The sequence below is a fragment of the Mycobacterium sp. genome (assembly GCF_965230835.1).
Taxonomy (GTDB): Bacteria; Actinomycetota; Actinomycetes; order Mycobacteriales; family Mycobacteriaceae; genus Mycobacterium.
In genome coordinates, this window is record NZ_CBDDLW010000002.1 from 1,326,446 (window position 1) to 1,383,895 (window position 57,450).

At 62.7% G+C, this 57,450-nt stretch carries 53 protein-coding genes, 1 pseudogene and 1 riboswitch (1 of these 55 running past the window's edge); of the genes and pseudogenes, 23 read left to right on the forward strand and 31 right to left on the reverse strand.

Translation table 11 applies throughout. The features are described 5' to 3' along the window. The first annotated feature begins 133 nt into the window (after positions 1–133). A riboswitch (SAM riboswitch) is annotated at positions 134–253 on the forward strand. Positions 254–425: 172 nt separating this feature from the next. From ACO07W_RS06605 to ACO07W_RS06615, 3 genes are read left to right on the forward strand one after another with little or no spacing between them, the layout of a single operon-like run. Continuing rightward, positions 426–1,799, forward strand: coding sequence for a bifunctional o-acetylhomoserine/o-acetylserine sulfhydrylase (locus tag ACO07W_RS06605; RefSeq protein WP_421841786.1), 1,374 nt, complete (start codon positions 426–428; stop codon positions 1,797–1,799). Positions 1,800–1,810: 11 nt separating this feature from the next. Beyond that, positions 1,811–2,959 carry a homoserine O-acetyltransferase MetX gene (metX, locus tag ACO07W_RS06610; protein ID WP_421841788.1) on the forward strand — a complete coding sequence of 383 codons (1,149 nt, stop codon included), beginning with the start codon at positions 1,811–1,813 and terminating at the stop codon, positions 2,957–2,959. Then, entirely contained in the window at positions 2,956–3,690 is a 735-nt protein-coding gene (locus tag ACO07W_RS06615) for a class I SAM-dependent methyltransferase (protein WP_421841790.1), read from the forward strand. Before metX ends, ACO07W_RS06615 begins: the two co-directional genes overlap by 4 nt. Before the next feature lie 7 nt (positions 3,691–3,697). Here ACO07W_RS06615 and ACO07W_RS06620 read toward each other — a convergent pair whose 3' ends face one another. Further along, the gene (locus tag ACO07W_RS06620) at positions 3,698–5,164 is read right to left on the reverse strand and encodes an FAD-binding protein (RefSeq protein ID WP_421841792.1); all 1,467 of its coding nucleotides are present in this window, start codon (positions 5,162–5,164) and stop codon (positions 3,698–3,700) included. Between the two features lie 262 nt (positions 5,165–5,426). On the opposite strand from ACO07W_RS06620, the gene ACO07W_RS06625 reads away from it, so the two are divergent. Further along, positions 5,427–5,822 (forward strand): DUF732 domain-containing protein, encoded by a 396-nt coding sequence (locus ACO07W_RS06625; protein ID WP_421845841.1) that lies wholly within the window; start codon positions 5,427–5,429, stop codon positions 5,820–5,822. A gap of 2 nt (positions 5,823–5,824) precedes the next feature. On the opposite strand, the gene ACO07W_RS06630 is transcribed toward ACO07W_RS06625, so the two are convergent. Further along, the gene (locus ACO07W_RS06630) at positions 5,825–6,118 is read right to left on the reverse strand and encodes a DUF3017 domain-containing protein (protein ID WP_421841794.1); all 294 of its coding nucleotides are present in this window, start codon (positions 6,116–6,118) and stop codon (positions 5,825–5,827) included. Continuing rightward, entirely contained in the window at positions 6,115–6,963 is an 849-nt protein-coding gene (locus tag ACO07W_RS06635) for a bifunctional methylenetetrahydrofolate dehydrogenase/methenyltetrahydrofolate cyclohydrolase (protein ID WP_421841796.1), read from the reverse strand. The genes ACO07W_RS06630 and ACO07W_RS06635 overlap by 4 nt, the downstream gene beginning before the upstream one ends. Positions 6,964–7,056: 93 nt before the next feature. Between ACO07W_RS06635 and ACO07W_RS06640 the strand changes: the two genes are divergently transcribed. Beyond that, positions 7,057–8,268, forward strand: coding sequence for an NADH:flavin oxidoreductase (locus ACO07W_RS06640; protein ID WP_421841797.1), 1,212 nt, complete (start codon positions 7,057–7,059; stop codon positions 8,266–8,268). Positions 8,269–8,323: 55 nt separating this feature from the next. Here ACO07W_RS06640 and ACO07W_RS06645 read toward each other — a convergent pair whose 3' ends face one another. Beyond that, positions 8,324–9,085 carry an IclR family transcriptional regulator gene (locus ACO07W_RS06645; protein WP_421841798.1) on the reverse strand — a complete coding sequence of 254 codons (762 nt, stop codon included), beginning with the start codon at positions 9,083–9,085 and terminating at the stop codon, positions 8,324–8,326. Positions 9,086–9,305: 220 nt separating this feature from the next. Here ACO07W_RS06645 and ACO07W_RS06650 point away from each other — a divergent pair, with 220 nt between their 5' ends. Genes ACO07W_RS06650 through ACO07W_RS06670 form a run of 5 tightly spaced genes read left to right on the forward strand, consistent with a single transcriptional unit; the run spans position 9,306 to position 13,951 of the window. Further along, positions 9,306–10,283 (forward strand): CaiB/BaiF CoA transferase family protein, encoded by a 978-nt coding sequence (locus ACO07W_RS06650; RefSeq protein WP_421841800.1) that lies wholly within the window; start codon positions 9,306–9,308, stop codon positions 10,281–10,283. A 44-nt stretch (positions 10,284–10,327) separates the two neighbouring features. Next, positions 10,328–11,563, forward strand: a complete 1,236-nt coding sequence (gene istA, locus ACO07W_RS06655; protein ID WP_421839994.1) for an IS21 family transposase — start codon at positions 10,328–10,330, stop codon at positions 11,561–11,563. Further along, positions 11,563–12,354 (forward strand): IS21-like element helper ATPase IstB, encoded by a 792-nt coding sequence (istB, locus tag ACO07W_RS06660; protein WP_421839995.1) that lies wholly within the window; start codon positions 11,563–11,565, stop codon positions 12,352–12,354. Before istA ends, istB begins: the two co-directional genes overlap by 1 nt. Before the next feature lie 47 nt (positions 12,355–12,401). After that, entirely contained in the window at positions 12,402–12,725 is a 324-nt protein-coding gene (locus ACO07W_RS06665; protein WP_421841802.1) for a CoA transferase, read from the forward strand. A gap of 47 nt (positions 12,726–12,772) precedes the next feature. Continuing rightward, entirely contained in the window at positions 12,773–13,951 is a 1,179-nt protein-coding gene (locus ACO07W_RS06670) for an acyl-CoA dehydrogenase family protein (protein WP_421841804.1), read from the forward strand. Positions 13,952–14,172: 221 nt separating this feature from the next. Here ACO07W_RS06670 and ACO07W_RS06675 read toward each other — a convergent pair whose 3' ends face one another. Genes ACO07W_RS06675 through ACO07W_RS06695 form a run of 5 tightly spaced genes read right to left on the reverse strand, consistent with a single transcriptional unit; the run spans position 14,173 to position 18,998 of the window. Next, a complete protein-coding gene (locus ACO07W_RS06675; protein ID WP_421841806.1) occupies positions 14,173–14,730 on the reverse strand; it encodes a pentapeptide repeat-containing protein in 558 nt (185 codons plus the stop codon). A 5-nt stretch (positions 14,731–14,735) separates the two neighbouring features. Then, positions 14,736–15,338 (reverse strand): GTP-binding protein, encoded by a 603-nt coding sequence (locus ACO07W_RS06680; protein WP_421841808.1) that lies wholly within the window; start codon positions 15,336–15,338, stop codon positions 14,736–14,738. After that, positions 15,319–15,714, reverse strand: coding sequence for a DUF742 domain-containing protein (locus ACO07W_RS06685; protein WP_421841810.1), 396 nt, complete (start codon positions 15,712–15,714; stop codon positions 15,319–15,321). Before ACO07W_RS06685 ends, ACO07W_RS06680 begins: the two co-directional genes overlap by 20 nt. A gap of 6 nt (positions 15,715–15,720) precedes the next feature. Next, a complete protein-coding gene (locus ACO07W_RS06690; RefSeq protein ID WP_421841812.1) occupies positions 15,721–16,137 on the reverse strand; it encodes a serine protease inhibitor in 417 nt (138 codons plus the stop codon). Further along, on the reverse strand, positions 16,134–18,998 hold the full coding sequence (locus tag ACO07W_RS06695) for an ATP-binding protein (protein WP_421841814.1): 2,865 nt from the start codon (positions 18,996–18,998) through the stop codon (positions 16,134–16,136). The genes ACO07W_RS06690 and ACO07W_RS06695 overlap by 4 nt, the downstream gene beginning before the upstream one ends. Positions 18,999–19,265: 267 nt before the next feature. Here ACO07W_RS06695 and ACO07W_RS06700 point away from each other — a divergent pair, with 267 nt between their 5' ends. Then, the gene (locus ACO07W_RS06700; RefSeq protein WP_421841816.1) at positions 19,266–19,730 is read left to right on the forward strand and encodes a tRNA (cytidine(34)-2'-O)-methyltransferase; all 465 of its coding nucleotides are present in this window, start codon (positions 19,266–19,268) and stop codon (positions 19,728–19,730) included. Here the strand turns inward: ACO07W_RS06700 and ACO07W_RS06705 are convergent, their stop codons facing one another. Beyond that, positions 19,731–20,375 carry a nitroreductase family protein gene (locus ACO07W_RS06705; protein WP_421841818.1) on the reverse strand — a complete coding sequence of 215 codons (645 nt, stop codon included), beginning with the start codon at positions 20,373–20,375 and terminating at the stop codon, positions 19,731–19,733. It lies immediately after the preceding gene. A gap of 35 nt (positions 20,376–20,410) precedes the next feature. Between ACO07W_RS06705 and ACO07W_RS06710 the strand changes: the two genes are divergently transcribed. Further along, the gene (locus ACO07W_RS06710) at positions 20,411–20,821 is read left to right on the forward strand and encodes a TIGR03667 family PPOX class F420-dependent oxidoreductase (protein ID WP_421841820.1); all 411 of its coding nucleotides are present in this window, start codon (positions 20,411–20,413) and stop codon (positions 20,819–20,821) included. 73 nt (positions 20,822–20,894) lie between these two features. Here the strand turns inward: ACO07W_RS06710 and ACO07W_RS06715 are convergent, their stop codons facing one another. After that, positions 20,895–24,218 carry an error-prone DNA polymerase gene (locus ACO07W_RS06715; RefSeq protein WP_421841822.1) on the reverse strand — a complete coding sequence of 1,108 codons (3,324 nt, stop codon included), beginning with the start codon at positions 24,216–24,218 and terminating at the stop codon, positions 20,895–20,897. Between the two features lie 153 nt (positions 24,219–24,371). Here ACO07W_RS06715 and ACO07W_RS06720 point away from each other — a divergent pair, with 153 nt between their 5' ends. Further along, positions 24,372–25,760: a wax ester/triacylglycerol synthase family O-acyltransferase gene (locus tag ACO07W_RS06720; RefSeq protein ID WP_421841824.1), complete on the forward strand. Its 1,389-nt coding sequence runs from the start codon at positions 24,372–24,374 to the stop codon at positions 25,758–25,760. Between the two features lie 40 nt (positions 25,761–25,800). Beyond that, on the forward strand, positions 25,801–27,090 hold the full coding sequence (gene otsB, locus ACO07W_RS06725) for a trehalose-phosphatase (protein WP_421841826.1): 1,290 nt from the start codon (positions 25,801–25,803) through the stop codon (positions 27,088–27,090). A gap of 33 nt (positions 27,091–27,123) precedes the next feature. Here the strand turns inward: otsB and ACO07W_RS06730 are convergent, their stop codons facing one another. After that, positions 27,124–27,996, reverse strand: a complete 873-nt coding sequence (locus tag ACO07W_RS06730; protein WP_421841828.1) for a MaoC/PaaZ C-terminal domain-containing protein — start codon at positions 27,994–27,996, stop codon at positions 27,124–27,126. 95 nt (positions 27,997–28,091) lie between these two features. On the opposite strand from ACO07W_RS06730, the gene ACO07W_RS06735 reads away from it, so the two are divergent. Beyond that, complete coding sequence (locus ACO07W_RS06735; protein ID WP_421841830.1) at positions 28,092–28,796, forward strand: histidine phosphatase family protein; 705 nt, start codon at positions 28,092–28,094, stop codon at positions 28,794–28,796. Positions 28,797–28,956: 160 nt separating this feature from the next. On the opposite strand, the gene ACO07W_RS06740 is transcribed toward ACO07W_RS06735, so the two are convergent. Then, positions 28,957–29,703, reverse strand: coding sequence for a hypothetical protein (locus ACO07W_RS06740; RefSeq protein ID WP_421841832.1), 747 nt, complete (start codon positions 29,701–29,703; stop codon positions 28,957–28,959). Positions 29,704–30,262: 559 nt separating this feature from the next. Between ACO07W_RS06740 and ACO07W_RS06745 the strand changes: the two genes are divergently transcribed. Beyond that, a protein-coding gene (locus ACO07W_RS06745; RefSeq protein WP_421840068.1) for an IS3 family transposase occupies positions 30,263–31,491 on the forward strand; the annotation gives its coding sequence in 2 pieces (ribosomal slippage) (positions 30,263–30,578 and positions 30,578–31,491; 1,230 coding nt in all). Here ACO07W_RS06745 and ACO07W_RS06750 read toward each other — a convergent pair. Then, on the reverse strand, positions 31,462–32,019 hold the full coding sequence (locus tag ACO07W_RS06750) for a hypothetical protein (RefSeq protein WP_421841834.1): 558 nt from the start codon (positions 32,017–32,019) through the stop codon (positions 31,462–31,464). The two genes, ACO07W_RS06745 and ACO07W_RS06750, sit on opposite strands and share 30 nt — an antisense overlap. A gap of 718 nt (positions 32,020–32,737) precedes the next feature. Continuing rightward, positions 32,738–33,613: a cyclopropane mycolic acid synthase CmaA1 gene (gene cmaA1, locus ACO07W_RS06755; protein WP_421845842.1), complete on the reverse strand. Its 876-nt coding sequence runs from the start codon at positions 33,611–33,613 to the stop codon at positions 32,738–32,740. A gap of 66 nt (positions 33,614–33,679) precedes the next feature. Between cmaA1 and ACO07W_RS06760 the strand changes: the two genes are divergently transcribed. Then, positions 33,680–34,687: a nucleoside hydrolase gene (locus ACO07W_RS06760; protein WP_421841836.1), complete on the forward strand. Its 1,008-nt coding sequence runs from the start codon at positions 33,680–33,682 to the stop codon at positions 34,685–34,687. Positions 34,688–34,695: 8 nt separating this feature from the next. On the opposite strand, the gene ACO07W_RS06765 is transcribed toward ACO07W_RS06760, so the two are convergent. Both ACO07W_RS06765 and ACO07W_RS06770 read right to left on the reverse strand, forming a co-directional pair. Next, entirely contained in the window at positions 34,696–36,255 is a 1,560-nt protein-coding gene (locus ACO07W_RS06765; protein WP_421845843.1) for a DNA polymerase Y family protein, read from the reverse strand. Positions 36,256–36,293: 38 nt separating this feature from the next. Continuing rightward, positions 36,294–36,950 (reverse strand): hypothetical protein, encoded by a 657-nt coding sequence (locus ACO07W_RS06770; protein WP_421845844.1) that lies wholly within the window; start codon positions 36,948–36,950, stop codon positions 36,294–36,296. A gap of 77 nt (positions 36,951–37,027) precedes the next feature. Between ACO07W_RS06770 and ACO07W_RS06775 the strand changes: the two genes are divergently transcribed. Next, positions 37,028–37,750, forward strand: a complete 723-nt coding sequence (locus ACO07W_RS06775) for a hypothetical protein (protein ID WP_421841840.1) — start codon at positions 37,028–37,030, stop codon at positions 37,748–37,750. Between the two features lie 6 nt (positions 37,751–37,756). Here ACO07W_RS06775 and guaA read toward each other — a convergent pair whose 3' ends face one another. Continuing rightward, positions 37,757–39,322: a glutamine-hydrolyzing GMP synthase gene (gene guaA, locus ACO07W_RS06780; RefSeq protein WP_421841842.1), complete on the reverse strand. Its 1,566-nt coding sequence runs from the start codon at positions 39,320–39,322 to the stop codon at positions 37,757–37,759. 58 nt (positions 39,323–39,380) lie between these two features. On the opposite strand from guaA, the pseudogene ACO07W_RS06785 reads away from it, so the two are divergent. After that, positions 39,381–40,176, forward strand: a pseudogene (locus ACO07W_RS06785) (beta-phosphoglucomutase family hydrolase). Continuing rightward, complete coding sequence (locus ACO07W_RS06790; protein ID WP_421841844.1) at positions 40,173–42,533, forward strand: glycoside hydrolase family 65 protein; 2,361 nt, start codon at positions 40,173–40,175, stop codon at positions 42,531–42,533. The pseudogene ACO07W_RS06785 and the gene ACO07W_RS06790 overlap by 4 nt, the downstream one beginning before the upstream one ends. Positions 42,534–42,605: 72 nt before the next feature. Here the strand turns inward: ACO07W_RS06790 and ACO07W_RS06795 are convergent, their stop codons facing one another. Further along, positions 42,606–43,172, reverse strand: coding sequence for a TetR/AcrR family transcriptional regulator (locus ACO07W_RS06795; RefSeq protein ID WP_421841846.1), 567 nt, complete (start codon positions 43,170–43,172; stop codon positions 42,606–42,608). A gap of 61 nt (positions 43,173–43,233) precedes the next feature. Between ACO07W_RS06795 and ACO07W_RS06800 the strand changes: the two genes are divergently transcribed. Continuing rightward, positions 43,234–44,163 carry a TauD/TfdA dioxygenase family protein gene (locus ACO07W_RS06800; RefSeq protein ID WP_421841848.1) on the forward strand — a complete coding sequence of 310 codons (930 nt, stop codon included), beginning with the start codon at positions 43,234–43,236 and terminating at the stop codon, positions 44,161–44,163. On the opposite strand, the gene ACO07W_RS06805 is transcribed toward ACO07W_RS06800, so the two are convergent. The 3 genes from ACO07W_RS06805 to guaB all read right to left on the reverse strand — a co-directional run bounded on the left by ACO07W_RS06805 (position 44,160) and on the right by guaB (position 48,729). After that, the gene (locus ACO07W_RS06805; protein WP_421841850.1) at positions 44,160–45,896 is read right to left on the reverse strand and encodes a GMC oxidoreductase; all 1,737 of its coding nucleotides are present in this window, start codon (positions 45,894–45,896) and stop codon (positions 44,160–44,162) included. The two genes, ACO07W_RS06800 and ACO07W_RS06805, sit on opposite strands and share 4 nt — an antisense overlap. Positions 45,897–45,989: 93 nt before the next feature. Then, positions 45,990–47,117, reverse strand: coding sequence for a GuaB3 family IMP dehydrogenase-related protein (locus tag ACO07W_RS06810; RefSeq protein WP_421841852.1), 1,128 nt, complete (start codon positions 47,115–47,117; stop codon positions 45,990–45,992). 13 nt (positions 47,118–47,130) lie between these two features. Next, positions 47,131–48,729 carry an IMP dehydrogenase gene (guaB, locus tag ACO07W_RS06815; protein WP_421841854.1) on the reverse strand — a complete coding sequence of 533 codons (1,599 nt, stop codon included), beginning with the start codon at positions 48,727–48,729 and terminating at the stop codon, positions 47,131–47,133. A gap of 243 nt (positions 48,730–48,972) precedes the next feature. Here guaB and ACO07W_RS06820 point away from each other — a divergent pair, with 243 nt between their 5' ends. Beyond that, a complete protein-coding gene (locus ACO07W_RS06820) occupies positions 48,973–49,386 on the forward strand; it encodes a DUF5319 domain-containing protein (protein WP_421841856.1) in 414 nt (137 codons plus the stop codon). Between the two features lie 29 nt (positions 49,387–49,415). Here ACO07W_RS06820 and ACO07W_RS06825 read toward each other — a convergent pair whose 3' ends face one another. The 3 genes from ACO07W_RS06825 to ACO07W_RS06835 form a co-directional block, all read right to left on the reverse strand. Continuing rightward, a complete protein-coding gene (locus ACO07W_RS06825; RefSeq protein ID WP_421841858.1) occupies positions 49,416–50,318 on the reverse strand; it encodes an anti-sigma-D factor RsdA in 903 nt (300 codons plus the stop codon). Beyond that, complete coding sequence (locus ACO07W_RS06830; RefSeq protein WP_421841860.1) at positions 50,311–50,886, reverse strand: sigma-70 family RNA polymerase sigma factor; 576 nt, start codon at positions 50,884–50,886, stop codon at positions 50,311–50,313. Before ACO07W_RS06830 ends, ACO07W_RS06825 begins: the two co-directional genes overlap by 8 nt. An 81-nt stretch (positions 50,887–50,967) precedes the next feature. Then, a complete protein-coding gene (locus ACO07W_RS06835) occupies positions 50,968–51,816 on the reverse strand; it encodes a hypothetical protein (RefSeq protein WP_421841862.1) in 849 nt (282 codons plus the stop codon). A gap of 371 nt (positions 51,817–52,187) precedes the next feature. On the opposite strand from ACO07W_RS06835, the gene ACO07W_RS06840 reads away from it, so the two are divergent. After that, entirely contained in the window at positions 52,188–52,496 is a 309-nt protein-coding gene (locus ACO07W_RS06840) for a WhiB family transcriptional regulator (RefSeq protein ID WP_421841864.1), read from the forward strand. 72 nt (positions 52,497–52,568) lie between these two features. Here ACO07W_RS06840 and ACO07W_RS06845 read toward each other — a convergent pair whose 3' ends face one another. The 6 genes from ACO07W_RS06845 to tsaB all read right to left on the reverse strand — a co-directional run. Then, on the reverse strand, positions 52,569–53,165 hold the full coding sequence (locus tag ACO07W_RS06845) for a cysteine hydrolase family protein (RefSeq protein WP_421841866.1): 597 nt from the start codon (positions 53,163–53,165) through the stop codon (positions 52,569–52,571). Positions 53,166–53,340: 175 nt separating this feature from the next. Next, the gene (gene groL / locus ACO07W_RS06850) at positions 53,341–54,957 is read right to left on the reverse strand and encodes a chaperonin GroEL (protein ID WP_421841868.1); all 1,617 of its coding nucleotides are present in this window, start codon (positions 54,955–54,957) and stop codon (positions 53,341–53,343) included. 97 nt (positions 54,958–55,054) lie between these two features. Next, positions 55,055–55,357 carry a co-chaperone GroES gene (gene groES, locus ACO07W_RS06855; protein ID WP_421841870.1) on the reverse strand — a complete coding sequence of 101 codons (303 nt, stop codon included), beginning with the start codon at positions 55,355–55,357 and terminating at the stop codon, positions 55,055–55,057. Between the two features lie 243 nt (positions 55,358–55,600). Continuing rightward, on the reverse strand, positions 55,601–56,662 hold the full coding sequence (tsaD, locus tag ACO07W_RS06860) for a tRNA (adenosine(37)-N6)-threonylcarbamoyltransferase complex transferase subunit TsaD (protein WP_421845845.1): 1,062 nt from the start codon (positions 56,660–56,662) through the stop codon (positions 55,601–55,603). Then, the gene (gene rimI / locus ACO07W_RS06865) at positions 56,662–57,138 is read right to left on the reverse strand and encodes a ribosomal protein S18-alanine N-acetyltransferase (protein WP_421841872.1); all 477 of its coding nucleotides are present in this window, start codon (positions 57,136–57,138) and stop codon (positions 56,662–56,664) included. Before rimI ends, tsaD begins: the two co-directional genes overlap by 1 nt. Next, positions 57,135–57,450 carry the 3' portion of a tRNA (adenosine(37)-N6)-threonylcarbamoyltransferase complex dimerization subunit type 1 TsaB gene (gene tsaB, locus ACO07W_RS06870; RefSeq protein ID WP_421841874.1) on the reverse strand. 314 nt of this gene lie beyond the right edge of the window, so only the last 316 of its 630 coding nucleotides appear in the window; the start codon falls outside the window, past its right edge — the gene reads right to left on this strand; the stop codon is at positions 57,135–57,137. Before tsaB ends, rimI begins: the two co-directional genes overlap by 4 nt.

A 57,450-nucleotide genomic window follows, 5' to 3' on the forward strand; every position in this document is an offset into this window, starting at 1 on the left:
TGAGCAGTTGCTCGTGAGGTCAGACTACTAGGGGCATTCATGCGTCCATCGGGGCCGTTGACGGGGCACCTTCGACCAGCCGCGTTGGCTTGGAGTTGGCACTGGCCGGCGATGATGCGATAAGCTTCGAATCGGTCATGAGCGCCAGCGTCAAGCCCCGGCTTGCTGGCCGGCAACCCTCCAACCGCGGTGGGGTGCCCCGGGTGATGACCAGGTTGAGTAGCCACAGCCGGCTGCGCGGCAAGCGCGGGTCCGCCATGACGGGCCCCTGACCAGACAGGGAAACGTGATGCGCACACATTCGAACCGTTCGCAACATCCTGTCGTGCTTCGCATCTAGCTGATGGCCGTCCGCTAGCCGACGGCCTCCTCAAGCCGTCACCTATGACCTCTGACCCGCCCATTTCCAGCAGGAAGCACTTCACATGAGCGCCGATAACCGCAACACCGACACGGATCCGGCCGCGCACTGGTCATTCGAAACCAAACAAATCCATGCTGGCCAGCAACCAGACCCGACCACCAACGCCAGGGCACTGCCCATTTACCAGACCACGTCGTATGCCTTTAATGACACCGCGCATGCCGCGGCGTTGTTCGGGCTAGAGGTTCCGGGCAACATCTACACGCGGATCGGCAATCCAACCACCGATGTAGTCGAGCAACGTATCGCCGCGCTTGAGGGTGGGGTCGCCGCGCTGTTCCTGTCCTCCGGGCAGGCCGCAGAGACATTCGCGATCCTGAACTTGGCTGGGGCCGGCGATCACATCGTGTCCAGCCCGCGGCTCTACGGCGGTACTTATAACTTGTTCCACTATTCGCTGGCCAAGCTCGGCATCGAGGTCGGTTTCGTCGATGATCCCGATGATCCGGATTCGTGGCAGGCGGCGGTGCGCCCGAACACCAAAGCATTTTTCGCCGAAACCATCTCCAACCCGCAGATCGATGTACTGGATACGCCCGAGGTCGCCGGCGTCGCCCACCGCAACGGGGTCCCACTGATCGTCGACAACACCATCGCAACGCCGTACCTGATCCAGCCATTCACGCAGGGCGCGGACATCGTGGTGCATTCGGCCACCAAATACCTGGGCGGCCACGGATCCGCGATTGCCGGGGTGATCGTCGACGGCGGCACCTTCGACTGGACGCAGGGGCGCTTCCCCGGATTCACCACACCCGACCCCAGCTACCACGGCGTGGTGTATGCCGAACTAGGGCCGCCAGCGTATGCGCTCAAGGCCCGTGTACAGCTGCTGCGTGACTTTGGGTCGGCGGCTTCGCCATTCAATGCGTTCCTGGTGGCCCAGGGCCTAGAAACGCTCAGTCTGCGAGTGGAGCGGCACGTCGCCAACGCGCAGCGGGTCGCTGAGTTTCTCGCCGCTCACGATGATGTGCTGGCTGTCAACTATGCGGGGTTGCCCAGCTCGCCATGGCATGAACGGGCAAAGAAGCTCGCACCCAGGGGAACCGGAGCCGTCTTATCGTTCGAGCTGGCCGGCGGTATAGCGGCCGGGAAGGCGTTCGTGAACGCGCTGAAATTGCACAGTCACGTCGCGAACATCGGTGACGTGCGCTCGCTGGTGATTCACCCAGCATCGACCACCCACGCGCAGCTAAGCCCCGCCGAACAGCTAGCCACCGGCGTCAGCGCAGGGTTGGTCAGGCTGGCCGTTGGCATTGAGGGGATCGACGACATTCTCGCCGACCTAGAACTCGGCTTTGCGGCAGCCCGAAATTGCCACCGCACAACCAGGCCGGCCGGCAGCGGCGACCCTCAAGCCGTGGCGGCCTGCTGAGGATTTCTGACATGACGATCTCCGACGTTCCTACCCAGATGTTGCCCGCCGAAGGCGAGGTCGGTGTGGTCGATATCGGCTCGCTGCGACTGGAAAGCGGTGCGGTTATCGACAATGTGTGCATCGCGCTGCAGCGTTGGGGCGAGTTGTCACCCAACCGTGACAACGTAGTGGTGGTGCTACACGCTCTCACCGGAGATTCGCACATCACCGGACCCGCGGGGCCAGGCCAGCCCACCCCCGGCTGGTGGGACGGGATTGCCGGGCCGGGCGCACCGATCGACACCGACCGCTGGTGCGCGGTAGCGACCAACGTCCTGGGCGGCTGCCGGGGGTCCACCGGACCCACATCGCTTGCTTCTGACGGAAAACCTTGGGGCTCGCGGTTTCCGCGGATATCAGTACGCGACCAGGTTCACGCGGATGTCGCGGCCCTGGCCGCACTGGGCATCACCGAGGTCGCCGCCGTCGTCGGCGGGTCCATGGGCGGAGCACGCGCCTTGGAGTGGGCGGTAAGCCATCCGGATCGGGTCCGGGCCGGATTGCTGCTGGCGGTGGGTGCGCGCGCCACCGCCGATCAGGTAGGAACACAGACCACCCAGATCGCTGCCATCAAAGCCGACCCAAACTGGCAGGGCGGCGACTATCACGGGACGGGGAAATACCCGAAAGCCGGTTTGAAGATCGCCCGCCGTTTCGCTCATCTGACCTACCGCGGCGAGATCGAGCTCGACACCCGGTTCGCCAACAACAACCAGGGAGACGAGGATCCGACTGTTGGCGGCCGCTACGCGGTGCAGAGCTACCTCGAACACCAGGGCAATAAGCTGACTTCGCGGTTCGATGCCGGCAGTTATGTGGTTCTGACTGAAGCGCTGAACACCCACGATGTCGGCCGCGACCGCGGTGGCGTCTCCGCCGCACTACGCGGGTGTCCGGTGCCGGTTGTGGTTGGTGGCATCACCTCCGACCGGCTCTACCCGCTGCGGCTACAGCAGGAGCTGGCCGAGTTGTTACCGGGCTGCTCCGGGCTGCGTGTCGTCGACTCCAGCTACGGGCACGACGGCTTCCTAGTGGAATCCGAGGCCGTCGGCGAATTGATCTGCCAAACACTGGAATTGGCAATCGAATCCTACGGCGAAGGCGTGCGTGCACGGTGACCCGCTCCAGCCAGGAACCCTCTCTGTCGTTCGGCTCCGCAGCAGCCGCCTATGAGCGAGGGCGTCCGTCCTATCCGCCCGAGGCGATCGACTGGCTGCTGCCGACCAGCGCAAGCAAAGTGCTAGACCTGGGTGCGGGTACCGGAAAACTAACAACTCGATTGGTTGAACGAGGCCTGGACGTGGTGGCCGTCGACCCGATTCCCGGCATGCTGGAAGTGCTGCGCACTTCGCTGCCGGAGACACTAGCGCTGCTAGGCACGGCGGAAGAGATTCCGTTGGAAGACAACAGCGTTGACGCTGTGCTGGTCGCCCAAGCCTGGCACTGGGTCAATCCCGAACGGGCGATTCCCGAAGTGGCCCGTGTGCTGCGACCGGGTGGGCGGCTAGGGCTGGTGTGGAACACTCGCGACGAACGACTCGGCTGGGTACGCGATCTGGGCCAGATCATCGGTCGCGACGACGACCCAGTTCGCGACAAGGTAACGCTACCCGCGCCATTCACTGAAATGGCGCGTTATCAAGTTGAGTGGACCAATTACCTTACGCCGCAAGCTCTGATCGACCTGGTTGCCTCCCGCAGTTACTGCATTACCTCACCGACCGAAGTAAGAACCAGAACGCTGGACCAGGTACGCGAGCTGCTGGCCACCCACCGAGCCTTGGCGAGCACTAATGGCGTTGCGCTGCCCTACGTTACGGTCTGCGTGCGAGCATCACTGGCGGGTTGAGCGCCCCTCACAGATCAAGCCCGGAGAACATCACTCGGCCGGGGTCATATTTCTGTCGGACGGCGGTGAGCCGCGACAGATTCGTCCCGAAGTATCGCGCCGCATCGGTGTTGGGCTCCAAGTAGTTGACGTAGCCACCAACTGAAAACGGTTGCACAGTTTGGTGTGCGGTGCTTAGCCATTTGGCGGCCGTCGACACAGAACCACTCCCCGAGGTCTCGACATACCATTGCGCAACAGCGGCTTGCCGACGCCACGGGAAAGCTGAAGCTCCCGGTTCTACGTCGCCAACCGCGCCGCTGAGGGTATCGACAATGACCGAAGCACTGCCTGCCGCTGGGGGCCATCTGCCGAGTGCCGCGACAATAGCCTTAGCAGCGGCCGGGCTTACCGTTTTGATGACGTCGGAGCCGGCCACAAAAGCACGCGGCGAACTCGTCGCGCTACCTCCGGCCAAATACATCACCAGTTCCATGTGATTGAGCGTCTTGTGCTCAATCCCACTGGGCTGCAAGCCAACTGCGGATCGTATCGCATCGGCCACGCGCGTTCCCGCCCCGGCCGGGCAGGTCGCCAAGACGTGGCAGTTGGCGTGAGCCGAGCTCACCGAGAGATCGACCAAGCCCCAGGTGTTGCGGTCGGCGGCAGCCAGCCAGGTCTGCCAGCCAGCAAGCACTCGCTCTGCCCCCGATGGCGAGAAATCTACGCGGACCACGTCCGAATCCGAAGTTGGAAAGGTTGCGAAGGTCATCGAGGTGGTCACCCCGAAACTGCCGCCCCCACCACCGCGGAGTGCCCAGAACAGGTCGGGATGGTCGTCGGGCGTTGCGGTGACCACTTCGCCGCTGGGCAACACAACCGTCGCCGCCTTGAGCGCATCGCACGTTAGGCCGGCGTGGCGGGAATCAGCCCCCATTCCCCCGCCAAGCGCCAGCCCTGCGACACCTACGGTCGGACAAGAACCGGTAGGGATCGCCCGGCCGACGTTGGCCAGCGCCTGATGAACGGCATACAGATCGGTAGCAGCCGGTATGGTCACGTCGCCGGTGGCTCCGTCGAAGTTGACCTGGCCCGGCAGCGAACGCAAGTCGATCACCATGGTGCGAGGTGCTGTGGAAGCACCGATATATGAATGCCCGCCGCCGCGAGGAGCGACCTGAAGCTTGTTCGCAGCCGCGAAGGAGACCGCTTTCTGGACATCGTCCTGCGATGCGGCAACAACGACCGCCGCCGGTGTTGAACTGTTGTACAGCGAGTTGAAAATTTGCTTGCCCGCGACATATGAGCCACCGCCGGTGGGCAGCAAGACGCGGCCACCAATGGAGGAGGCCAGGCCATTCCAGCCACCACCCGGGTCTGCCCGAGCCCGAGCGGTTCCAAAAATCGCTCCGGTCGCCAACGCTCCTGCGGCACCGCGCAGAAACGCCTGGCGCGAGATCTCGCGGCCCGGAAGCCGCCTCGGGTAAGTCGTCATGCACGGGATTTTTAACTATTGATGCGGCAGTCAAAAGCCTCATTGAACGTGTCGCGGCGCCGTGATGTGATCGTGTCGTTACGCGCGGCTACCTGTCGACGTGCACCCAGACTGGCCGCAAAACGCAGAGTGCGCAAACCTTTATCCCATCGTGCTCAAAATGTGACTGTTATATACCAGAGTTTCTAAAGTTGTTTGGGTGATACATGCGCACTTTGGTGCAGATGAGGAGTTTGGCATGCACGCATCGGCAACCCGTCATATGCGCACGCGGCGACTGTCCGAACGGCCGCGGCTGGTACGGCTACCGACGGCCGCCGCCATCGCCTTCGCCGCGGCAGCGACATTCGCGGCACCAGCCGCGGCGAACCCTATCGACGACGCATTCATCGGCGCACTAGACAAAGCCGGTGTCACTCACGGTGACGCCGCACACGAAGCGGTCCTGGCCCGCGCGGTCTGTCCGATGCTCGCCGAACAGGGCGGAACGTTCGCCTCCGCCGCGTCGCGCGTCGGCGTTCAAGACAACCTGTCCCCGGAGATGGCGGCTACCTTCACCAGCATCGCGATTTCGATGTATTGCCCTTCGGCGATGACGAGAGCCTTGCAGGGCAACCTGCCGGATGTGCCACAAATCCCCGGGGTGCCGGCGTTCTAGCGTTAGCCCGTGCCCAGCGGGTCGATCGTCGACGCGATGTAGACCATCGCCGCACCGACTGTCGCAGTGGTCACGAAGTCAAACCGCTTACCGCGTACCACCAACATCCCCGCCCGCTTCTCGGGCAATGCCAACCGCAGCGCCGCCGCGAACCCAGAGCCGATTCCGATCAGCAGCGCGCCGCGGCGCCAGAAGTTGGCCCCCGCAAGCACGAACGCCGCAGCAAAGATGAACCCAATCAGCAAGATCGGCCATTGCGCCCGGATAGTACGCCCGAGAGTGGCCCGAACGTTCATCCTCGCTCAGCCAGCTCGACGACGTTGGTCAGCAAGAACGCGCGGGTCAACGGCCCGACACCACCAGGATTAGGTGACACGTAGCCGGCAACCTCCCAGACGTCTGGATGCACGTCGCCAACCAGGCCGTTCTCGGTGCGGCTGACACCAACGTCGACCACAGCAGCGCCCGGGCGCACCATGTCGGCCGTCAGCAGATGTGGCACACCGACGGCGGCAACGATGATGTCCGCCTGCTTGGTCAGCGTTGGCAGGTCTCGGGTGGCGGTATGGCACAACGTCACCGTGGCGTTCTCGGAGCGGCGAGTGAGCAGCAGCCCCAACGGCCGGCCCACCGTCACACCGCGGCCAACCACGACAACATGAGCACCGGCGATCTCGACCTCGTAGCGCCGCAGCAGGTGCACGATGCCACGCGCGGTGCATGGCAGCGGGGCCGGGCTGCTGAGCACCAACCGGCCCAGGTTGGTCGGGTGCAGCCCGTCGGCGTCCTTGGCCGGGTCGACGCGCTGAAGTGCCGCGTTCTCATCCAGCGGCCCCCGTGGCAGCGGCAGCTGCACGATATAGCCCGTGCATTCGGGGTTGGCATTCAGTTCATCGATAGTCTCATCGAGCCGGTCCGGGGTGATGTCGGCGGGCAGATCACGGCGGATCGACGTGATGCCTACCTTTGCACAGTCGGCGTGCTTGCCACGAACATATGCTTGTGACCCGGGGTCGTCGCCGACCAGAATGGTTCCTAGCCCTGGCGTGCGGCCCGACGCGGCCAATGCGGCTACCCGCTGCTTGAGGTCGACAAAGATCTCGTCGCGGGTGGCCTTGCCATCCAGCGTGATTGCGCCCACGCTACACAGTCTGGCACGGCTGCTGCAGCGCCAAGGACGGCGACCCGCTGCGCCCGGGTTAACCCCGTTTGCCATCGCCATTATGCTCCGGGCATGCCCTCTGATAGGTCCAACGGGCGGTCCGGGGCACCGGATGTGTTGGAGCCGGCCAGGCTCGGTCCGCTCAGGCTGCGCAACCGGGTCATCAAAGCCGCTACATTCGAGGCACGCACGCCGGACGCGCTGGTGACCGATGACCTGATCGAATATCACCGGCTTCCGGCCGCCGGCGGGGTCGGCATGACCACCGTCGCGTATTGCGCGGTCTCCCCCGGCGGCCGCACGGGTGGTGAGCAAATTTGGATGCGCCCAGAGGCGGTGCCGGGGCTGCGCCGACTCACCGACACGATCCACGGCGAAGGCGCCGCGGTAAGCGCGCAGATCGGCCATGCCGGCCCGGTCGCCGATGCCCGTTCCAACAAGGCGACCGCGTTGGCTCCGGTGCGGTTCTTCAACCCGATCGCGATGCGGTTCGCCAAAAAGGCAACCCGCGCTGACATCGAAGAGGTGCTCGACGCGCACGCCAACGCTGCCCGCCTGGCTGTCGACGCTGGCTTTGACGCCGTCGAAATCCATTTGGGGCACAACTATTTGGCGAGCTCATTTTTATCCCCGTTGATCAACCGCCGCAACGACGAGTTCGGCGGATCACTGCAGAATCGGGCGAAGGTCGCGCGCGGATTGGTGATGGCCGTTCGCCGCGCCGTCAACCAGCAGGTAGCGGTAACCGCCAAACTCAATATGACCGACGGTGTTCGCGGCGGTATCACCGTAGAAGAAGCGCTGACAACCGCGAAGTGGCTGCAAGACGATGGCGGGTTGGACGCGATCGAGCTGACCGCGGGCAGCTCGCTGGTCAACCCGATGTATTTGTTTCGCGGCGACGCACCGGTCAAGGAGTTCGCGGCAGTCTTCAAACCTCCGCTGCGCTGGGGCATACGAATGAGCGGCCACAAGTTCCTCCGCGAGTACCCCTACCGTGATGCGTATTTGTTGCGCGACGCTCGACTGTTCCGTGCCGAGTTGTCGATCCCGCTGATTTTGTTGGGCGGCATCACCAACCGCGAGACCATGGAACTGGCAATGCGCGAGGGTTTCGAGTTTGTCGCGATGGCACGCGCGCTGCTGGCCGAGCCCGACCTGATCAATCGAATCGCGGCCGATGACGAGCGCCATCCGGTGAAATCAGTCTGCACGCATTGCAATCTGTGCATGCCCTCTATCTACCAACGCACGCACTGCGCGGTCACCGGCGCACCACAGTGATGCTATGACCCTGTAACGGCGTGGCGCCGGTATGGAGCCGAGGGCGGTGTCGGTATCAGCGCGGTCGCACCTGATCGCTCTGTGCGCGCATACGCTCGGAGATGTCTTGAGCCGCATCTTTCGTGGCGACAGCGATTTCGTCGAGTCTTTCCACGATGCGGGCGGTCGGCCCGGAAACGCACAACACTGCTTCCACCTGATCTCCGATCAGAACCGGAGAAGCGACGCCGGAGTCGTCGGGCTCCGTTTCCCCCCGGTTGACCCCAACACCGGAGACAGCGATCTTCGTGAGTTCTTGACGAATCTTTTCTCGTTGATCGCGATCGAGAAAATGAGTCGTCAAGTAGCTCTCCCGCATCCGGGCTGGCGCGAAGGCAAGAACGCACTTGCCCGCGCTGGTGGGATACAGCGGTCGCCGAACCTGCAACGGAGCCGAAAATCTAATGAGGTGGCTCGATTCGATCGCCTCGGTATACACCACGGAGTCACCGACTGGGGAAGCAAGCATCACGGTCTCGTTGAATCGCCGGTGGAGTGTTTCCATGGCCGCACGGGCGGCGAGATCCAGCGTCGGCGGTGCCGACGTCAGCAACGCACCAACGGCGGGACCGAGGGTATAGGTACCGTCGCGCTCTCGCAGATACCCAGTGGCGACTAATCCCTTAACCAATGCGTGCACCGACGAACGCGGGGCACCGAGCAAAACAACCAACTCGGCCAGCCGCATACCGGTTCGAGCGGCTGCCACCCGCTCAAGGATCGTGATGACTCGCGACACCGTGCGGTGCTCTTTAGCGGACGCGGCCGAAGCTTGCATAGGGATACTTATATCCTATATACGAACAACAAAATGTGATCTGAGCCTTGCTCCACCAGGGTGCCGCGGGCACATCTTCCGCATTTTCCCTGATAAAACATGCTATATATCCAGTTCTCCCACCACTGGCGTGATCTAGATCTCGTTGGCAATCCGCCAATATCCATAGCATTATGACTTAAATAAGACACAGAGATCCTTATATAAGAACGGAGATACTATGAGCGGCCACCCGTCCGAGGCGGCATCGCCTGGGCCACTCGCAGACGTGCGAGTGATCGAACTGGCCAGTGTGGTGATGGGTCCGCTAGCCGGACGGATTCTGGGCGATTTGGGCGCAGACGTGATCAAGGTCGAGACGACCGCTGGAGACGTGAGCAGGGGCTACCGACCCTGCCGCAGCGAGGACATGGGTTGGCTCGCGCTCAACCTCAACCGCAACAAACGCAGCATCGTGTTGGATCTGAAATCTGCAGATGGAGCGGCCAGGCTGGACCAACTGCTGAGCACCGCCGACGTACTGCTGACCAACCTCAGGCCCGGCGCTCTTGGTCGCCTCGGCCTCACGCCCGACGAGGTGCTTGCTGCCCATCCGAGTCTTGTGTACGCGACCGCTCATGGTTTCCGCGTTGGTAGCGGGCAGGAGAATCGAGCCGCCTACGACGACGTGATCCAAGCCGAATCCGGGTTGGTCTGGCTGAATCAACAGAAGACAGGCACACCGTACCTGCTGCCAACGCTCGTGGCCGACAAGGTATGCGGGCTGGTTCTGGCGCAGGCAATCCTGGCCGCGCTGTATCACCGCGCCCGAGAAGGGCAAGGACAGCACATCGAAGTGCCCATGCTGGACACCATGTTGTCTTTCAACCTTGTTGAACATGTGGGCGGGGCTGTATTCGAACCGCCCACGGCCCCATTCGGCTATTCACGCGCACTCAGCGGCTTCCACAAGGCTTTCCCGACCAGCGATGAACCTGTGTGCGTGCTGCCCTACGGTGACCGAAACTGGCGCGATTTCTTTGCAGTCCTGGGCCAGCCGCAACTTGCCGACGACCCGCGGTTCGCCACTCGGGCAGCACGCGGCGAACACAGCGATGAGCTGTACAGCTTGATTGAAGAGCTGACCCCAGCCTTTACCAGCGCCCAACTGTGTCGGCGGCAACTGAATACTGACCAGTGGGCGGCAATTGAAAATTGACCAGCTTCCTAGAGTGCCTTGGCTATGTGTCAAGGAGGAGGCAGGTGTTGAACGTGGAGGATTGGGCTGAGATTCGCCGGTTGCGCCGGTCGGAGCAGTTGCCGATTGCCGAGATTGCGCGGGTGATGGGTATTTCGCGGAATACGGTGAAGTCGGCGTTGGCTTCTGATGGGCCGCCGAAGTATCGGCGTGCGGTGAGGGGTTCTGTTGCTGATGAGGCCGAGCCGCGGATTCGGGAGTTGTTGGCGGCCTATCCGCGGATGCCGGCGACGGTGATTGCTGAGCGGATCGGTTGGTCGTATTCGATCCGCACACTGAGTGGGCGGGTGCGTGAGTTACGGCCACTGTATTTGGCGCCGGATCCGGTGTCACGGACGACGTATGTGGCCGGTGAGGTCGGGCAGTGTGACTTCTGGTTTCCCGATGTTGTGGTGCCGGTGGGGTATGGCCAGGTTCGTAGGGCGGCGACGTTACCGGTGTTGACCATGGTGTGTGGGTATTCACGGTGGGCTTCGGCGCTGTTGATTCCGACACGCGCTGCCGAAGACTTGTATGCCGGTTGGTGGCAGCATCTTTCGACGTTGGGTGCGGTTCCACGGGTGTTGGTGTGGGATGGTGAGGGCGCGGTCGGGCGGTGGCGGGCACGCCGACCAGAGTTGACCCCGGCATGTCAGGCTTTCCGCGGGACCTTGGCCACCACGGTAGGGATCTGTAAACCCGCTGATCCTGAGGCCAAGGGTCTGGTTGAACGGTTCCATGACTATTTGGAGCGGGCGTTTTTGCCGGGGCGGGTGTTTGGCTCCCCAGCCGATTTCAACATCCAGTTGCAGGCCTGGCTGGTGGGGGCCAACCACCGCCAGCATCGGGTGCTGGGATGCCGGCCAGCAGATCGCATCGCCGCCGATACCGCAGCGATGCTGGCATTGCCGCCGGTTGGGCCCAGCATCGGATGGCGACGCTCAACGCGGTTGCCTCGCGATCATTACGTGCGCCTCGACAGCAACGATTACTCGGTGCATCCGGCCGCGATCGGCCGCCGTATCGAGATCATCGCAGATCTAAACCGGGTGCGGGTCTGGTGTGACGGCACGCTGGTCGCCGACCACGACCGGATCTGGGCCAAACATCAAACGATCAGCGATCCCGAACATGTCCAGGCCGCGAAACTGCTGCGGCGCAAACGGCTCGAGGTTGTTGGTCCACCGCATCACGTGGAGGTCGAACAACGCCGTCTCGCTGATTACGACGCCTTGTTGGGCCTTGACGGGCCGGTGGCGTGATGGCTGCCAAGACCGCGACCAGCAGCCGTGATGTCACCGCCGAGCTGGCGTATCTGACCCGGGTGTTGAAAGCCCCGACGCTGCGTGAGGCCATCGAACGTCTCGCTGAGCGCGCCCGAACCGAAGCGTGGAGCTATGAAGAATTCCTCGCGGCGTGTCTGCAGCGTGAGGTGTCGGCTCGGGAATCTCACGGCGGCGAAGGGCGCATCCGCGCTGCCCGCTTCCCATCACGTAAATCGTTGGAAGAGTTCGACTTCGATCATGCCCGCGGTCTCAAACGCGACATCATCGCCCATCTGGGCACCCTGGACTTCGTCACCGCTAAAGACAACGTGGTGTTCCTCGGCCCACCAGGGACCGGCAAGACCCACCTGGCGATCGGGATTGCGATGCGCGCTTGTCAAGCAGGTCACCGCGTTGCGTTCGCGACCGCTTCGCAATGGGTTGATCGTCTTGCTCGCGCCCATCACAACAGCACCCTGCAAGCCGAATTGGCGCGGCTGGCCCGCTACCCCCTGCTGGTTGTCGATGAAGTCGGCTACATCCCGTTTGAACCCGAAGCCGCCAATCTGTTCTTCCAACTCGTGTCGTCGCGTTACGAACGGGCCAGTCTCATCGTCACCTCGAATAAGCCCTTCGGGCGGTGGGGCGAAGTGTTCGGCGACGACGTAGTCGCCGCCGCCATGATCGACCGACTCGTCCATCACGCCGAAGTCATCGCCCTCAAAGGAGACAGCTACCGCATCAAAGACCGAGACCTCGGCCACACCACCACAGCCGAGGACCAATGAAACCAAGCTGGTCAATTTTCGATTGCCGAAACCTGATCAGTTTTCACTTGCCGTTGACACAACTGCAGCGTGAATGCGCCGAACACGACATCGCGGTCGCACCCGTGCGAACCCTCGGCGAGGTCGTCGACAGCGACTACGCGCGCAACTGCGGTCTTATTTCAGTAGCCGAGCACCCCACCGAGGGAACCTACCAAGTGATCGCGTCTCCGGTGCGCTACTCGCTGACCCCTGCCGCGGTGCGGCGGCACTGTCCACACACCGGCGAACACACGGCCGAAATTCTTGCCGAACTTAGTCAGCACGCCGAGCAACCCGACAACCCCATGGCAGCGGCCATTCCACGGCAACCAATGTCTACCCAAGAGTAAAAGCAACAGGCACCCCAACCACCAGTCAACGTGACAGAGAGGCAATCATGACCACACCGCCGTTCGACCCCTACGACCCACTCCGCCTAGACGCATCGTTGTCGAGTGACGAGATCGCTGTGCGCGACATGGTGAGAAAGCTATGCGCCGAACGGATCGTCCCCTACGTCGCAGACTGGTTCGAAGCCGGCGAGCTGCCCGGCGTCCGGGAGCTCGCTAAGCAGTTCGGGGATCTTGGGCTGCTGGGAATGCACCTACAGGGCTACGGATGCGGCGGCGCTTCTGCGGTCCACTACGGCCTGGCCTGTACGGAGCTAGAGGCCGCCGACTCTGGCATCCGATCAATGGTCTCGGTGCAGGGCTCGCTCGCGATGTTCGCCATATGGAAGTTTGGATCAGAGGAGCAAAAACAGCAGTGGCTCCCCCGCATGGCCGCAGGTGAGCTGCTGGGTTGTTTCGGGCTGACCGAGCCTGACGCTGGATCTGACCCCGCCTCGATGAAGACCCACGCACGACGGTCCGGTTCGGATTGGGTGATCAATGGTCGAAAGATGTGGATCACCAACGGCTCCGTCGCCGACGTTGCGATTGTGTGGGCCAGCACCGAAGACGGGATCCGCGGCTTCGTCGTACCCACCGATACCTGTGGATTCACCGCCAACACCATCCATCACAAGTTATCTCTGCGAGCATCAATCACCAGTGAGTTGGTACTCGAAGACGTACGGCTACCCGACGCCGCGATGCTGCCCGAGACGAACGGGCTCAAAGCTCCACTATCGTGTCTATCCGAGGCGCGGTACGGGATCATCTGGGGATGCATGGGAGCGGCACGTTCGGCCTGGCAAGCCGCGTTGGACTACGCCAAACAACGCACCCAGTTCGGCCGGCCGATCGCCGGATTCCAATTGACCCAGCAAAAACTCGTCGACATGGCAGTCGAGCTGCACAAGGGACAATTATTGTCTTTGCATCTGGGTCGCCTCAAAGACAGTGTGGGTCTACGCCCCGAGCAGGTCAGCTTCGGCAAACTCAACAACACCCGCGAGGCGATCAAGATATGCAGAACCGCTCGAACGATACTGGGCGGCAACGGCATATCGTTGGAGTTCCCGGTCATCCGGCATATGGTCAACTTAGAATCGGTACTGACGTACGAGGGCACACCCGAAATGCATCAGCTCATTCTTGGCCAGGCATTCACGGGCAGCGATGCATTCCGTTGACAACGGCACCGCACAGCGCGGCGACCTAGCAGTTCGACGAGGCCACCTGGGCGTTTTCCACACGCCGGCCCAGCACACCCGTAGAAACACGCACTCGGCCTTCGTTGGCAGCTTCGAGCTGCTCACCACTATCGCCGCGAGATGTTCGGTTCAGCGAATCGGAGTTCGGCGTTCCACCTCGGCATCGTGTGACGACGGCTGCGGATCAGCCCCCGACCTGGCTAACTCGTTGCAGCGTCCAGGCGAAGTCCGTGCGCCAGCGCGAACGCAAGGCCCTGTCCGACGTCGACGCGAGCACCGACCAGAGACGCAGTTCGCCACAACGCGGGGTCCAGCGTCGCGCCGCGCAAATCGGCGTCGTCGAGCCGAGCACCGGTAGTCCGCGCGCCACTGAGGTCAGCACCGCGCAGGATGCATTTGCGAAGGTCGGTCTCGACCAGGCTAGCCTCCCTGAGCCGACAACCACTCAAATCAATACCGCGTAAGTCGTTGCCGCCGAGCACCGCCAAAGTGAAATCCACCTCGTCGAACACACAGGGACGCATCCCGCAGTGCACGAATACCGAGCCCAACATACTGCACTGATGAAAGCTGCTATGCCACAATATTGTTCGCTCAAACTTGCAGTTACGAAACGCCGAACCACGGTGTTCCGACTCGGCTAGGTTGGCGCCGCCGAAATCACATTCGCTGAACATGGCGCGCTCGGTACGCAACCGACTGAAATCCTCGTCACGAAAATCCCGGCCGGTGATTTCACAATCAGTCCAATTCTGCAATGCGGCTAGCTGCCCACTGGAGATGTTGGGGCCAGGCTGGCCAGCGCGTATTCGGTTACGGCGATCAACGCATTCGTGGCCGACTTGTTGTTCCGAGCATCGACACCGATCAACGGAATATGCGCAGGCAGCGTCAGCGCTTCGCGCACCTCGCCAAACGGGTACCTCGGCGCGCCGTCGAACTCGTTGACTGCAACCACGAAAGGCATCTTGCGGTGCTCGAAGAAGTCAACTGCGGCAAAGCTATCCTGCAAGCGCCGGCAGTCGACCAGGACGATCGCACCTATAGCTCCACGCACCAAGTCGTCCCACATGAACCAGAACCGCCGCTGGCCCGGCGTACCGAACAGATAGAGCACCAAGTCCTCGGCGAGAGTTATACGACCGAAGTCCATTGCGACCGTGGTGGTCCGCTTGTCTGGAGTGGCCTCGACCATGTCGACGCCGGCCGATGCATCGGTAACCATCGCCTCGGTACGAAGCGGCATGATCTCCGAAACCGCGCCTACGAAGGTGGTCTTGCCGACGCCAAAGCCACCCGCCACGACAATCTTCGTCGAAGCGGTGTCATGAGTAACAGAGTGCACCTCAGAGTGCTTTAAGGCCACGCAAAGTCCTTCCTATGAGTTCGTGGCGCTCATCGCGAGTCGAACGGTCGGTCAAAGTCCTGTGCACCCGAACGTAGCCGGACATGACCAGATCGCCGACCAAGACGCGCGTGACACCCAAGGGCAAATCCAACCGTGCTGAGATTTCCGCCACAGAAGGGCTAGATGAGCTCTGGCCGCACAGCCGGATGATCCTGCCGCGCGCATCGTCGGGCGCCCCCCGGTACACCGGCCCTGCCGGCAACGTCTGCACTGGTGCTTCCAGCGGAAGGTCGACGTTGGTGCCGGTCCGTCCAGCCGTCAGGGTGTACGGGCGGACCAAGCGCGCATGATGTACAGCCCCGAACGGGTTTGGTGCAGGCACGGGTCCGTCCATGTCGGCTCAGGGCTGCGCTAAGCCAGGCTCGGAGCGACGGGCGGACTCCACGACGCCGCCCACCCGTTCGACAAGAAGGGCCATTTCATAACCGACCTGGCCGATATCGCACGACGGTACGGCCAACGTCGCCAGGTGGGAACCATCACCAACGCGCATCAACAACAGAAAGCCGTTCTGCATCTCGACCACCGACTGCAGCACATCACCACCTTCGAATAGCTGCGCAGCACCACTAGCCAGGCTAGACAGCCCAGAAGCCACGGCCGCCAGTTGATCGGCGCGTTCGCGCGGCAGGTGAGCGCTGGCCGCGACGGGCAGCCCGTCTGCGGATACCAGCAATGCATGCGCCACCCCAGGAACCTCGCGGGCAAACTTCGATACCAACCAGTCCAGTGGACTGCCCGACCAGCCAGCGTTCATTCCTGATCAGGCCTTTCGTTGGTTTCGAGCCTGGTGTCGTGGCGGTGCAACCGTCCAGTCCGCACGCCGTCGAAATGGCTTTTCATCGAAGTGCGAACCGCTTCCGGGTCGGGCCTAGCCGCGTGCCGTGGTTGCGCCGCGGAGAAAAATCCGCCATTGGCAACCGCGCCGCGACCCTGATTCGGCTGGTTGGGGTTAGCGGCTCCGGGCACCAACCGGGCTCCTGGCGTGCGTACCGGCAGGCCCTGGTCCGTTCGGGCATCGACCTGTCTGTCTTCGGCAGCTGCGGCCGCCGACCAGCCATGATCCCACACCGACTGCCAGTTCAGGTCGGCGCTGTGGGCCAATTCGCGCGGATCGTCGGGCGACTCTGAGAGCATCCGTTGATAAATCACGTCATCTTCGGCGCGACGCGGTGACCAGGCTTGCGGCGTGGCCGACCTGACCGGTCGGTTACTCCGACGATCAGGGGAATCCTGGGGTCGCGAAGCAAAAAACGCCGAGGTATCCGATGCCGTCTGGGCCGCTGTCTGTTGTGGGCCTTGCCGGACATCCTCGACCGGAGCGTGCGCCGGTGTGGGGGGCTGGGCCTGCTCTGACTCCTCGGCAACGCCGTTTTCCCACCACGGCGTCGGAAGCTCGCGCCGCGATGGCCGCTGCGCAGGCTCACTCGGTTGGACAGGAACATCACTGATACCGCTCGATCCTGGACTGCGACGCGGCAACACCGTGATCGGCTGGCCCGGCCCCCCGGATTCGCTATCAGCACCGTGGTCCGAGTCATCCCCAGCGGCAACTTCCGGCGAACTCTCCGACGGGTCGAGTTTGGCGCCGGGGGGCGCCGCCGCAGGTACCCGCGGCGTTGCGACTGATCCGGGTACGACGTCATCGACAAGCGCTGGCCGCGGCGATGGCGGCGCAGCAGTTGATCCCGGTACGACGTCATCGACAAGTACCGCCAGCGGCAGATAGACCTCGGCAGTTGTACCAGTGCTGGCCTTTCCAGCCGCCGGACCACGCAGCCCCACCCTGATGCCGTGCCGGCCGGCCAACCGTCCGACCACGAACAGGCCCATGTGCCGGGCATTGTCGGGGGTAACCTCACCACCGGTCTGCAACCGCATATTGGCAATGCGCCGATCAGCATCCGTCATGCCTAAACCGGCATCAGCGACCCGCAGCAGAACACTCCCACCGGTACCCCGTGCAGCGGAAACACGGACCGGTGCGGTCGGCGGTGAGTAACGCAGGGCGTTGTCGATCAACTCAGCGAGCAGATGGATGACACCGCCAACTGCCGCACTGATTACCGCGCATTGCGGCAACCGCGTGATCGTGACACGCCGATAGTCCTCAACCTCTGACACGGCAGCGTTGACCGCCGTTGACAGTGCCACCGACTCGCGTTGGTCTCGCGATATCTGCGCGCCCGCTAGCACCAGCAGGTTGGCGCTGTTGCGGCGAAGACGGGCGGCAAGGTGGTCCAGCCGGAATAGGGTCTCGAGTCGGTCAGGGTCCTCCTCATTGCGTTCCAGCCCATCGATGAGTGAGAGCTGCTGGTCTACCAGGGCACGGCTGCGCCGCGACATCGTTTCGAACATGTCGTTCACCAGCAGCCGCAACCGCGCCTCATCGCCGGCCAGCAGCAAGGCCCGAGTGTGTAACTCGTCGACCGCGTGCGCGACCTGGCCTATTTCTTCGGTGGTATACACCGCCAGTGGTTCAGGTACCGGCTCAGCGCCTGCACGGACCTGGGCAATCCCCTCTTCGAGGTCAGTATGGGCGACCTTGAGTGCGCCATCGCGTAGCACCCGCAGCGGCCCGACCAGCGCACGCGCCGCCAACAACACGATGCCCAGTGCAATCAGGATGGCCGCCACCACCAGTACGGCGTCACGGGTCGCGGCGTCCCGCCGCGCAGTGGCCTGGCTTTGCAACACCTTTGGCACCGATTCGGTGACGTCCTTGATTACTTTTTCAGCAATCCGCTGAGTGACCTGTATGGACTCAAGCAGCTCCGGGTTATTGGCCAAGACACTGTCCGGATCTGAGATGATCTCCATCCGGGTGACCATTTGCTTCTGCAGCGTCTTGGAATCTGGCGAGCCGACTCCGAGCACCTCGCTTATCCCGAACAAGGTGTACGGTTCGGTGCCGGCCAGGGTGATCATCGAGGTGCGCAATTGCGGCTTGGGAAGGTCGCCACCACGGGTCACCAGAATCTGCTGCAGGGTCATCTGCCCGCGCGCACCCACCGCACGGCTCAAACCCTGAACCTGAGCGCGGATCCGCTCGCTGTCGGCCCGCACCGATGCGTTGATCGCATCCTCTGCGGTCAACAGGATCGGCGCGTAGGCGGCAACCCGGTCGCGCAAACCAATGCTGTTGGCCAGCACCTTGTCCATGAGCGCTTGGCCACCGTTCAGCAGCGTGCTTACACCGGATCGGACGTCGGGAATCACGTCAGTGTCGGCAAGTCGGGTCTGCAGCTCGTACTTGCGTGCCTCAAAGTTCTTCTTCGCTCCCTCGGCTTCGCGTCCGGTGGAACTCGCCAGCAACGCAACGTCCAGCGCCGACATGTATTTGGTGATCGGCGGTATCAGAGCGGCCCGGGCGGCGGTCAACCGCAAACCGCCGGAGTGGGCCAGTGCGCCTTCGACACGTAGGCCACCGAAAACCGTCGCGAGTACCAGCGGCACCAGCCCTATAACAAAGATTTTCCACCCAACTGACCAATTGCGCAGAGACCACGCCGGCGGGCGTTGCGGATGTTTTCCGGGCTCCGGCGCGGTGGCGGGTTCAGCTGGGACGCCGGGCGAGGCCGCCGCGGCCGGGGAGGCCGGGCGGGTGAACATGGTCACGTGATTGCGGCCGTGCTACCGGCCGCGCGCCCGATAGGTGGCGCTCCGAGAAACGAAGGGCTCATGAAACTTCCTGCTTTATTCCGCCCGACAGGATGCGCGCGAACGGAGACGCGTGGCAATCCGACGAGTATGACAGGCTCAACGGTGCGCAGAGCCGAGGTCACCACAATTGTTACTGACCAGATAGCAAACGCAATAGCTGGCCCCGGCGCAAGTGAGTGAGCCTGGCACATCAGCAAACCACAGCTTTGTCATGATCAGCAGATGTTTCGGCTGCTGTTCTACTCTCCGCGCATCGCCCCCAACACCGGCAACGCCATCCGCACCGCTGCAGCCACTGGTTGCGAACTGCATCTGGTCGAGCCCCTCGGCTTTGACCTGTCTGAACCCAAACTCCGACGAGCCGGGCTGGATTACCACGACCTGGCATCGGTGACCGTCCATGCCTCACTCGGACACGCGTGGGAGATCCTGTCACCCGCGCGAGTGTTCGCGTTCACCGCCCGGGCAACCACGCTATTCAGCGACATAAGCTACCGAGCAGGCGACATATTGATGTTCGGTCCAGAGCCGACCGGGCTCGATACAGCGACCCTGGCTGACACACACATTACCCAGCAGGTCCATATTCCGATGCTTGCGGGCCGACGCTCACTGAACCTGGCCAACGCGGCGGCGGTCGCCGCTTATGAAGCCTGGCGCCAGCACGGTTACCCCGGGGCGGTTTAGTCACCAGTTGTCCCAGTGCGTGAGGCGGTCAGCGGGCAAGCGCTTAGCCGGCCGGAAGTCTGTGCCTTGGGTATAGGCGATCGGAAATAGCCCACCCTGGCTGTACTGGTCGTAGGGAATGCCGAGTACCTCAGCGGCCTGCCGCTCACCCTCACCAAGCAGATGCAGCGTCGTCCAGCACGACCCCAGCCCCCGGGAGCGCAACGCCAGGCAGAAACTCCACACTGCCGGGAACAGCGACGCCCAAAACGACGAACTGGACAGCGGCGCCTCCTCGATCCGGCCCTGCAGGCAGGGAATCATCAGGACCGGCACCTCGTGCATGTGTTCGGCAAGATAAGTCGCGGAATCGCGGACTCGGCCCATCCGCTCGCCTCGGGTGTCGCCCTCGGGGTATTCAGGTGGGGGCAAGCTGAGATAGCTGCGGGCGTTGGCGAGGTAGATGTCCGCGATCGCCTTCCGCTTTTCGGCGTCCTCGACGAATACCCACTGCCAGCCCTGCGCGTTGGAGCCAGTGGGTGCCTGCAACGCGAGCTCAAGGCACTCCATCAACACGGCGCGCGGAACCGCCTGCTTGAGGTCTAGGCGTTTGCGGACCGAGCGGGTAGTGGTGAGAACTTCGTCTACGGACAAGTTGAGGGTCATGTGTGGGAGATTACCTGCGGCCTATATTCAGCATCATGAGCTTCGAACTGACACAAGAGATTTCCAGCAGGCTTGGATCCGACCACTACGGGTGGTTGACCACCGTCGCAAAATCGGGTCAACCGGTTCCGCGGCTGGTGTGGTTCTATTTCGACGGGACCGATTTGACCGTGTATTCCAAACCGCAGGCGGCCAAGGTTGCCCATATCAAGGCACACCCGCAGGTCAGCCTGAACCTTGACTCCGACGGCGACAGCGGGGGCATCGTCGTCGTGGGCGGAACCGCTGCAGTGGTGGCCACCGATGTCGACTGCCGGGAAGACGAGCCATACTGGGCCAAGTACCACGATGAAGCCGTGGATTTCGGCCTGACCGAAACAATCGCCGCGTACAGCACTCGGCTGAAGATCACTCCGACCCGGGTATGGACCACACCGACGGCCTAGCGGGCGGGCTGAAAGGTAACTCCACGAAGCGGTCTCGGCGTGTCGCTTCGCTCGTTGCCCCTGTCGACGCACCCTAACGGAAGTCGCGGGACTTGGATCCGGCTGCCAGGGTGATATGACCCAACCGCTCGGCCACCACGGTGACCGCGCCGCTGGCATTTTGGACCTGCCCGCGGATCAGCAAAGCCGGCGCGGTGTGGGCTAGTTTGCGGTAACGCGCCCACACCCCCGGCGTGCAGAGTACGTTGACCATGCCGGTCTCGTCCTCGAGGTTGATGAACGTTACACCTTGAGCCGTCGCCGGGCGCTGCCGATGAGTCACCGCACCGGCAACCAACACGCGGTCTCCGTCGGGTACCGAGAGCAGTGCGTCGGCAGGCAACACGCCCATCGCGTCCAGATCCGCCCGCAGGAACTGCGTCGGATAGCTGTCCGGGGAGATGCCGGTAGCCCACACGTCGGCGGCGGCTAACTCCAGCTCGCTCATTCCCGGCAACGCCGGGATGCGCGACGACGAGCCCACGCCGGGTAGCCGATCAGGTCGCTGAGTGGCCGCGGCTCCCGCCGCCCACAGCGCCGTGCGGCGAGACATTCCGAAGCAGCCAAACGCTCCGGCCGTTGCCAACGCCTCGGTCTGCGGGACGCTTAGCTGCAACCGCGAAGTCAAGTCCAGCAGAGCGGTGAACGGGCCGTTGTCGCTTCGCTCCGTGACCATTTTCTCGGCGATTTCGTTGCCGATATGGCGGACAGAGCCCAGACCGAGCCGCACCGCGTTCCCCGCATCTTCTAAATCGGCGTGCACCAGGCTGGCGTTAACATCAGGCCCGCGCACTACCACCCCATGCCTGCGCGCATCAGCCACCAACGACTGCGGTGAATAAAAGCCCATCGGCTGTGCACGCAGCAAAGCAGCGCAGAACGCCGCGGGGTGGTGCAGCTTGAACCACGACGAGTAGAACACCAGCGACGCGAAGCTGAGGGCGTGACTTTCTGGGAAACCGAAATTGGCGAACGCTTCCAGCTTTTCGTAGATCCGGTCGATCACTTCGTCAGTAGCGCCGTGCAACGTCCGCATGCCATCGTAGAAACGACCGCGCAGCCGTCGCATCCGCTCAGTCGAGCGCTTGGATCCCATGGCGCGCCGAAGCTGGTCAGCCTCGGCGGCAGAGAAACCCGCGCAGTCGACGGCGAGCTGCATCAGTTGTTCTTGAAAAAGAGGCACTCCCAGTGTCTTGCGTAATGCCGATGCCATGGACGGATGGTCGTACACGACGGGGTCGATGCCGTTGCGCCGCCGGATGTAGGGATGCACCGACCCGCCCTGGATAGGCCCGGGCCGGATCAACGCAACCTCCACCACCAGGTCGTAGAACACCCGCGGCTTGAGTCTCGGCAAAGTTGCCATCTGCGCCCGCGACTCCACCTGGAAAACTCCGATGGAATCGGCACGGGCCAGCATCTCATACACAGCCGGTTCACTCAGGTCGAGCCTGGCCAGGTCGACCTCAATCCCTTTGTGTTCGGCCACCAGGTCTTTCGCGTAGTGCAGCGCCGAAAGCATGCCCAATCCGAGCAAATCGAACTTTACTAATCCGATTGCTGCACAGTCGTCTTTGTCCCACTGCAGCACGCTGCGATTCTCCATACGCGCCCACTCCACCGGGCATACATCGGCAATCGGGCGGTCGCAAATCACCATGCCACCAGAATGAATACCCATATGCCGGGGCAGATTCTGAATTTGGGCCGCCAAGTCAACTACCTGATCGGGAACGTCGTCCAGGCTTTTCACGCCCGAGCCTTGCCCCGTCCAGTGGCTAATCTGTTTACTCCACGCATCCTGCTGCCCCTGCGAGAAGCCCAGCGCACGCGCCATATCGCGTATCGCACTGCGGTGCCGATATGTGATGACATTGGCAACCTGAGCCGCATAGTCACGGCCATATTTGTCATAGACGTACTGAATAACCTCTTCACGCCGATCCGACTCGATATCGATGTCGATATCAGGTGGACCATCGCGGGCTGGCGATAGAAAGCGTTCGAATAACAGCTCATTGGCTATCGGGTCGACAGCGGTAACGCCCAAGGCATAGCAGACCGCGGAATTGGCGGCCGACCCTCTTCCCTGACACAAGATGTCGTTGGCCCGGCAAAACTGGGTGATGTCGTGCACCACCAGGAAATATCCTGGAAATTTCAGTTGCGCAATAATATTCAACTCATGCTCAATCTGACGGTACGCCTGTCGGGTACTCAACGACCGCTCCGGCGGTCCGTAGCGCTTGCGCGCTCCCGCCATGACCAAACACCGCAACCAGCTGTCCTCGTCATGCTCGCCGGGTACAGCAAACAGCGGCAGCTGAGGCGCGATGAGCGCCAGCCTGAACCCGCACTGCTCGCCGAGCTCCGCGGCGGCTGTGACCACCTCAGGTCGCTGCGCGAACAACCGGGCCATCTCCGCGCCAGACCTTAGGTGCGAGCCGCCTCGCGCAGCCAGCCACCCGGCAGCAGAGTCCAGGGATTGCCGGGCCCGGATTGCACCCATAGCCATGGCCAGCCGGCCGCGCGACGGGTGCGCGAAATGCGCTCCGGTAGTGGCGACCACTCCGACACCAAAGCGCGGCGCCAGCCCGGCCAGCATCGCGTTGCGTTCATCGTCGAGCGGGTCACCATGATGGGTCAACTCGATGCTGACCCGGTCAGCAGTGAACCGATCCACTAGATCGGCCAACGCGCGTTTCGCCGCATCCGGCCCTCCGTCGGAAAGCGCCTGACGCACTGTTCCTTTACGACAACCCGTCAGAATGTGCCAGTGTCCGCCGGCCGCCTCAGCCAACATGTCGAAGTCGTAGCGCGGCTTGCCCTTCGCACTGCCGGCAAGATGCGCAGCCGCCAGCTGCCGCGACAACCGTCGGTACCCTTCCGGGCCGCGAGCCAACACCAGCAAGTGTGGACCCGGCGGATCCGGCTGCTCGGTGCGAGCCTCGGAGCCCATCGACAGCTCAGCGCCAAACACAGTGCACATGTCGAGTTCTGCGGCCGCGTCAGCAAACCGCACCGCTCCGTATAGACCGTTGTGGTCAGTCAGCGCGAGGGCACGCAGATCCAGCCGGGCGGCCTCCTCAACCAGCTCCTCGGGCGTGCTGGCACCGTCAAGAAAGCTGTACGCCGAATGTGCGTGCAACTCCGCGTAGGCGACAGAGGAGCGGAACATCCGACCCCTGCCCGGAGCCGAGTTCGGCGGCCGATATGTCGCTCGCTTGCGCGACGAGGGACCATCCTCCTCAGCACCGGCCGCCGACCCAGCCGCCACCGGCGCGCCACTATGGCGCGGTTTGCCATCCAGGACCCGCTCCATTTCCGCCCAGCTCGGCGGCCCATTGTTCCAGCCCACAGCTACAGTATATCGAACAAACGTTCGAACAATCAGGGGTTGTTAAACACATCTTCAACTGCAACACACGTTCTTAACTTCACATGCCTACCGCTATGCGGGAGCTGCGCGGACACTTGAACCAGACGGACCATGGATGGCGGGGCTTGAATGATGACACAACTGACGACGCTGGATGCGGGTTTGCGCAACGTGCAGGATGCAAGCCAGCACGCGGACCTCGCGGTGGGCGCGGTCGCCATCGTGCACGGCAAGACCCCCGACTTCACGCGTATTGAAAGCCTGCTGGCTGAACGAATCCAATCAATACCGCAGTGCAAGCAGGTGCTGCGGACGGAGTGGATCGACTATCCGGGATTCGACCTCACCCAACACCTACGACGGGTGGCCCTGCCCAGTCCAGGCGATAAAGCCGACCTATTCCGCACCATCGCCCATGCCCTGGAGAGTCCCCTCGACCTAGACCGTCCACCGTGGGAATGCTGGATTATCGAGGGCATCAAAGGTCATCGGTGGGCGATCCTGGTGAAGATCCACCACTGCATGGCAACCAGCATCTCGCCGGCCCATATTCTCGCTAGGCTCAGCGATGACGCTGACGAGTACACCTTCGCCAGCCACCACGCCGTCACGCAACTTTCATCCCCTCGCGCCGACCTCAACGGCTGGCCTAACGTGCTCCGGCAAGCTCCCGCGGCCGCCATCAACATCGTCAAAGCCGCCGCGCGCGTCGTCACTGGCGCGGCAGAAGCCGCCGTGGAGGCGGTCTGGCCCGCGGCGTGGACAACACCGACCACCATGCGGCGCTACACCATGGTGCGAGTTCCCCGCGCCGCTGTCGACAGCGTGTGCCAAAAGTTCGCGGTGACCGCCAACGACGTTTCACTAGCGGCCATTACCGAAGGCTTCCGAATGCTTCTGCTGCGCCGCGGCGAGCAGCCGCGCGCGGACTCACTGCCCACCCTAGAGCGACCCGGCAATCGCGTCGCGGCAATATTGCCGTATCTGCCCGTCGAACATGACGACCCTATTCAGCGGCTGCAAACCGTACACAACCGGTTGAACCAAACCACCCGCAGTGACTGCCGCCACGCCGGCGACATTGTGGACCAGACAACCACTCACATACCTTTCATGCGGTACACCAAGGTAATTCAGGCTCTAGCCGGTACCCCGCAACGTAACATCGTGACGCTGGCCACCGACGTGCCCGGACCGCGCCGCCAGCTGCGGTTGATGGGACAAAGGATGGAACGCATCCTGCCGATCCCGCCGACCTCCGCCCAGCTGAGCACCGGCGTCGCAGTGCTCAGCTACGGCAATGAGCTGGTGTTCGGCATTACCGCCGACCACAATTCGGAAGCCGACATACTGGACTTGGCGGCCGCCATCGAACTCGGGATGGCTCGGCTCACAGCACTGAGCCAGGACTCTGTCCTGCTGTTCACCAAAGACCGCCGAAGCAAACATCCGTCTCAGGGCCTCCCCAGCAATGCGCAACGAGCACGGGGTTCGGCGCCGTCCGCCAGAGCGCGAAACTGACCCAAGCCAGGCCCATTGACCACCGTGAGAAGGTGGGTCAATGCCGGCCACCATCGACCCACGCCGCCATGATGCGGTGCTCTTCGAACTGGACACACTAACGACCAACACCGTTTTCACGTCCTCGCTTGTCCATCAGCTGCAGCAGGTCGGCGTCGGCACTGCCGTCTTTTCGTCGAACGACAACCACCAAGACAGGCTGAACGAGATCAGGATCGACGATCTTCTCCCCGTACAGGTCGACGGTCTCGCCGCGGAACAGCACGAACTGCTCATCGCGGCAGCCGGTCGTCTGGACGCGCGACCGGGACGGTGCGTCGTTACCACCGGCGACCCTGCAGGCGTCAAAGCCGCGCGCGAGGGTGGATTCGCGCTGGTCATCGGAGTCGACCAGAACGGGCACAGCGATGCGCTACGCCGCTGCGGCGCCGACGTGGTCATAGGCAACCTCAATGAGGTGACCGTACGAACCGGAGACCGGCGGATGTCCGCGCTCCCCGATGCACTGCAGGCGCTGAACCTGGCCGACCGCTTCGCCGCCCGGCAACCCGCAGTGTTCTACGACTTCGACGGGACCCTGTCAGACATCGTCGACGATCCGGACTCCGCTAGGCCCGCGGCGGGTGCGACCGAGGCACTGATGCAATTGGCTACGTTTTGTCCGGTCGCGGTGCTCAGCGGCCGCGACCTCGCCGACGTTTCCGGGCGCGTCGGCTTGCCCGGTATCTGGTACGCCGGCAGCCATGGATTTGAGCTGACCGCGCCTGACGGAACACATCACCAGAACGAAGCCGCGGCGGCGACCATACCGGTGTTGGCGCAGTCAGCCGCGGAACTGCGCAACCAACTCGGATCGATTCCCGGCGTTGCCGTGGAACACAAGCGATTTGGTGTCGCCGTGCATTATCGCAACGCGGCACGCAACCGAGTCGGCGAGGTGGCCGCGTCGGTTCGTGCTGCGGGACAGCACCATGCCCTTCGAGTGACGACGGGCCGCGAAGTCATCGAACTGAGGCCAGACATTGACTGGGACAAGGGGAAAACACTGCGCTGGGTGATCGATCGCCTGTCTCATTCCGACACCCCAGGTGACCCTGCAGCCCAATCAGGTTCCCTGATTCCGGTCTATCTCGGCGACGACATCACCGACGAGGATGCCTTCGACGCCGTTCGCCACGACGGCGTTCCGATCGTGGTGCGACATACCGACGACGGCGACCGGGCCACCGCCGCCCTGTTCGCCCTGGATAGTCCGGCACGGGTCAGCGAGTTTACCGAGAGGCTGGCCCGTCAACTCAGCAGCGACCGGAAGATACCAGACAGCGGCTAGCTGGTTCGGCGGCTGCGGGCCGTCAACTTGGGCCTATGCCACCGCGTATTCAACCGCACCGTCATCGAGCACCACCCGCGCACCGGTGCCGTCTGGCGCCGCGGCCTCGGTGCGGAATACGGCCCGGCCCGGTCCAGTTCGCCAGATCGCGGTGGTTAGCGTCTCACCCGGAAACACCGGAGAAGTGAACCGCGCGGCAATCGAGGTGATGTGCGCGGCGACTCCGCCACCGAGTTCCGCGACCAACGCGCGACCCGACACGCCATAGGTACACAACCCGTGCAAGATCGGCTTAGGGAACCCAGCCAATTCCTTGGCAAACCAAGGATCGCTATGCAACGGATTGCGATCGCCGGACAACCGATAGATCAGCGCTTGATCCTCGCGAGTGGGCAAGCCGATTCGGCTATCGGGATCGCGGTCCGGAAATTCCGGCGCGGCCGGCCGCTCGCCCGGCACTCCCCCGAATCCACCCTCGCCACGGACGACCAGAGTGGTACGTGTCTCGGCAACCAACGTCCCAGATTCCGGGTCGGAGCCACGGCTGAGCAGCATGATGATCGCGTTCTTGCCCTCACCTTTGTCCTGAATGTCGGCAACTTCGGAAACCACAGATAGCTTTCCTGCGGCCGGCAGCGGCGCGTGCAGCCGGATGGCCTGCGATCCGTGGAGCAGTGCGGCCCAATTGAATGTTCCGACTTTCGCCGCCGCCCCAAATGCCGGACAACAGATCACTGCGTAGGTCGGCAGCACCTGCTGAGGGACGGCATGGCTATTCTCGGTGGTGAAGGACAAATCGTCGATACCAGCGCCGACACCGAGCGCGTAGAGCAGGGTGTCCCGGTCTGTCCATTCGAAGAGCTTGGGTTCGGTTACCTCGCCGATAGCACTCGGGTCAATCGCCATGCGAGTCTCCTCTCGATTCCAAATTTGAGCCTTTCGGGCAACCCAACCATCGCAAACCCTTCACACCGACGCCATCGGCAGGGCAGGCTATCGCCATGCCCAAGCGCATCATCATTTGGAAGGCCCACAAGGTTCTAGCGGCGCTTGCCGCGACGCTAGTCGTCAGCGCCTGCGGAGGGACACCTCAGGCGCGCAACATCACCTTGACGTTTATCCGGAACGCACAATCGCAGGCCAATGCGGACGGGGTGATCAACACTTTGGTTCCCGGTCCCGACCTCACCGCCGAGGGCAAAGGCCAGGCGCGGCAACTCGTGCGCGGCCACACCGACTTCGATAGCATCTACGCCGCAAGCATGGCCGCTACCCAGCAGACCGCCCAGCCGCTGGCCGGCGAACTCGGCAAACAAATCGAGATCCTCCCGGGCCTAGACTCCATCAATGCCGGGTGGTTCAACGGCAAACCTGAAGCGATGGCCAGTTCGACGTACATGCTTGCGCCGGTTGACTGGCTGAATGGCGACCTGGAGAACACCATCCCAGGATCGATCTCGGGAAAAAAGTTCAATGACCAATTCACCGGTGCTGTTCAGCAGATCTACGAGAGTGGCCACAGCAACCCGGTCGTGTTCTCCCAGGGCACCGCAATCATGGTTTGGACCCTGATGAACGTCAGAAACACCAGAAACGCCCTGCTCACTACTCATCCACTGCCGAACGTCGGCCGCGTGGTAATTACCGGAAATCCGACAACCGGCTGGAACCTGGTGGCCTGGGACGGCCTCCGCGACTTCAGCTGAGCGCCGGATTACCCGAAGGCTGACGGTTGCCGGTTTGAGCCGCCACCATGACGACATGACCCGGGCTCTGCCTGAGTTCAGCCAGCAAAGCTCTTGGTGGGTCGCCCGCACGCCGATCGCCTGGGCCTGACCGGCGCGGTCGTCGCGAGTGTTTACTTGGCTAATGAGGAAATTCTCGGGCGACACCGTCGTCCATGACGGCGTTTTCATCGATGGTACGTCTGAGTTGGTTGGCGGCTTGCTGGGTAACTTCGAGGATTTCCACCGCCCTTTGTCGTTGGTGTTGAGCCTCGCCGTGCCGCGCGTCTTCTGTTAGGCCCTGCGACGTACTGGCGAACGATGCATCTATGTTGTCGCGCTCAGCCAAAATTTGCTGCTGGCGTTGCACGTTCTGGTCCAACCGCTGTGCAATGTTGTGAAGAAGCGGACGGTTATACTCGACCAAGCTGTCGCCATTTGCTCCTGGCTCACTACCAAAATCCAACAAACCCCCACCAGAGGCAGCTGGCATGGGGGGATCACCGTCTCGATGAACATTCATCCCAGATGGTGAATGTTCACGCGGTCCAACTGAAGTTGGGCTATTTCCTAAATTTTCCGATCTATTGAATTTGATAGCCCCGCGACGCCAGTCGCTCCGCTTCTTGCCGCCAAGGACAGGTAGGGGATCCTTTGAAAAGCCAAGGCGTTCTGCCGACGGTCGATCTAGCGTACCTCTAGGCGGCAAATCAGGCGGAACAGAATCTACATAACGGGGACTTTGCGGAGCCGAAACATCTTGGCTCTGCCCCTCGGTATCCGCGTAAGCCCAATGAAACTGATCATAGATAGGTTCATCCAAGGATGATCCGAGATTGTGTTCGGCTCCTGTTCCCTGAGGATTATTGTACGCATTATTTTCAATCATCGAATCCTCTAAACCACCAGGAGGCGGCGGATTCGGAACAGCACCAGGAGGCGGCTTGTTATACGCATAATTGTCAGTCAGCGAATCCTCTAAACCACCAGGAGACGACGGCCCCGGAACAGCACCAGGAGGCGGCTTGTTATACGCATAATTGTCAGTCAGCGAATCCTCTAAACCACCAGGAGACGACGGCCCCGGAACAGCACCAGGAGGCGGCTTGTTATACGCATAATTGTCAGTCAGCGAATCCTCTAAACCACCAGGAGACGACGGCCCCGGAACAGCACCAGGAGGCGGCTTGTTATACGCATAATTGTCAGTCAGCGAATCCTCTAAACCACCAGGAGGCGACGGATTCGGAACAGCACCTGAGCTATGCGGTGGTTCGGGACCAACATTCAACCCGTAACTCGGGTTCTCTTCAGTGACTATTCCCGGTTCGGGGCCAACATTTGACCCGTAACTCGGGTTCTCGTTAGTGATTATGGGGGCTTGACCCCTTGGGTTGGACACGCTGAATCCCAGGATGTTCCTGGGGGAAGCGAGATGATCCACCCCTATGGCAAGGAAAAGTTACCCTGATGAGTTCAAGCGGGATGCGGTTGCGTTGTATCGGGATACCGCTGGTGCGACGATCAGCATGATCGCTGCTGAGCTTGGCTTGAGCGACCCAACGTTATCGGCGTGGTGCAAGGCCCACGGTGTGCCGATTCGGCACCGTAAACCCGGTTCGGTTGCCGTAGGGGCCCCGGGTGGCGAGACCCCCGAACAAGCGGTGGCACGGCTCCATGCTGAGAACCAGGCGTTGCGTGCCGAGAAGACCCGGCTGGCCACCGAGCGGGACATTTTGCGGTCGGCGGCCAAGTATTTCGCTGGGGAGACGAACTGGTGAGTCGCTTTCAGTTCGTTGCCGATCACCGACACGCCTTCGAGGTGAAGCGGCTATGCCAGGTCGTCGAGATCGCTCGATCATCGTTTTACACCTGGTGTCAGGCAGCAGCCACGCGGGCAGCTCAAACCGCTGCTGATGCGGTGTTGGCCGAGCGTATTCGCGCAATACATGATCAGGACAACACCTATGGGTGCCCGCGGATCACCGCTGAACTCAACGACGGTGTTGCTGATACTGAGCGGGTCAACCACAAGCGAGTAGCCCGAGTCATGCGCGTAGCGGGGATCGCTGGGTATCGGTGCCGCCGCCGTGTCCGCACAACCAGACCAGATAAAACCACACAGAAATATCCTGACCTGCTTAAACGAGATTTCACCGCTTCTGAATCCAACAAGAGATACGTTGGGGACATCACGTACTTGCCGCTGGCTAGCGGCGCTAACCTGTATCTGGCCACCGTCATCGACTGCTGGTCTCGGCGGATCACTGGGTGGGCGATCGCAGAGCATATGCGCACCGAACTGGTCGAAGATGCCCTCAAGGCCGCCGAGGCGCTACGGGGCAGTCTGGGTGGTGCGGTATTCCACAGTGACCACGGACGCCAGTACACGTCACAGGATTTCGCGAAACTGTGTACCCGGTTGGGGGTCACCCAGTCCATGGGCGCTATCGGATCGAGCGCCGACAACGCCCTGGCTGAATCGGTCAACGCCGCCCTCAAACGCGAGGTCCTCCAAGACCGACACAGCTGGGACGACGCCCCCACCTGCCGACGCGAGGTCTTTCGCTGGCTGGCCCGCTACAACACCACACGACGCCACTCCTACTGCAACCAGCTCAGCCCCGCCACCTACGAGAGGACCCACCTATCCGCTACGCTGCCCCAAGCCGCCTAACCACAAATCCCGTGTCCAACCCAAGGGGTCAAGCCCCATGCCTGGTTCAGGGTTGTTGTACGCATCATTGTCAGTCAGCGAATCCTCTAAACCACCAGGAGACGACGGCCCCGGGACTGCAGCAGAAGGCTGCAGCTTACTATACGCATTGTCACCAGCCAGCGAATCCTCTAAACCACGAGAAGGCAGCGAGTTCGGGTCAGCATCAAAATGCTGCAGCTTGCCATACTCGTGACTGTCGGTTAGCGAGTCCTCTAAACCACCAGGAGACGACGGACCCGGGACAGCAGCAGAAGGCGGCGGCTTGTTGTACGCATCATTGTCAATCAGCGAATCCTCTAAACCACCAGAAGACGACGGATTCGGGACAGCAGCAGAAGGCGGCAGCCTACTATACGCATCATCGCCAGTCAGCGAACCCTCTAAACCACCAGAAGACGACGGATTCGGGACAGCAGCAAAATGCTGCAGCCTGTCATACTCATCACTATCAACCAGCGGATCATCTGAATTTTCGGGTGTCGTCATTATCGGCAACGGGCATGAAGTCCACAGTGCGGACTCTTCCCTCTATCCCCTTTCAAATCTCACGCGCAGCTAGGCGGCTTCTATTCGAGGAGAGCTGGTCACGGAATTAGATTAGACATCGACCCGTAATGCGTCAACTCTTGCACTAGCTCGCGGCGATCCCTTCCGCCGAAGCCGACCCCTGCAATAGGCACTCACAATCTTCTGAACTGCCCAGCCACGGCCGAATCCTGACGTCCAGACCATGCTTTGCCGACCGGGCCGAAAGCCCCCCCATAATCCATTAACGGCCACAATCCAGAAGATCCCGGCCAATACCCGAAGAGCTCTCAACACCTCCGAACCTAGCATCACCGAATACGGCCTCAGCCATGCACGAGGGCGTACTTTACCTCAACCAAATCGCCCCAGCACTAGCCCGAAGACAAGATTGCGTCGCATTTAATATATTTGTAACTCCAACACGCACTCGCCGAGGCCCACAATTATCTAGCGCGGCGCAGCGATTTCTGTATCGGCTCCATCTCAGCTACCCAGATTCAGCGGCAACGCGTAAAGCTTTGCTTCAGAGCAACGACGCTAGAGCTGGCGCGAGCCGTGCGCAGATACGTTGCTGACCGAAACATCCGCTCGAAACTTTGCTATTCAGACTCGATATGATTTCCGGGGCCGGCCAAGAAGCTGATGCGACCGATACGCGGAGCGCATTGGCAGTGAACTACTTCTCGCAAGTGAATTGATTGACATCGATGTATCCCACTCGAAACATCTCGGCGCAACCGGTTAGATACTTCATGTACCGCTCATAAACTTCCTCGGATTGTAGCGCGATGGCCTCGTCTTTATGTGCTTTGAGCGCCGCAGACCAGCTGTCCAAGGTCCTGGCGTAATGCGGCTGCAGCGACTGCACACGGGTCACGGTGAAACCGTTTGCCAAGGCATGGTCATGCACCATCGGAATCGCGGGCAGCCGCCCGCCCGGAAATATCTCGGTGACAATGAATTTGATGAATCGAGCGAAGGTAAACGACATGGGCATGCCGCGTTCAACCATTTCCTTCGGATGCAGCCCAGTGATGGTGTGCAGCAGCATGACCCCGTCATCGGGCGGATCAGGAAGTACGCGATGCGCCATGGAGAAGAATGCGTCGTAACGCTCATGCCCGAAGTGCTCGAAAGCGCCAATGCTGACGATCCGGTCGACGGGCTCGTCGAACTGTTCCCAGCCTTGCAGCAGAATCCGCCTGGAGCGGGCACTTTCGGACTTCGCGATCAGTTCTTCGACGTGATGAGCCTGGTTCTTGCTCAGCGTAAGGCCGATGACATTGACGTCGTACTTTTCCACCGCACGCATCATCGTGGCGCCCCAGCCGCAGCCGACATCGAGCAATGTCATGCCCGGCTGTAGGCCGAGTTTGTCCAGCGCAAGGTCGATTTTGGCGATCTGCGCTTCTTCGAGCGTCATATCGTCACGCTCGAAGTAGGCGCAACTGTAGGTTTGGGTGGGGTCAAGAAATAGACGAAAGAAGTCGTCAGACAGATCGTAGTGGGTCTGTATATCGTCAAAATGGGGCGCTAGGTCGTCTTTCGGGATTTTGGGGGTTTCAGGGGTTTTGGGCACCGCGATAGCCTAATCGCACGACGGCGTATGGTGACGGCGATGAAAGCGGTTTTCGCCGACGTTGACACCGGTATCGACGACGCGATCGCGTTGGTGTATCTGCTGGCCAGTGCTGACGCCGAGCTGGTCGGCATCGCATCAACCGGCGGAAATACTGCGGTTGACCAGGTGTGTGCGAATAACTTGGGCTTGCTCGAATTGTGCCGGTCCCCGGAGATACCCGTATCCAAAGGAGCCGATGCACCCCTAGGCCGGAAGAAGCAGGACCCGTGGACTGGTTACTCAAAAGTTCACGGCCCCAAAGGTTTAGGATACGCCGAGCTACCACCCACCGGTCGGCAGCTGACCAACCACGACGCGGCGGCAGCTTGGGTCGCCGCAGCACACGCCCGCCCCGGGGATCTGATTGGCCTGGTCACCGGCCCACTAACCAACCTGGCTCTGGCGCTGCGCGCCGAACCCGAACTGCCGACGCTCTTGCGTCGACTGATCATCATGGGCGGCAGGTTTGACAACCCAAGCTGCTCGAGCAACAACACGTCAGCAGCTGAATGGAACATTAGGGTAGATCCAGAGGCGGCCAACGAAGTGTTCGCAGGCTGGGCTGCGACAGCCAGCGCCCAAGGGCAGCAGAGTCTTCCGATTGTGTGCGGGTTGGACCTCACACGGGTTGCCGCGATGACACCGGACATCTTGACCAGACTGGTGTACGTCGCTGGCGCAGTGGACTCGCCCAATCCGTTGATCAAGATGATCGGGGACGCATTGCGGTTCTATTTCGAGTCCCACCACGACCGCGGTCACGGGTATCTGGCGTATATGCACGATCCGCTGGCCGCCGCGGTTGCGCTGGACCCGCAGCTAATAGCGACGCGAGTCGCGACAGTGGACGTCGACCTAGCGGATATACCCGGCACGACGGTCGCCGACTGGTCTGGAAACCGAGAACCTAATGCGCGGGTGGGCATTGGCGTCGACCCCGTGGTGTTCTTCGACCGGGTCATCGAACGGGTCGGACCGTTCGCGCGACGGTTGGGCGCAACGTAGCCGCACAACTATTCGTAGAGCCCCTCGAGGTACCAACAACGCTCGCGGTAACAAAGCAGCAGCGCACGCTCATCTTCCAGCAGAACCTGCGCCCGAGCAGAGCTGCCCACGTGATCGGCAGCCGCTCCGTCCGGAGCCCACCACCGCTCGTCTACCAACCATGGTCCGGCCCACCAGCGCAGTCGGCTGTCCCGATCGTTCACCGTCAACCGGGCAGGGTCGGCGGAGAACATACCGCGGCTGGTCACCCGTACCGGCCTTCCTTGGGCATCAAGCAATTCCACCGGATCATCAAGCAGCACCACCGGCGACGGCTCGGGCAGTTGGCCTGGCCAGGGTTGACTCGGGTCGGCCTGCGGCGCCAGTTCGTCACCCAGCGGAGCAAACATGATGCGCTCATCCGGTGCGCGACCGCCGCTGAGTACGGGCACCTGCACCGCCTCTGGGCCGAGCAACCCCTGAACCCGCACTAGCGCCCGACGCGCCCGCAGCCTGTCCCCCTCACCGAGTCCACCCCATAGCGGCAACTGCATCGCCTCGGCGGAGATGACCTCTATCGCCTGCAGCCGCAGTTCTGTAACTGCCGCATCAATGGGCTGAGGAGCAAACGCATCTTTGTGCACGGTCCGATTGCTCAACCACCCGTCCAATTGCCAACGCACCCGATCGGCGGTGGCCTCTTCCGTCAACGGCTCAGCGCATCGCCATACCCTGTTCAACTCTTGGCCGTTGGCTGTGACGGCCTGAATGGCCAACCGAGTACATCCCACTCCGACGGCCATCAATGCTTGGTGCAGGGCTCCGGCCAGCGAACGCGCGGCGAATGCCCCAGCATCAACCCGGTCGATCGGGGGGTCACAGTGCAACACGGCGTCGAGTTCTGGCGGCACCTCGCGCCTGGATGGAGCCCGCTCCGGTTCGCCACAGGCGAACCGGTGCGCGGCCACAGCATCGGCGCCAAACCTGGAAGTCACATCGGTGCGCGACAACGCGGCGAACTGGCCGAGAGTGCGAATCCCCATCCGCCACAGCAGCTCTGTCAACTCACCCCGCCCACGGCCGGACAGACTCGGCTCGACGGCAAGCTGTCGGATTGACAGTACCGACAAAAACTGCGCACCCTGTCCCGGCTCCACGATGCGGCCCGCCCGCGCAGCAAAGACCGCGGTAGATAGCTGGTCTGCGATCCCGACCTGACACTCGGCGCCAGCCACAGCTACCGCGTCAATCAACTGCTCGGCCGCCTGCTGCTCGGATCCGAAAAAACGGGCCGCCCCGCGCACCGGCAACACCAAGAGGCCAGGTCGCAGCACCTCAGCGTGGGGCACCAGATTATCCACCGCCATGACCACCTCTTCGAAGAAGCGGGCGTCTCGGTCTGCGTCGGCGGTGGTGATGTGCAACTGTGGGCAGCGGACCGCTGCCTCCCGGCGCCGCAGCCCTCGCCGCACTCCAGCCGCACGCGCGGTCGGCGAACAGGCGATCACTCGGTTCGCCAGGGTGACCGCGACCGGAGTCGTCACGGGCTTGCCCGCGGCTGCAGCCGCTGCCACCGCGGGCCAATCCATGCACCAGATCGCCAGCACCCGAGACGTGGCCCCGTTACTCACCCGGTCCGCACCCAGCCGATCCTCCGCCCTGCCGCACACACCTCACTAATCTGCAGCCGCACCGCACTGATGCGCCCGAATCCGGGGGTGGGCGCGCTGCGGCCGCCCGCCGTGATCTCATAGCCACAGACTCGGGCCTCCAACCGCGTCGGCGCCCCTTCCCAGTCACCGTCGGTGACCAGCAGTGTGCACCCTCTATGCCGGGCGCGAGCTACCACTGCCCGCGCCCGTGTCCGCGTCACCCGACGCCCACCCAGACCGAGCACAACCAGGTCCATACCATCGGTGAGCACCGCAGCCACTTCCACCGGATCGGTCCCGGGATTCGGTATCACCGCGAGCCGGCTCAGATCCGCCCCCATCTCTACCGCGGCTAGCAAACCGATATCCGGGTGGCCGACAATAGCGGCGTTGCCCCCCGCCGCCGTCACCTCGGCCACCATGCTGAGCGGCAAGGACCGAGCTCCCGAGAGCACCGCCACCGTTCCCCGAGCCAACCGCATCGGCGCTGCCGGCGACAGGTCATCTGCCTCGGTGGCCATGCCTTCCTGGCCGGACATCTTGTCGGATATAGCGGCCATCTGCCGGCGTAGCAGCTTCAACTGTTCAGCACGATCTTCATGCCGCACATGCAGGTCAAGAGCAGCCGCCATCACCGTCTCCCGCACCGCCGCAATCGTTCGAATGTATGTTCGAGTAAACACCCGTTTCCCAACGCTCGTCAAGCAACGTGAGACGCTGCCTTGTGCGGTTGTATAGAGCTATTCCCGCCGCTGCGGCACTATCGATGTGGCTCGCGGCGTGGTGCGGCAGCATTGAGGCGACCACGCTGGCCAAGGGGGATGTAGGGGCCTGCCAGCCGGGAGATCAATCGAGCCCTCATGCGGAGTTGTTCGCCACCAACAACACCGCCACCATCACCGACCCCGGGTCAATCGCAGGCAGTCAATTACACGATGGGCTGCAGCTGTTCGAGATGCAAGCCACCACAACGATCGCGCGACACGGTGCAGCAGTTGCGGGATCGACCCTGGTCGACGGAGTGTCTTGGTCCAAAGAACTGCAGCAGAACACCTATGAACGTTCACGAGAATTTCATCTGTGTGGTGTCGACCAGCCCACATTGCACGCGCTCGCTGAAGCACTACGCCGCCAGTTCAACCAAAAATCGGTTCTAACCTTCGGCTATCTGCCGCAGAATGCACCCGAGGCCAACGCCGTCACCATCGATGTTCCCGGCATCGACATCGCACGCTTTGGCGATGCGCTCGCCGCCGACGCAGCTGCTCACAATCGATTACCGGGAGGATCTGTCACCACAACTGATCACACCCTGATCTTGATCGCGGGCAGTGACGATCTCGGTATAGCCCGCCGACTGATCGACGCGGCCGGCGGATCCTGGAATGCGGCCACCATCGCGTACGGCAAGCGCGAGGTGGTCGGCTCCTAGCCTGGGCTACTCCCATTCGATGGTGCCGGGCGGCTTACTGGTGACGTCCAGCACCACGCGGTTGACCTCAGCCACCTCGTTGGTGATGCGGGTCGAGATACGCTCCAGCACCTCGTAGGGCACTCTGGTCCAGTCGGCGGTCATAGCATCCTCACTGGACACTGGACGCAGCACAATCGGGTGCCCGTAGGTCCGGTTATCGCCCTGCACGCCAACTGAGCGGACGTCGGCCAGCAACACGACCGGACACTGCCAGATCTGGTTGTCCAGGCCCGCCGCAGTTAGCTCCTCACGCGCGATTGAGTCGGCGCGCCGCAACGTGTCCAGCCGCTTCGCGGTGACTTCGCCGACGATCCGAATACCTAAGCCCGGCCCCGGAAATGGCTGACGCGCCACGATCTCTTCCGGCAGACCCAACTCCCGCCCAACCGCACGCACCTCGTCTTTGAACAACAGTTGCAGTGGTTCAACCAAGGCGAACTCAAGATCATCAGGCAGACCACCAACATTATGGTGACTCTTGATGTTCGCCGCACCGCTGCCGCCACCGGATTCCACCACATCCGGATATAGCGTGCCTTGCACCAGGAACTCAATATGAGGTCCAGAGGCGCTGTCGCCCAACATATCCCGCACTGCGGCTTCGAATGTCCGGATGAATTGCCGACCGATGATCTTGCGTTTGCCTTCGGGAGCAGTAACACCCGCCAGCGCATCGAGGAAGGTCTGCGCCGCGTCGACGGTCACCAGATTGGCTCCGGTGGCGGCCACGAAATCACGTTGCACCTGCGCGCGTTCGCCGGCGCGTAACAGCCCATGGTCAACGAAGACACACGTCAACCGATCGCCGATCGCACGCTGCACTAACGCCGCGGCCACAGCCGAATCCACACCGCCGGACAGTCCGCAGATCGCGTGGCCGTCACCGACCTGGTTACGCACCTGCGCAATCAGCGAACTAGCGATGTTCGCGGGCGTCCATTGGGCGCCGAGTCCGGCGAAGTCGTGCAGAAACCGACTGAGGACCTGTTGCCCGTGCGGAGTGTGCATTACCTCGGGGTGATACTGCACACCAGCCAGCCGCCGGTCGGCATCCTCGAAAGCGGCTACCGGGGCGCCCGGACTACTGGCGACGACATCGAAGCCGTCCGGGGCGACCGTGACCGCATCACCATGGCTCATCCAGACCGGCTGGACACCCGGCAGGCCTGAATGCAATTCTCCACCAACGATTTTCAGTTCTGTTCTGCCATACTCACTGGTACCGGTGTGGGTGACGGTCCCCCCGAGCGCCTGCGCCATGGCCTGAAACCCATAGCAGATGCCAAACACCGGCACGCCGAGGTCGAACAGCGTCGGATCAAGTTGCGGAGCACCGTCAGCGTAGACACTGGCCGGCCCTCCGGACAGCACGAGCGCCAGGGGGTCACGAGCCTTGATCTCCTCAATAGTCGCGGTACACGGGATGACTTCGGAGAAAACCCGCGCCTCCCGAACCCGGCGAGCGATCAACTGCGCGTACTGGGCACCGAAATCGACCACCAATACCGGCCGCGGCGACGCTGATTCCACGAGCACCGAGTCTAGTGGCCGCCAGGGCCGAGCCGCGCCCGAGCGCGACGCAGCGGGCATGGTGAACTGGTATCGCCCGACCGCTCCCGCCAAACCAGATAGCGAGGTTCACCGTGCTGGGTCTGCCAGAGAAGGTACGCGCCTGCCTATTCGACCTCGATGGTGTACTCACCGATACCGCGAGCCTGCACACCAGGGCCTGGAAGGCCATGTTCGACGCCTACCTGGCCCAACGTGCCGCAGCCCGCGGAGAAACGTTTGTCCCCTTCGATCCGGCCGCGGACTACCGGCAGTATGTGGACGGCAAGAAGCGCGAAGACGGGGTCAGGTCATTCCTACGCAGCAGGGGAATCGAACTACCCGACGGCAGTCCCGACGACCCGGGCGACGCTGAGACCGTATACGGCCTGGGTAAACGTAAGAACGACATGTTCCAGAAAGCCCTGCACGACGATGGTGTCGAGGTGTTTGGCGGATCGCTGCGGTACCTGGAGGCGGTCTCGGCCGCCGGTCTTGGCATCGCGGTGGTGTCCTCCAGCGCCAACACTCGCGACGTGCTCGAGACCACCGGATTGGACCGGTTTGTCCAGCAGCGGGTAGACGGTGTCACGCTGCGCGAAGAGCATATCGCCGGCAAGCCGGCCCCCGATTCCTACTTACGCGGGGCGCAGTTGCTTGACGTTGCCCCTGCCGCAGCAGCAGTGTTTGAGGACGCCCTCTCTGGCGTAGCGGCCGGCCGGGCCGGTAACTTCGGCTTCGTGGTGGGTGTCGACCGGGTAGGCCAGGCTGAAGATTTGCGCCGCAATGGCGCCGACGTGGTGGTGACCGACCTGGCCGAACTGCTGCGGTCATGATCTCCGAAGAAGCCTTTCCCGTCGAACCATGGCAGGTTCGCGAGACCCGGCTCGATCTGAATTTGCTGGCCCAGTCGGAGTCCCTATTCGCGCTGTCCAATGGACACATCGGGCTGCGCGGTAACCTCGACGAGGGTGAGCCGTACGGTCTGCCGGGCACCTATCTGAACTCATTTTTCGAAATTCGGCCGTTGCCCTACGCCGAGGCCGGGTACGGGTATCCGGAAGCCGGCCAGACTATCGTCGACGTCACCAACGGCAAGATTCTGCGCCTGCTGGTCGACGACGAGCCCTTCGATGTCCGCTACGGCGAAGTGATCACCCACGAGCGAGTTCTTGATTTGCGTGCCGGGACGCTGACTCGCCGTGCACATTGGCGCTCACCCGCAGGCAAGCAAGTCCGGGTGGTGTCGACCCGACTGGTGTCACTTTCCCACCGCAGCGTCGCCGCCATCGAGTACGTCGTCGAGGCAATCGACGAATTCACCCGCTTAACGGTGCAGTCCGAGCTGGTCACCAACGAAGACCAGCCGGAAACCTCGGCCGACCCGCGGGTGTCGGCCATCTTGGACAAGCCGTTGGAAGCGGTCGACCACGAACGCACCGACCGGGGCGCACTTCTCATGCACCGGACTCGGAGCAGCGCCCTGATGATGGCCGCGGCGATGGACCATGAGGTCGAGGTTCCAGGGCGGGTCGAGATCACCACGGACGCACGTCCCGACTTGGCCCGCACTACCGTGATCTGCGGGCTGCGCCCCGGACAGAAGCTGCGCATCGTCAAATACCTGGCTTATGGCTGGTCAAGTCTGCGCTCCCGTCCGGCCCTGCGCGACCAGGCAGCGGGGGCCTTGCACGGCGCCCGCTACAGCGGGTGGCAGGGGCTGCTGGACTCGCAGCGGGCCTACCTCGACGACTTCTGGGAGAGCGCGGACGTCGAGGTCGAGGGCGACCCGGAAAGTCAGCAGGCAGTGCGATTCGGGCTCTTTCACCTGTTGCAAGCAAGCGCGCGCGCTGAACGTCGCGCCATCCCCAGCAAGGGGCTCACCGGAACGGGCTACGACGGCCATGCGTTCTGGGACACCGAAGGTTTCGTGCTACCTGTACTGACTTATACCGTTCCCCATGCGGTTGCCGACGCATTGCGCTGGCGGGCATCGACGCTGGACCTGGCCAAACAACGCGCAGCTGAACTAGGTCTCGACGGTGCGAGCTTTCCGTGGCGAACGATCCGCGGACAGGAGTGCTCAGCCTACTGGCCGGCCGGTACCGCGGCCTGGCACATCAACGCCGACATCGCCATGGCTTTCGAGCGCTATCGCACCGTCACTGGCGACCACTCGCTCGAAGAGGATTGCGGCCTGGCGGTGCTGATCGAGACCGCTCGGCTGTGGCTCTCGCTCGGGCACCATGACCGCCACGGAATCTGGCACCTCGATGGCGTCACTGGCCCCGACGAGTACACGGCGATCGTGCGGGACAATGTCTTCACAAATTTGATGGCAGCACACAATCTGGTCACCGCTGCTGATGCCTGCGTCCGTCACCCCGAAGCGGCCGAAGCTATGGGTGTCACGACCGAGGAGATGGCCGCCTGGCGCGACGCCGCGGACGCCGTCAACATTCCCTTCGATGCCGAACTCGGTGTCCATCAGCAATGTGCCGGTTTCACCACTCTTGCGGAGTGGGATTTCGAAGCCAACACAACCTATCCCCTGCTATTGCACGAGGCCTATGTGCGGCTTTATCCGGCCCAGGTGATCAAGCAAGCCGACCTGGTGCTGGCAATGCAGTGGCAGAGCCACGCGTTCACACCCGAGCAAAAGGCACACAACGTCGACTACTACGAGCGACGCATGGTTCGCGACTCGTCGCTGTCGGCCTGCACCCAAGCAGTGATGTGCGCCGAGGTCGGGCATCTGGAGCTGGCCCACGACTACGCCTACGAGGCCGCGCTGATCGACTTGCGCGATCTGCACCGCAACACCCGCGACGGGTTGCACATGGCTTCACTAGCCGGGGCATGGACGGCGATCGTCGGGGGCTTTGGCGGACTGCGCGACGATGAGGGCATCTTGTCCATCGATCCGCAGCTGCCCGACGGCCTCACACGCTTGCGGTTCCGGCTACGATGGCGTGGTTTTCGGCTGAAGGTTGACGTCAACCACACCAACGTCACCTACACCCTTCGCGACGGCCCTGGCAACAAGCTGACCATCCGGCACGCCGGTGCAGATCTCACACTGAACACGGATTCGCCGACAACTATCGCGGTACGGACCCGCAAACCATTGTTGCCGCCTCCGCCGCAGCCACCGGGCCGCGAACCAGTACACCGCCGGGCCCTAGCCCGGTGACGATGCGGGCCGCGCAGCGGCCCGAGCAGGAAGCGGGCAATCCAACATGACGCTGCGTCGAGTACATGGCCCTCAGTGCGGTTCAACGATCCTGGCCACCTCCGCCAAAACAGCTGCGCCTAGTTCGGCTTTGGTCAGCTGATCGATCCCGGTCGCCGAGCGCAGCATAGGTTCGAACAACCGCCAACCCATTTGCAGTGCGAGGGCGTTGGCAACGGCCAGCCGGGCGCTGTCGTCGCTGGTATGGCGTGGCCGCACTTGGTCAAGCAGTTCGGCAATGGTGGGAAATCGCTTCTGTAGTTGCCCTGCCGGATAGCCGTCGAGCAAGGATCGGGCCAAGACCCGCATGTGCCGGTCCAAAGCCTGTTCGACCACTTCGTCAGCTGCGTCGGAACGCCGTAGATCGGTCAGACTCGCGCCCAGGTAGTCGAGCACCGCCCCGACCAGTTGCTCCTTCGTCCCGAAGTGGCGGAATACCAGCCCGTGGTTGACCTTGGATCGAGCGGCGATGTCGCGGATCGATGTCGCGGCCGGACCTCGCTCGGCAAACAGGTCCGTGGCGGCCTCCAGAATCGCGGCGGCCACTTCTTCGCGCCCAGTAGGCATCTTCTGGCGAACGGTTGCCGATCGTGTAGTCATGTGACTACACTAGCCGATGTAGTCAACTGACTACATCGGCTAGTTCCAAAGGACGACAACAATGACTATTTCGGCTTCTCATCCAACGACAGAACAGACAAAACTGGTATATGTCACCAAGCTGGGCAGTCGTATCGGCGCCCAAGTCGATGGGGTGCGCCTCGGGGGCGACCTTGACCCGGCGACAGTAGCCGAGATCCGTGCGACGCTCCTGGCCCACAAAGTGATCTTCTTCCGTGGACAAAATCACCTCGATGACGAGAAGCAGCTCGCATTCGCCGGCCTGCTGGGCACACCGATTAGCCATCCCGCCGCGATCGCCTCCGTGGAAAACGCCCCGATCATCACGGCGATCAACTCCGAGTTCGGTAAAGCGACGCGCTGGCACACCGACGTTACTTTCGCCGCCAACTACCCCGCGGCATCGATCCTGCGGGCCGTCACACTACCCACCTACGGGGGCTCGACTATCTGGGCCAACACCGCGGCGGCCTACGCAAACCTACCCGAACCGCTAGAACGTCTGGTCGAGAATCTGTGGGCACTACACAGCAACCGCTTTGACTACGTGGCCACCGAGACGGACGAATCGCCCACCCCTGCCCAGCAAGCGTATCGACAAGCGTTCGAAAAACCCGATTTCCGGACCGAACACCCGGTGGTGCGGGTACACCCGGAAACCGGCGAGCGCACCCTGATCCTGGGAGACTTCGTACGCAGCTTCGTCGATCTGGACAGCCACGAGTCGAGCATGCTGTTCGAGCTGCTGCAAAGGCGGATCACCGTACCCGAGAACACCATCCGCTGGAACTGGAGACCGGGTGACGTTGCCATTTGGGATAACCGAGCAACCCAACACCGGGCAATCGACGACTACGACAACCAGTATCGGCTCATGCACCGGGTCACCTTGATGGGCGATGTGCCCGTCAACGTGTACGGACAACATAGCCGGGTAGTCAGCGGGGCGCCGCTAGCTCATACAAATTAGCCCGCGGTGCTAACCGGATCAATCGGCAGCCACCGCAGCCCGCCTGGCGCGTCAGCGGGCACCACCGGGCGCTCCGGCTCGATCGGTGCCAGCTGGCGGTACGCCTGGCCCTGCACCGGCCGCTGATCGTCCCGCCCCTTGTTCGGCCACAACGACGCGGCGCGCTCGGCTTGCGCGGCGATAGACAACGATGGATTGACACCCAAGTTCGCCGAGATCGCCGCACCGTCGACCACAAACAGCGTCGGGTAGCCGTAGACCCGGTGATAGGGGTCGATGACACCATGCGCGGGGCTGTCACCAATCACCGCGCCGCCGAGAAAGTGCGCGGTCAACGGGATATTGAAAAGCTCACCCCAGGTGCCACCGGCGACGCCGTTAATCTTGGCAGCGATGCGGCGGGTGACCTCGTTACCGATTGGGATCCACGTCGGGTTCGGCTCGCCGTGCCCCTGCTTACTGTCGTACCAGCGGGTACCGAGCTTTCCGCGCTTGGTGAATGTGGTGATCGAATTGTCCAGGTGCTGCATCACCAACGCGATCATGGTGCGCTCGCTCCACTGTCGGGGATTGAGCAACCGGATCATGCCGCGCGGATCCTTGCCCGCGGTCCGCAACAACTGCCTCCAACGCGGTACGTCGGCGCCCAAGGGACCGGAGCCGTCTGTCATTAAGGTCTGCAGCAACCCCATTGCATTGGACCCTTTGCCATAACGGACGGGTTCTATGTGCGTGTCAGCCGTTGGGTGAATAGACGATGTGATCGCCACTCCATGGGTCAGGTCCAGATCCGGTGAGACATTCAACCGCGCGGCACCGACGATCGACTCGGAATTGGTCCGGGTCAACACACCCAGTTGTTTCGACAACTTGGCAAGTTTGCCCCGGTCGCGCATCTTGAAAAGCAGATGCTGGGTTCCCCAAGTACCAGCGGCCAGCACCAAGTGCGTGGCAGTGTACGTGCGCTTGCCCCTGCGCAACGTACTGCCAGTGCGAACGGTACGGACTTCCCACAAGCCGTCGGAGCGCTGCTCGAACGCTTTTACCGTCGTCATCGGATGCACCTGTGTGCCCGCGGATTCGGCGAGTCCAAGATAGTTCTTCACCAGGGTGTTCTTCGCGCCTCGGCGGCAGCCGGTCATACACTCACCGCATTCGATGCACCCGGTGCGCGCCGGCCCGGCACCACCGAAATAGGGGTCCGGGACAGTCTTGCCGGGTGTCTTGATGCCGTCGGGGCCGAAGAATACGCCGACTGGGGTCGGCACGAACGTGTCACCGAACCCCATCTCGTCAGCGACTTCCTTGACGATGCGGTCGGCGTCGGTGAGAGTTGGATTCTCCACCACGCCAAGCATCCGCTGCGCTTGCTGATAATGCGGCGTCAGCTCAGCACGCCAGTTCGTAATGTGCGACCACTGCCGGTCGGTGAAGAACGGCTCCGGTGGCACGTACAAGGTATTGGCGTAATTCAGCGAGCCTCCCCCTACTCCGGCGCCCGCCAGAATCATCACGTTACGCAGCAGATGAATACGTTGGATGCCGTAGCAACCCAGCATCGGCGCCCATAGAAACTTGCGCAAATCCCAAGAGGTTTTGGCGAAATCCTGGTCGGAAAACCGCCGACCGGCCTCCAACACGCCTACCCGGTAGCCTTTCTCCGTCAGTCGCAGCGCGGTGACGCTTCCCCCAAAACCAGAACCGATGATCAGGACGTCATAATCCGGCTTCATCGCAATATTATGACCGTCTTTACCCTCGGGCAGCTAATCAGCTATGCCTAAGTTCGTCGACTGTGCAGGCGGTTTCACGCCCGACATAAGCCGTCAGGTCGCGACATTCAAGCCAACCTTCTGAAACTCCTTCAAGTCGCAATAGCCGGCCTTAGCCATCGATCGGCGCAAACCGCCGACCAGATTCAGCGCACCGAATGGGTCTTCGGACGGCCCGTTGAGGACTTGCTGCAGCGGCGGCCGCTCCCCCATGGCTATCTGAAGCAAGGCCCCACGCGGCAACGAGGGGTGGGCCGCAGCTGCTGGCCAAAACCAACCACCGCCCAGGGCCTCGGCACATTCGGCCAGCGGCGTACCCAGCACCACCGCGTCCGCGCCACAGGCGATGGCCTTGGCCAGTTCGCCAGAACTGTGAATATCACCGTCGGCTAGTACATGCACGTACCGACCGCCCGTCTCATCAAGGTACTCACGCCGAGCGGCAGCCGCGTCCGCTATTGCAGTCGCCATCGGCACGCTGATGCCCAGTACCTCGTCGGTGGTCGTCACCCCTCTGGTAGAGCCATACCCGACGATGACGCCGGCGGCGCCGGTACGCATCAGATGCAGCGCCGTGCGGTGGTCGAGAACACCGCCCGCGACGACGGGAATATCGAGCTCAGCGATGAAGGTCTTCAAGTTCAGTGGCTCACCGTCTCGAGCCACATGTTCGGCGGAGACAATCGTGCCCTGGATGACCAGCAGGTCAATCCCGGCAGCGACCAACACCGGAGTCAACGCCTGGGCGTTCTGCGGACTCAGACGCACTGCGGTGGTCACGCCGGCCTCACGGATGCTGGCTACTGCAGCACCCAGTAGATCGGGGTCAAGTGGTGCCGCGTGCAGTTCCTGCAGAAGCCGGATCGCCGCCGATGGTTCCGGCTCCTTCTCGGCGGCCTCGACCAATTGCGCGACCCTCGCCTCGACATCTGCGTGCCGGCCGATGAGACCCTCACCATTGAGCACGGCCAGACCGCCGAGCCGGCCCAGCTCGATCGCGAACTCCGGCGACACCAAAGCATCAGTCGGGTGTGCCAGCACCGGGATCTCAAATCGGTAAGCGTCGAGCTGCCACGCCGTGGACACATCTTGCGACGAGCGGGTGCGCCGCGCCGGCACGATATTGATCTCGCTGAGTTCGTAGGTGCGGCGGGCAGTGCGGCCTATGCCGATCTCGACCATGTCAAGTTCGCTGTCAGCGTGCGTAGTAGTTCGGTGCTTCGACGGTCATGGCGACGTCGTGCGGGTGGCTTTCTTTGAGGCCCGCGGAGGTGATCCGGACGAACTGAGCCTGCTGGAGCACCTCGATCGTGGGCGATCCAGTGTAACCCATCGCTGCCCGTAGACCGCCGGTGAGCTGGTGGATCACCGAAGTCAGTGGACCACGGAACGGCACCCGACCCTCGACCCCCTCAGGTACCAACTTGTCCTCGCTCAGCGCATCGTCGGCAAAGTAGCGATCTTTGGAATAGGCCTTCGCTCCACCCCGGCCCTGCATGGCACCCAGCGATCCCATGCCTCGGTAGCTTTTGAATTGCTTGCCGTTAACAAAAATCAACTCGCCGGGCGCCTCCGCGGTGCCGGCCAGCAGTGAGCCCAACATGGCCGTCGATGCACCGGCCGCCAGCGCCTTTGCGATATCTCCGGAGTACTGCAACCCACCGTCTGCGATCACCGGCACACCCATCGGGCGGCACACCGCCACAGCCTCCAAGATCGCCGTAATCTGCGGCGCCCCGACGCCAGCCACAACCCGGGTCGTGCAGATTGATCCAGGCCCCACGCCAACTTTCACCGCGTCGGCACCGGCGCCGGCCAAAGCCGCGGCCGCGGACCTGGTGGCGACATTGCCGCCGACCACCTCAACCCGGTCACCAACTTCCGCCTTGAGTTTGCCGACCATGTCGAGCACCAGTCGGTTGTGCGCGTGTGCAGTATCAACAATGAGCACGTCAGCCCCGGCATCGAGCAGCATCATTGCGCGGACCCAGGCATCACCGCCGACACCAACGGCGGCACCGACCAGTAACCGGCCGTCGCTATCTTTGGTGGCCAACGGGTGTTGCTCGGTCTTGACAAAGTCTTTGACCGTGATCAGTCCGGTAAGCCGACCCCGACCATCCACGATGGGGAGCTTCTCGATCTTGTTCCGGCGCAAGAGGCCAAGGGCCGCCGACGCGCTGACGCCCTCCTGGGCCGTGATCAGCGGAGCTTTGGTCATCACCTCGGCGACCGGCCTGGACTGGTCAACTTCGAACCGCATATCGCGGTTGGTGATAATCCCCACTAACGCGCCGGATTCGTCGACCACCGGCAGCCCCGATATCCGGAACCGCGCACACAACGCATCGACCTGAGCCAACGTGTTATCCGGCCGACAAGTGACTGGGTCGGTCACCATCCCGGCCTCAGACCGCTTCACCATCTCTACCTGACCAGCTTGTTCAGCAACAGGCAGATTGCGATGCAACACCCCCATGCCGCCCGCTCGGGCCATGGCGATGGCCATCCGCGCCTCCGTGACGGTGTCCATTGCCGAGCTGACCAGCGGCACCTTAAGCCGGATCTTCTTGGTGAGTTGGCTAGAGGTGTCGGCGGCCGCGGGCACCACATCGGAAGCCGCGGGCAGCAGCAGAACGTCGTCGAACGTCAGGCCCAGCATCGCTACTTTGTGCGGATCATCGCCGCCAGTCGGCACTGGATCATCGGCCAAGCCCCCAACAGGCGCGTCCCGGACATACGGACTTACGACCAGGTCAGGACTATCTTCCAGGTGGGACATGCCACGGGACATCGGTGAGGCCCTCCAGACGCACGCGGAGTGAGAAGCCCATCCTATCGGCTCCGCCCCACCAGGTGACGATACGCGCCGCCTATGGCGCGCGGAGATAAAGAGTACGCTCGCACAAGAGGGAGACTTCAGCCACCCAGATACGGCTGGGCTTGCAGGTACGGTTGGGCAAGAACAACCGGGACAACAAGGGCCCAGCTTCCCGATTTCTAGCGCGATCGCTACCCGCCTGCGTAATGTAGAGGCGTGCGTGACCACCTACCGCCGGGTTTGCCGCCGGATCCGTTTGCCGAAGACCCTTGCGACCCATCATCGGCGCTAGACGACGTCGAACCGGGTCAGCCCTTGGATCAGGAAGAGCGGATGGCGGTGGAAGCCGACCTCGCTGACTTAGCCGTTTACGAGGCGCTGTTGGCCCACAAGGGAATCCGCGGACTTGTGGTGTGCTGCGACGAGTGCCAGCAAGACCACTACCACGATTGGGACATGTTGCGTTCCAACCTGCTGCAGCTGCTCATCGACGGCACTGTTCGTCCACACGAGCCGGCCTACGACCCAGAACCTAACGCCTACGTCACTTGGGACTACTGCCGGGGATACGCCGACGCCTCAGTCAACGATGCGGCATCAGACGCGGATGGAATCCGCCGGCATCACTGAGCTTTCTTATCGGGCCTTCTACAGACCCGCTATGGCACGGGATTGCTAACCGCCGGTTCATCGAGCCCACCCTGCGACGCTTGATTCGGCGGTATCGCTGCCACGCCGGCAGGCGCCAACGGCAGCGGAGATGTTTGAACATCCGAGGCGCCCGAAGGGTCAAGTGCCATCGGCGCGGTGCTGTCCGGGGCTCCTGATGGCGCTGGCGGTTGCTCTCCGGATGCACCTGCCGAGGGCACCTGCTCGGCAGGTGCAGGCGGCGTCCACGAATTTGCCGCCGGACTGCTCGGAACCGGGGCTTGCGGTTCCTGAGCATTAGGCGGTGTGCTGGGCCGCGCGGTGGCGTTCGGATCGCGCGTCTCCAACTTCGTATTGAGCAGGTCCACCTCTTGCTGCAAGTCTTTTCGGCGGCTGCCATCGTTCACCGCCCGCACGCTGCTGCTCACCTCGGCCAACTGATCCTGAGCCTGTGCCCACTGGCCGTCAGCGATCATTTGCTCGACCTTTGCCAGATCAGCCTTGGCGGACAACACAATCTGATCGTCACCAACTTGCGGATCATCGAAAATCATCGCGTGCAGGCCGTACAGCAGGTCGCCGGGGCGGGCATCGGCCACCACAGCACCGAACCCGCTCAACAGCAACAAGGCGGCAGCCACCGAGCCGATCGCCGCAAGGCCACGATGACTGCGGCGGCTTTCTGTCATCCCGGCGACGAGCGCCTCAATGGCCTCGTCCTGCGATACCAACGCGCTTGCCGGTGGCCACCTCAGGTCGTCGCGCCAGTCCTCCAGAAGCGCGGCCAATGCGTCCTCATTGGGATCGGAACAACCCACATCGGCGCGCTCAGCGAGCGCGTCAAGCAGCAGATCGGTGTGAGCCAGCTCGTCGAAAGCCGGCTGATCGCCTAAAACATTCCCAAGATCACGCATAGTCACCTGCCGCTACGATTTCGGATTTCAGCCGCGAAAGCGCTCGGTGTTGAGCTACTCTAACCGCTCCCGTGGTGCTGCCCACGGCGGCAGCTGTCTCCTCTGCGCTGAGGCCGACGACGACGCGCAGGATGAGGATCTCGCGTTGTTTGGCCGGCAGAACTTCCAGTAGCTCGTTCATCCGAGTGACCGAATCGGCCTCGATAGCCAACTGTTCCGGACCGGCGTCCGCCGACCAACGCTCGGGGACCGTTTCAGACGGGTACGTACGGTCGCGGCCCGCGGCCCGATGGGCGTCGGCTACTTTGTGCGCTGCGATGCCGTACAAGAATGCCAGGAACGGTCGTCCTCGGTCCCGATAGCGCGGCAGCGCCGTTATGGTGGCCAAGCACACCTCCTGTGCCACATCGTCAGCTGTCAGCCCGCTCCGCTCGATCGTGCCGACTCGCGCTCGGCAATATCGGACGACGATCGGCCGGATGGTCTCCAGCACCTCCCGAAGCGCGTTCCGGTCTCCTGCCACGGCCTGCACCACCACGGCGTCGAGACGTTCACCTTCAATGGTCATCGACGGCGATATCTCCAACGTTACGAACCGGACACATCCCGGGACTAACTCACAGATTGACAATAACGGCCGGACGGCGTTTCAAGCGGTACGCCAGGTTCCTCCGGCGTGCCGCACCTGGCCTGCGCAGATATCTCGAAGCTCACGCAGCTCTTGTACCGCAAACGTGATACTTCCGATATCGATCAGCAAACAAGCCACAGCCCAGCGCAGCGGTATCAGACCGAACCGGCCGGTAGCGTCCAGCGCCGATTCACCGACTTCGCGGGCCCGCTCGGTCGCGCCGTCACTACACAGGGCAGCGGCCAGCACCACGTCACTCTTTACCTGGTGCCGCACCGAGGCACCGGCTGCGGTGTGCATCGCCTTCGCCGCCCGAGCCAGCTCGACGCCGCCTTGGGCGTGGCGAACTGCTGCTGCCCCGTCGCCGGTAGCCATAGCCAACTCAGCAGCCACCCACCGCCGGCGCAAAGCGAGGCGATCCGCGACCCGCGCGGGCAACTGGCTCGAATCCAACACCGAGTCCGCACGAGTCAATAGTGTCGTCGCCGCACCAAAGCGGCCGACTCCGAGTGCGTCAGCCGCCAGACCGATCAGCGCATCAGCACGGGCCTCCGGATCGGACCCGGCCAGCGCCAGGGCGCGGCCATCCCAACCTCGAGCCTGGGCGTGCCAGCCGAGCTGGCGAAAAAACGATCCCTGGGTGCTGTGGGCCAGGGAAGCTAGCGGACCGGCCGAAACACAGCGTCGCAGCGCCGCCAAATCAGCTTGGCCGCTACCGTAGCGACCCTGCCCTCCGGCGGCGACGGCTCGCAACCAGAGTTGGCGTGGCGTGATCGCGCGCGGCAGTGGCCAGCTACCAGGATGTCCCCCGAAAGCGGCACCGACTAGCGTTTGCTCAATCGTCGAAGTGTGACGAATTTCAAACACCGCGATAGCTGCACCTCATTAGTAAATAGTTTGTGGTGTCTTTGTTACGAGAATATTACTCGCAGCCACCTTTGCGCCAATTCCAAATTTCCCACAGCATAGCCGTGAACAGGTAAAACTCGATGTCGATACGCTCCTGATTGTGTCACGCGCGTTCAGCCAATGCGCGATAGATGAACGCAGAGTTAATTCTCGCGCAACGCTCAAGCATTTCGTCGGAACAAGCGGCTATTGACGGGAATTCGGCAGCGACCCTAGCGTCTAGCGTTAGCAGGAAGTCATCGGTGACGCCACTCGAAAACCAGTTGCACAACTCGCGCGTTTGCGAACCTGAGCCCACTTGAGTGTGCCGCGAAGAGAGGGACACAGCAATGCCACAGCCAGAACAGCTACCTGGACCCAACGCCGATACCTGGAACTGGCAATTGCACGGCCTGTGCCGCGGCCTTGACTCATCGGTGTTCTTTCACCCAGATGGTGAACGCGGCCGAGCTCGCATGCAGCGCGAGCAAAAGGCCAAGGAAATGTGTCGGCGCTGTCCGGTCATCGACGCGTGCCGTTCTCATGCGCTGGAAGTCGGCGAGCCCTACGGAGTTTGGGGCGGTCTGTCTGAATCCGAGCGGGATCTACTCGTCAAAAGCACCATCGGACGTACCCGCAGCATCCCCCGCAGCGCCTGACCCATTCGCACGCCGGGGACGGTCCGGACGTCAGCAAGCCTGTCCCCAGCGCTTGCACGTCGGGCTCGTCGGCTATCGGATCGCTGCGATGACTTGATCAGTAGTCATGATCCGGCAACCAAAGAATCGCAGGTTGTCGATGGTGGCTCGGTGCATCGCATCGTCTGTCGCACCGTTCGCGTCATCGACAAAGACCACGTCGAATTCCCGGGTGAACGCGCTGCGAGATGTGGTTTCGCAGCACAGATTCGTCACGGCTCCGGTCACGATAAGCGTTACGATGTCGCGCTCGCGCAAGCACCGCTCTAGGTCGGTGCCCATGAATGCGTCATAGGTGTGCTTGTCTTGGACACGCAGATCATCCGGTGCGACGGGGACCTCCGGCAGGAGCTGCCAGTCGTCGGAGCCCGCGACGATATCGTCTTGCCAGTGGCGCGACAGCACGCTGTCGGAGTTGATGTCGCAGTGTTGGGTCACAACGACCGTCATATCAGCCGCGTGGGCCGCGTCGATGAGCCGGACAACGTTGGCTAGCTTCCCGCCAACGAGGCATCGGCGGAACCGCTCCTGACAGTCGATGACCGCCAACGCGGTGGCCGCAGGGTCGATCGGGCTAGGTGACCGATCGAACGCATCAGGCCGCTGATCCTCGTGAGAGGTTGTGCCCATCGCTGCGAACCTAGCAGCAAAGTGCTGGCCGCGCCGGAACTCTAACCAGCGGCGAACATAGACCTGCCGCCGCCGACCCTGACAACCCGGAACCGGCCAGTCGGGACGATGCCGAGGCCCCGCAGAGACGAAACGCCCCCGGCCGACAGACCGGGGGCGTTTCGTGTGGGTAATTCTAGTGAGCGTGGCCGTGATGGTCGTCTTGATCGTCCGCCTCGGCAGGCTTGTCAACCACAGCAGTCTCTGTGGTCAGCAACATCCGGGCCACCGACGAGGCGTTCAACACCGCTGACCTGGTCACCTTGACCGGATCGATGACGCCTTCAGCGGCCAGATCGCCGTAGCTCAGGGTGCTTACGTTCAGCCCATGCCCGGCCGGTAGCTCGCTGACCTTGTTGACCACGACCGCACCATCCAATCCCGCGTTGGCCGCAATCCAGAACAGCGGCGCGGACAGCGCCTGGGCGAACACGTCGACGCCCAGGACCTCGTCGCCGGTCAGCGATGCACGAAGCGCCTTTAACGACGCGCCAGCCTGGATGAGCGCGGCTCCACCGCCAGCGACGATGCCCTCTTCGACAGCCGCTTTCGCAGCGGCGACCGCATCCTCGACGCTTTCCTTGCGTTCGTTGAGGGCAGTCTCGGTGGCGGCACCCACCTTGATGATGGCAACGCCACCGGCCAACTTGGCCAGCCGCTCCCCTAGCTTCTCCCGGTCCCATTCGGAGTCGCTGTTGTCGATCTCGGCTCGCAACTGCTTGATCCGGTTGGCGATCGCATCCGAAGCCCCGCCACCGTCGACGATGATGGTTTCATCTTTGCTCACCACGACGCGCCGGGCTGAGCCCAGCACCTCCATGCCAACCTCGCGCAGCACCAAGCCGGCGTCGGGATTGACCACCTCGGCACCGGTCACCACCGCCAGGTCCTGGAGGAACGCCTTACGCCGATCGCCGAAGTACGGCGACTTAACAGCGACGGCTTTCAGTGTCTTGCGAATGGAGTTGACGACCATCGTCGCCAGCGCCTCGCCCTCGATGTCCTCGGCAACGATCAACAGCGGTTTACCCGATTCGGCGACCTTCTCAAGCATTGGCAGCAGGTCGGGCAGCGAGCTGATCTTGTCCTGGTGCAACAGGATCAGCGGATCGTCGAGAACGGCCTCCTGCGCATCGAAATCAGTTACGAAGTAGGCCGAGAGAAACCCCTTGTCGAAACCGACACCTTCGGTGAATTCCAGCTCGGTGGTCAAAGTCGAGGCCTCTTCGACGCTGAGTACGCCGTCGTGGCCAACCTTGCTCAGCCCCTCACCAACGAGCTTGCCGATCTGCTCATCGCGCGAGGAAACTGTCGCTACCTGTGCGATAGCACTTTCCCCGGTCACCGGCGTGGCCGCCTCCAGCAACGCCTCGGACACCGCGTCACCGGCCTTTCCGATTCCCGCGCCCAGCGCAATCGGGTTGGCTCCGGCCGCAACTAACCGTAGGCCACCTTTCACCAGCGCTTGAGCCAGCACGGTCGCGGTGGTAGTGCCGTCACCGGCGACGTCGTTGGTCTTGGTGGCCACCGACTTCACCAGCTGGGCACCCAGGTCCTCGAATGGGTCTTCCAGCTCGATGTCACGGGCTACGGTGACGCCGTCGTTGGTCACCGTCGGCCCGCCGAACGCCTTGGCCAGCACTACATGCCGGCCGCGCGGCCCAAGCGTCATCCGCACTGTATCGGCGAGCTTGTTAACACCCGCCTCCATGGCTCGACGTGCGGATTCGTCGTACTCAATCAGCTTGCTCATACGGCTGCTCCTTTAAACCGGGCAATTCCTCTAACGCATACCGCCCCGGAAATCACCCGCGTTGGGCGCGGGGATCGCCGGGGCGGAACACGGTCTCTTACTTAGAAACGACAGCCAGCACGTCGCGTGCCGACAGGATCAGGTATTCCTCGCCGCTGTACTTGATCTCGGTGCCGCCGTACTTGCTGTAGATGACGGTGTCACCCTCCGACACGTCCAGCGGAATCCGCTTCTCGCCGTCCTCGTCCCACCGGCCGGGACCGACTGCGACCACGGTTCCTTCCTGCGGCTTCTCCTTGGCGGTGTCAGGAATGACCAGACCGGACGCGGTCGTGGTCTCGGCCTCGTTGGCCTGCACGAGAATCTTGTCCTCGAGTGGCTTGATGTTCACCTTCGCCACGATTGGAGCCCTCCACTAGTTAAATCGGGTCCGTGGGCTATCGCCCGGACCGGAGTTGGCGGTCGGTCCGGGGCGTACCCCGAACCGTCCGAATTACCAGGTGATTTGACATTCTTCCGTACCCTGGCGCCGTCGTCGCGGTGCCGACGCAAGGTGCGTCCGATTGCCACCTAGCACTCTATACATGCGAGTGCTAGCACTCAAGGCCCCCCCGGTGCTTCCTGCTTGTGAGCCTGCCCGCCGTCAGTCCCGGCCATCCGCGCTGGCCTTCACCTGACCAACGACGACAGGCAAACCTGGGTCGCAGGATGCGTCCAGCGGCGACGGCTGCGCTCCCGCGGCGACCAGATGCGCGGCGAAGGCGGCGATCATGGCCCCGTTGTCGGTACACAGCCGAAGCTTGGGGATCCGCAATTTCAGACCCGCCTCATCGCAGCGGCGCGCGGCGAGCTCGCGCAGCCGTGAGTTGGCTGCCACTCCACCCGCGATCAACAGCGTCGAGACGCCGAGCCCGGTGGCGGCACGCACCGCCTTCCGGGTCAACACGTCGGCGACAGCCTCTTGGAATCCGGCCGCGATATCAGCCGTAGCCGCGTCGGGGTGGCTTTCCACGTACCGCGCCACAGAAGTCTTAAGCCCGGAAAAGCTGAAAGCGAACGGCGCGTCGGCCGGACCAGTCATGCCCCGCGGAAACGTGATGGCGTTCTCATCACCGGTACGAGCCAAGTCATCGAGCACCCTGCCGCCCGGGTAGCCCAAACCCAACAACCGCGCAACCTTGTCGTAGGCCTCCCCGGCGGCGTCGTCAACGGTGCTGCCCAGCTCGACAATCGGGGCGCCAAGCGACCGCACATGCAGCAGGTGGGTATGCCCGCCCGACACCAACAACGCCACGCATTCGGGGAGAGGGCCATGCTCGTACACATCGGCGGCGAGATGCCCACCCAGGTGGTTCACCGCATAGAACGGCACTCCCCAGGCAGCTGAATACGCTTTGGCTGCGGCAACTCCCACCAGAAGCGCGCCAGCCAGCCCGGGCCCGATCGTGGTCGCTACGACATCGGGTCTTGCCGGGTGCTCCAACCCCGCTGCCGCCAGCGCACGAACCATCGCCGGCCGCAACGCCTCCAAGTGCGCCCGGGAGGCAATCTCGGGAACCACGCCGCCAAACCGCACGTGTTCGTCAACACTCGAGGCCACTTCGTCGGCCAATAACGTCACGCTGCCGTCAGCATCCAGGCGCGCGATGCCCACGCCGGTTTCATCGCAGGAGGTTTCGATGGCCAAGATGGTCTTCGGCGAGATCAACACGTACCCCCTGGATCTCGTCGCATGGTGTAAGCATCGGCGCCACTCACGCGGTAGTACCGCCGACGCAGGCCGATCTGCTCGAACCCCACGCTGCGATACAACGCGATGGCCTCTTGATTGTCGGTACGGACCTCCAGGTAGACCACGGCTCCGGCCGCGTAATCCAGCAGTTCGTCGAGCAACATACGGCCGATGCCCCGTCTCCGATATGCCGGATCGACACCGATGGTATGCACCTCATACTCGAACGGCGCGATACGGCCCAGCCGTGAGATACCGGCGTACCCAACCAGCGTGTCTGCGCTGCGCGCACCGACGTAGCGATTACGCATGCTCGCCAGTTCACGTGCGAATGCCACCGCCGGCCACGGATCGTCTCCGTCGAACAGCAGGGTCTCCAGCTGGGCGCACCGATCGCAGTCCGCGAGTGTCAGCGGTCCGATGACGACGGGTTCTGCATGGGCAGTCATCGCCGCCCCGCCAGAGGCTTGGCGTCGGGCCGACGCAGATACAGTGGCACCAGCGGCGCCGGGTCCGCGGGCCACTCCGAAACCGCAGCTACCAGCCCGACTGGTGTCGGGTAGACCGGATGACACCGAGACAAGCTGAACAATGCCACCTGCTCTGGCGAACCGGCGACCGCTTCGGCGGAGCCAGGGTCGACGTCGGCTGGGCTATTGACCGCCGGCCCGTACGTGCGGACCCCGTCGGAGTAGCGAGCCCAGTAGACCTCACGCCGGCGTGCGTCGGTGACCACGAGAGTGTCTACGCTTGTGAGGCTG

Excerpts from the sequence above, each read along its gene's own strand:
- ACO07W_RS06605 (WP_421841786.1), top strand. The coding sequence starts at position 426 with ATGAGCGCCGATAACCGCAACACCGACACGGATCCGGCCGCGCACTGG.
- metX (WP_421841788.1), top strand. The coding sequence starts at position 1,811 with ATGACGATCTCCGACGTTCCTACCCAGATGTTGCCCGCCGAAGGCGAG.
- ACO07W_RS06620 (WP_421841792.1), bottom strand. The coding sequence starts at position 5,164 with ATGACGACTTACCCGAGGCGGCTTCCGGGCCGCGAGATCTCGCGCCAG.
- ACO07W_RS06625 (WP_421845841.1), top strand. The coding sequence starts at position 5,427 with ATGCGCACGCGGCGACTGTCCGAACGGCCGCGGCTGGTACGGCTACCG.
- ACO07W_RS06630 (WP_421841794.1), bottom strand. The coding sequence starts at position 6,118 with ATGAACGTTCGGGCCACTCTCGGGCGTACTATCCGGGCGCAATGGCCG.
- ACO07W_RS06640 (WP_421841797.1), top strand. The coding sequence starts at position 7,057 with ATGCCCTCTGATAGGTCCAACGGGCGGTCCGGGGCACCGGATGTGTTG.
- ACO07W_RS06645 (WP_421841798.1), bottom strand. The coding sequence starts at position 9,085 with ATGCAAGCTTCGGCCGCGTCCGCTAAAGAGCACCGCACGGTGTCGCGA.
- ACO07W_RS06650 (WP_421841800.1), top strand. The coding sequence starts at position 9,306 with ATGAGCGGCCACCCGTCCGAGGCGGCATCGCCTGGGCCACTCGCAGAC.
- istB (WP_421839995.1), top strand. The coding sequence starts at position 11,563 with ATGGCTGCCAAGACCGCGACCAGCAGCCGTGATGTCACCGCCGAGCTG.
- ACO07W_RS06670 (WP_421841804.1), top strand. The coding sequence starts at position 12,773 with ATGACCACACCGCCGTTCGACCCCTACGACCCACTCCGCCTAGACGCA.
- ACO07W_RS06685 (WP_421841810.1), bottom strand. The coding sequence starts at position 15,714 with ATGGACGGACCCGTGCCTGCACCAAACCCGTTCGGGGCTGTACATCAT.
- ACO07W_RS06690 (WP_421841812.1), bottom strand. The coding sequence starts at position 16,137 with ATGAACGCTGGCTGGTCGGGCAGTCCACTGGACTGGTTGGTATCGAAG.
- ACO07W_RS06700 (WP_421841816.1), top strand. The coding sequence starts at position 19,266 with ATGTTTCGGCTGCTGTTCTACTCTCCGCGCATCGCCCCCAACACCGGC.
- ACO07W_RS06705 (WP_421841818.1), bottom strand. The coding sequence starts at position 20,375 with ATGACCCTCAACTTGTCCGTAGACGAAGTTCTCACCACTACCCGCTCG.
- ACO07W_RS06710 (WP_421841820.1), top strand. The coding sequence starts at position 20,411 with ATGAGCTTCGAACTGACACAAGAGATTTCCAGCAGGCTTGGATCCGAC.
- ACO07W_RS06720 (WP_421841824.1), top strand. The coding sequence starts at position 24,372 with ATGACACAACTGACGACGCTGGATGCGGGTTTGCGCAACGTGCAGGAT.
- otsB (WP_421841826.1), top strand. The coding sequence starts at position 25,801 with ATGCCGGCCACCATCGACCCACGCCGCCATGATGCGGTGCTCTTCGAA.
- ACO07W_RS06730 (WP_421841828.1), bottom strand. The coding sequence starts at position 27,996 with ATGGCGATTGACCCGAGTGCTATCGGCGAGGTAACCGAACCCAAGCTC.
- ACO07W_RS06735 (WP_421841830.1), top strand. The coding sequence starts at position 28,092 with ATGCCCAAGCGCATCATCATTTGGAAGGCCCACAAGGTTCTAGCGGCG.
- ACO07W_RS06740 (WP_421841832.1), bottom strand. The coding sequence starts at position 29,703 with ATGATTGAAAATAATGCGTACAATAATCCTCAGGGAACAGGAGCCGAA.
- ACO07W_RS06750 (WP_421841834.1), bottom strand. The coding sequence starts at position 32,019 with ATGACGACACCCGAAAATTCAGATGATCCGCTGGTTGATAGTGATGAG.
- ACO07W_RS06760 (WP_421841836.1), top strand. The coding sequence starts at position 33,680 with ATGAAAGCGGTTTTCGCCGACGTTGACACCGGTATCGACGACGCGATC.
- ACO07W_RS06765 (WP_421845843.1), bottom strand. The coding sequence starts at position 36,255 with ATGGATTGGCCCGCGGTGGCAGCGGCTGCAGCCGCGGGCAAGCCCGTG.
- ACO07W_RS06770 (WP_421845844.1), bottom strand. The coding sequence starts at position 36,950 with ATGGCGGCTGCTCTTGACCTGCATGTGCGGCATGAAGATCGTGCTGAA.
- ACO07W_RS06790 (WP_421841844.1), top strand. The coding sequence starts at position 40,173 with ATGATCTCCGAAGAAGCCTTTCCCGTCGAACCATGGCAGGTTCGCGAG.
- ACO07W_RS06795 (WP_421841846.1), bottom strand. The coding sequence starts at position 43,172 with ATGACTACACGATCGGCAACCGTTCGCCAGAAGATGCCTACTGGGCGC.
- ACO07W_RS06800 (WP_421841848.1), top strand. The coding sequence starts at position 43,234 with ATGACTATTTCGGCTTCTCATCCAACGACAGAACAGACAAAACTGGTA.
- ACO07W_RS06805 (WP_421841850.1), bottom strand. The coding sequence starts at position 45,896 with ATGAAGCCGGATTATGACGTCCTGATCATCGGTTCTGGTTTTGGGGGA.
- ACO07W_RS06810 (WP_421841852.1), bottom strand. The coding sequence starts at position 47,117 with ATGGTCGAGATCGGCATAGGCCGCACTGCCCGCCGCACCTACGAACTC.
- guaB (WP_421841854.1), bottom strand. The coding sequence starts at position 48,729 with ATGTCCCGTGGCATGTCCCACCTGGAAGATAGTCCTGACCTGGTCGTA.
- ACO07W_RS06825 (WP_421841858.1), bottom strand. The coding sequence starts at position 50,318 with ATGCGTGATCTTGGGAATGTTTTAGGCGATCAGCCGGCTTTCGACGAG.
- ACO07W_RS06830 (WP_421841860.1), bottom strand. The coding sequence starts at position 50,886 with ATGACCATTGAAGGTGAACGTCTCGACGCCGTGGTGGTGCAGGCCGTG.
- ACO07W_RS06840 (WP_421841864.1), top strand. The coding sequence starts at position 52,188 with ATGCCACAGCCAGAACAGCTACCTGGACCCAACGCCGATACCTGGAAC.
- ACO07W_RS06845 (WP_421841866.1), bottom strand. The coding sequence starts at position 53,165 with ATGGGCACAACCTCTCACGAGGATCAGCGGCCTGATGCGTTCGATCGG.
- groL (WP_421841868.1), bottom strand. The coding sequence starts at position 54,957 with ATGAGCAAGCTGATTGAGTACGACGAATCCGCACGTCGAGCCATGGAG.
- rimI (WP_421841872.1), bottom strand. The coding sequence starts at position 57,138 with ATGACTGCCCATGCAGAACCCGTCGTCATCGGACCGCTGACACTCGCG.